This is a genomic window from Nocardia sp. alder85J, assembly GCF_020176955.2.
GTDB lineage: Bacteria > Actinomycetota > Actinomycetes > Mycobacteriales > Mycobacteriaceae > Nocardia.
In genome coordinates, this window is sequence record NZ_JAIUCZ020000018.1 from 1 (window position 1) to 57671 (window position 57671).

The 57671-nt window shown below is 70.2% G+C and carries 50 protein-coding genes, 1 pseudogene and 1 riboswitch (1 of these 52 running past the window's edge); of the genes and pseudogenes, 29 read left to right on the plus strand and 22 right to left on the minus strand.

Translation table 11 applies throughout. The features are described from left to right. Together LBW94_RS41855 and LBW94_RS41860 are read right to left on the minus strand one after the other, a co-directional pair. Window positions 1-1513, minus strand: a pseudogene (locus tag LBW94_RS41855) (LuxR family transcriptional regulator); the annotation flags it as partial. 7 nt (window positions 1514-1520) lie between these two features. Further along, window positions 1521-3164, minus strand: coding sequence for an Hsp70 family protein (locus LBW94_RS41860; protein WP_266273415.1), 1644 nt, complete (start codon window positions 3162-3164; stop codon window positions 1521-1523). A 285-nt stretch (window positions 3165-3449) separates the two neighbouring features. Here LBW94_RS41860 and LBW94_RS41865 point away from each other — a divergent pair, with 285 nt between their 5' ends. Beyond that, window positions 3450-5459, plus strand: coding sequence for an IniB N-terminal domain-containing protein (locus LBW94_RS41865; RefSeq protein ID WP_225059762.1), 2010 nt, complete (start codon window positions 3450-3452; stop codon window positions 5457-5459). On the opposite strand, the gene LBW94_RS41870 is transcribed toward LBW94_RS41865, so the two are convergent. Continuing rightward, window positions 5404-6180, minus strand: a complete 777-nt coding sequence (locus LBW94_RS41870) for a hypothetical protein (protein WP_225059761.1) — start codon at window positions 6178-6180, stop codon at window positions 5404-5406. The two genes, LBW94_RS41865 and LBW94_RS41870, sit on opposite strands and share 56 nt — an antisense overlap. A gap of 104 nt (window positions 6181-6284) precedes the next feature. On the opposite strand from LBW94_RS41870, the gene LBW94_RS41875 reads away from it, so the two are divergent. The 9 genes from LBW94_RS41875 to LBW94_RS41915 all read left to right on the plus strand — a co-directional run bounded on the left by LBW94_RS41875 (window position 6285) and on the right by LBW94_RS41915 (window position 15381). Continuing rightward, a complete protein-coding gene (locus tag LBW94_RS41875; RefSeq protein WP_225059760.1) occupies window positions 6285-7142 on the plus strand; it encodes a haloalkane dehalogenase in 858 nt (285 codons plus the stop codon). A gap of 107 nt (window positions 7143-7249) precedes the next feature. Next, the gene (locus tag LBW94_RS41880) at window positions 7250-7492 is read left to right on the plus strand and encodes a hypothetical protein (protein ID WP_225059759.1); all 243 of its coding nucleotides are present in this window, start codon (window positions 7250-7252) and stop codon (window positions 7490-7492) included. Between the two features lie 32 nt (window positions 7493-7524). Further along, on the plus strand, window positions 7525-8502 hold the full coding sequence (locus LBW94_RS41885) for an RNA polymerase sigma factor (protein ID WP_225059758.1): 978 nt from the start codon (window positions 7525-7527) through the stop codon (window positions 8500-8502). Beyond that, the gene (locus tag LBW94_RS41890) at window positions 8499-9140 is read left to right on the plus strand and encodes an endonuclease (RefSeq protein ID WP_225059757.1); all 642 of its coding nucleotides are present in this window, start codon (window positions 8499-8501) and stop codon (window positions 9138-9140) included. The genes LBW94_RS41885 and LBW94_RS41890 overlap by 4 nt, the downstream gene beginning before the upstream one ends. Window positions 9141-9583: 443 nt before the next feature. Next, window positions 9584-11422 carry a molecular chaperone DnaK gene (dnaK, locus tag LBW94_RS41895; protein ID WP_225059756.1) on the plus strand — a complete coding sequence of 613 codons (1839 nt, stop codon included), beginning with the start codon at window positions 9584-9586 and terminating at the stop codon, window positions 11420-11422. Then, window positions 11419-12138 carry a nucleotide exchange factor GrpE gene (grpE, locus tag LBW94_RS41900; protein ID WP_225059755.1) on the plus strand — a complete coding sequence of 240 codons (720 nt, stop codon included), beginning with the start codon at window positions 11419-11421 and terminating at the stop codon, window positions 12136-12138. Before dnaK ends, grpE begins: the two co-directional genes overlap by 4 nt. Window positions 12139-12162: 24 nt before the next feature. Then, window positions 12163-13332, plus strand: a complete 1170-nt coding sequence (gene dnaJ, locus LBW94_RS41905; protein ID WP_225059754.1) for a molecular chaperone DnaJ — start codon at window positions 12163-12165, stop codon at window positions 13330-13332. Continuing rightward, complete coding sequence (locus LBW94_RS41910) at window positions 13332-13727, plus strand: heat shock protein transcriptional repressor HspR (RefSeq protein ID WP_225059753.1); 396 nt, start codon at window positions 13332-13334, stop codon at window positions 13725-13727. The genes dnaJ and LBW94_RS41910 overlap by 1 nt, the downstream gene beginning before the upstream one ends. A 484-nt stretch (window positions 13728-14211) precedes the next feature. Then, on the plus strand, window positions 14212-15381 hold the full coding sequence (locus tag LBW94_RS41915) for a globin domain-containing protein (protein ID WP_225059752.1): 1170 nt from the start codon (window positions 14212-14214) through the stop codon (window positions 15379-15381). Between the two features lie 22 nt (window positions 15382-15403). Here LBW94_RS41915 and LBW94_RS41920 read toward each other — a convergent pair whose 3' ends face one another. The 3 genes from LBW94_RS41920 to LBW94_RS41930 form a co-directional block, all read right to left on the minus strand. Then, window positions 15404-16189, minus strand: a complete 786-nt coding sequence (locus LBW94_RS41920) for an FAD-binding oxidoreductase (RefSeq protein WP_225059751.1) — start codon at window positions 16187-16189, stop codon at window positions 15404-15406. Window positions 16190-16241: 52 nt separating this feature from the next. Then, window positions 16242-17402: an FAD-binding oxidoreductase gene (locus LBW94_RS41925; protein WP_225059750.1), complete on the minus strand. Its 1161-nt coding sequence runs from the start codon at window positions 17400-17402 to the stop codon at window positions 16242-16244. Between the two features lie 209 nt (window positions 17403-17611). Beyond that, on the minus strand, window positions 17612-18547 hold the full coding sequence (locus LBW94_RS41930) for an NADP-dependent oxidoreductase (RefSeq protein WP_225059749.1): 936 nt from the start codon (window positions 18545-18547) through the stop codon (window positions 17612-17614). Window positions 18548-18849: 302 nt separating this feature from the next. Here LBW94_RS41930 and clpB point away from each other — a divergent pair, with 302 nt between their 5' ends. The 6 genes from clpB (at window position 18850) to LBW94_RS41960 (ending at window position 26239) form a co-directional block, all read left to right on the plus strand. Next, window positions 18850-21417: an ATP-dependent chaperone ClpB gene (gene clpB, locus LBW94_RS41935; RefSeq protein WP_225059748.1), complete on the plus strand. Its 2568-nt coding sequence runs from the start codon at window positions 18850-18852 to the stop codon at window positions 21415-21417. A 72-nt stretch (window positions 21418-21489) separates the two neighbouring features. Beyond that, window positions 21490-22308, plus strand: a complete 819-nt coding sequence (locus LBW94_RS41940; protein WP_225059747.1) for a DUF5666 domain-containing protein — start codon at window positions 21490-21492, stop codon at window positions 22306-22308. 272 nt (window positions 22309-22580) lie between these two features. Next, the gene (locus LBW94_RS41945) at window positions 22581-23624 is read left to right on the plus strand and encodes a hypothetical protein (RefSeq protein WP_225059746.1); all 1044 of its coding nucleotides are present in this window, start codon (window positions 22581-22583) and stop codon (window positions 23622-23624) included. Window positions 23625-23716: 92 nt separating this feature from the next. Further along, window positions 23717-24547: an SDR family NAD(P)-dependent oxidoreductase gene (locus LBW94_RS41950; protein ID WP_225059745.1), complete on the plus strand. Its 831-nt coding sequence runs from the start codon at window positions 23717-23719 to the stop codon at window positions 24545-24547. Window positions 24548-24556: 9 nt separating this feature from the next. After that, complete coding sequence (gene pyrE, locus LBW94_RS41955; protein WP_225059744.1) at window positions 24557-25102, plus strand: orotate phosphoribosyltransferase; 546 nt, start codon at window positions 24557-24559, stop codon at window positions 25100-25102. A 72-nt stretch (window positions 25103-25174) separates the two neighbouring features. After that, window positions 25175-26239, plus strand: a complete 1065-nt coding sequence (locus LBW94_RS41960; RefSeq protein WP_225059743.1) for a beta-ketoacyl-ACP synthase 3 — start codon at window positions 25175-25177, stop codon at window positions 26237-26239. Between the two features lie 13 nt (window positions 26240-26252). Here the strand turns inward: LBW94_RS41960 and LBW94_RS41965 are convergent, their stop codons facing one another. Then, on the minus strand, window positions 26253-26699 hold the full coding sequence (locus tag LBW94_RS41965) for a hypothetical protein (RefSeq protein WP_225059742.1): 447 nt from the start codon (window positions 26697-26699) through the stop codon (window positions 26253-26255). 90 nt (window positions 26700-26789) lie between these two features. Between LBW94_RS41965 and LBW94_RS41970 the strand changes: the two genes are divergently transcribed. Continuing rightward, window positions 26790-27482 carry a TrmH family RNA methyltransferase gene (locus LBW94_RS41970; RefSeq protein ID WP_225059741.1) on the plus strand — a complete coding sequence of 231 codons (693 nt, stop codon included), beginning with the start codon at window positions 26790-26792 and terminating at the stop codon, window positions 27480-27482. A 3-nt stretch (window positions 27483-27485) separates the two neighbouring features. Here LBW94_RS41970 and LBW94_RS41975 read toward each other — a convergent pair whose 3' ends face one another. Together LBW94_RS41975 and LBW94_RS41980 are read right to left on the minus strand one after the other, a co-directional pair. After that, window positions 27486-28526: a fused (3R)-hydroxyacyl-ACP dehydratase subunits HadA/HadB gene (locus tag LBW94_RS41975; protein ID WP_225059740.1), complete on the minus strand. Its 1041-nt coding sequence runs from the start codon at window positions 28524-28526 to the stop codon at window positions 27486-27488. Window positions 28527-28757: 231 nt separating this feature from the next. Beyond that, the gene (locus LBW94_RS41980) at window positions 28758-29657 is read right to left on the minus strand and encodes a hypothetical protein (RefSeq protein WP_225059739.1); all 900 of its coding nucleotides are present in this window, start codon (window positions 29655-29657) and stop codon (window positions 28758-28760) included. 2656 nt (window positions 29658-32313) lie between these two features. On the opposite strand from LBW94_RS41980, the gene LBW94_RS41985 reads away from it, so the two are divergent. Both LBW94_RS41985 and LBW94_RS41990 read left to right on the plus strand, forming a co-directional pair. Continuing rightward, a complete protein-coding gene (locus LBW94_RS41985; RefSeq protein ID WP_225059738.1) occupies window positions 32314-32757 on the plus strand; it encodes a DUF3151 domain-containing protein in 444 nt (147 codons plus the stop codon). Between the two features lie 19 nt (window positions 32758-32776). After that, window positions 32777-33922 (plus strand): FUSC family protein, encoded by a 1146-nt coding sequence (locus tag LBW94_RS41990; protein WP_225059737.1) that lies wholly within the window; start codon window positions 32777-32779, stop codon window positions 33920-33922. Window positions 33923-34189: 267 nt separating this feature from the next. Here the strand turns inward: LBW94_RS41990 and LBW94_RS41995 are convergent, their stop codons facing one another. Then, a complete protein-coding gene (locus LBW94_RS41995) occupies window positions 34190-34972 on the minus strand; it encodes a site-2 protease family protein (RefSeq protein WP_225059736.1) in 783 nt (260 codons plus the stop codon). Between the two features lie 54 nt (window positions 34973-35026). Then, window positions 35027-35689, minus strand: coding sequence for a hypothetical protein (locus LBW94_RS42000; protein WP_225059735.1), 663 nt, complete (start codon window positions 35687-35689; stop codon window positions 35027-35029). A 428-nt stretch (window positions 35690-36117) separates the two neighbouring features. Between LBW94_RS42000 and LBW94_RS42005 the strand changes: the two genes are divergently transcribed. Together LBW94_RS42005 and LBW94_RS42010 are read left to right on the plus strand one after the other, a co-directional pair. Continuing rightward, window positions 36118-37407 (plus strand): adenylosuccinate synthase, encoded by a 1290-nt coding sequence (locus LBW94_RS42005; RefSeq protein ID WP_225059734.1) that lies wholly within the window; start codon window positions 36118-36120, stop codon window positions 37405-37407. A gap of 203 nt (window positions 37408-37610) precedes the next feature. Continuing rightward, window positions 37611-38696 (plus strand): glycoside hydrolase family 76 protein, encoded by a 1086-nt coding sequence (locus tag LBW94_RS42010; protein WP_225059781.1) that lies wholly within the window; start codon window positions 37611-37613, stop codon window positions 38694-38696. A 21-nt stretch (window positions 38697-38717) separates the two neighbouring features. On the opposite strand, the gene LBW94_RS42015 is transcribed toward LBW94_RS42010, so the two are convergent. Together LBW94_RS42015 and LBW94_RS42020 are read right to left on the minus strand one after the other, a co-directional pair. After that, window positions 38718-39500 (minus strand): DedA family protein, encoded by a 783-nt coding sequence (locus LBW94_RS42015; protein WP_225059733.1) that lies wholly within the window; start codon window positions 39498-39500, stop codon window positions 38718-38720. A gap of 6 nt (window positions 39501-39506) precedes the next feature. Continuing rightward, window positions 39507-40160: a DedA family protein gene (locus tag LBW94_RS42020; RefSeq protein WP_225059780.1), complete on the minus strand. Its 654-nt coding sequence runs from the start codon at window positions 40158-40160 to the stop codon at window positions 39507-39509. A 244-nt stretch (window positions 40161-40404) separates the two neighbouring features. Here LBW94_RS42020 and fbaA point away from each other — a divergent pair, with 244 nt between their 5' ends. Next, window positions 40405-41439, plus strand: a complete 1035-nt coding sequence (fbaA, locus tag LBW94_RS42025; protein ID WP_225059732.1) for a class II fructose-bisphosphate aldolase — start codon at window positions 40405-40407, stop codon at window positions 41437-41439. 166 nt (window positions 41440-41605) lie between these two features. Continuing rightward, on the plus strand, window positions 41606-42760 hold the full coding sequence (locus LBW94_RS42030) for a BTAD domain-containing putative transcriptional regulator (RefSeq protein WP_225059731.1): 1155 nt from the start codon (window positions 41606-41608) through the stop codon (window positions 42758-42760). A 101-nt stretch (window positions 42761-42861) separates the two neighbouring features. Here the strand turns inward: LBW94_RS42030 and LBW94_RS42035 are convergent, their stop codons facing one another. After that, complete coding sequence (locus LBW94_RS42035) at window positions 42862-43167, minus strand: excalibur calcium-binding domain-containing protein (protein WP_225059730.1); 306 nt, start codon at window positions 43165-43167, stop codon at window positions 42862-42864. A gap of 181 nt (window positions 43168-43348) precedes the next feature. Here LBW94_RS42035 and LBW94_RS42040 point away from each other — a divergent pair, with 181 nt between their 5' ends. Then, the gene (locus LBW94_RS42040; RefSeq protein ID WP_225059729.1) at window positions 43349-44851 is read left to right on the plus strand and encodes a DUF4185 domain-containing protein; all 1503 of its coding nucleotides are present in this window, start codon (window positions 43349-43351) and stop codon (window positions 44849-44851) included. On the opposite strand, the gene LBW94_RS42045 is transcribed toward LBW94_RS42040, so the two are convergent. Next, a complete protein-coding gene (locus LBW94_RS42045; RefSeq protein ID WP_225059728.1) occupies window positions 44845-46335 on the minus strand; it encodes a PLP-dependent aminotransferase family protein in 1491 nt (496 codons plus the stop codon). The genes LBW94_RS42040 and LBW94_RS42045 overlap by 7 nt on opposite strands. Before the next feature lie 62 nt (window positions 46336-46397). Here LBW94_RS42045 and LBW94_RS42050 point away from each other — a divergent pair, with 62 nt between their 5' ends. Then, window positions 46398-46640, plus strand: coding sequence for a hypothetical protein (locus LBW94_RS42050; protein ID WP_225059727.1), 243 nt, complete (start codon window positions 46398-46400; stop codon window positions 46638-46640). 32 nt (window positions 46641-46672) lie between these two features. Further along, complete coding sequence (locus LBW94_RS42055) at window positions 46673-47224, plus strand: methylated-DNA--[protein]-cysteine S-methyltransferase (RefSeq protein WP_225059726.1); 552 nt, start codon at window positions 46673-46675, stop codon at window positions 47222-47224. 388 nt (window positions 47225-47612) lie between these two features. Here LBW94_RS42055 and LBW94_RS42060 read toward each other — a convergent pair whose 3' ends face one another. From LBW94_RS42060 to LBW94_RS42070, 3 genes are all read right to left on the minus strand, one after another. Continuing rightward, complete coding sequence (locus LBW94_RS42060; RefSeq protein ID WP_225059782.1) at window positions 47613-48020, minus strand: hypothetical protein; 408 nt, start codon at window positions 48018-48020, stop codon at window positions 47613-47615. Between the two features lie 766 nt (window positions 48021-48786). Then, entirely contained in the window at window positions 48787-51408 is a 2622-nt protein-coding gene (locus LBW94_RS42065) for a LuxR C-terminal-related transcriptional regulator (protein WP_225059725.1), read from the minus strand. A 233-nt stretch (window positions 51409-51641) separates the two neighbouring features. Beyond that, window positions 51642-51902 carry a hypothetical protein gene (locus LBW94_RS42070; protein ID WP_225059724.1) on the minus strand — a complete coding sequence of 87 codons (261 nt, stop codon included), beginning with the start codon at window positions 51900-51902 and terminating at the stop codon, window positions 51642-51644. 299 nt (window positions 51903-52201) lie between these two features. Between LBW94_RS42070 and LBW94_RS42075 the strand changes: the two genes are divergently transcribed. Then, window positions 52202-52687, plus strand: coding sequence for a hypothetical protein (locus LBW94_RS42075; RefSeq protein ID WP_225059723.1), 486 nt, complete (start codon window positions 52202-52204; stop codon window positions 52685-52687). 100 nt (window positions 52688-52787) lie between these two features. Here the strand turns inward: LBW94_RS42075 and LBW94_RS42080 are convergent, their stop codons facing one another. The 4 genes from LBW94_RS42080 to LBW94_RS42095 all read right to left on the minus strand — a co-directional run bounded on the left by LBW94_RS42080 (window position 52788) and on the right by LBW94_RS42095 (window position 56664). Further along, entirely contained in the window at window positions 52788-52949 is a 162-nt protein-coding gene (locus LBW94_RS42080; protein WP_225059722.1) for a hypothetical protein, read from the minus strand. Between the two features lie 157 nt (window positions 52950-53106). Beyond that, window positions 53107-54204 carry a CaiB/BaiF CoA transferase family protein gene (locus tag LBW94_RS42085; protein ID WP_225059721.1) on the minus strand — a complete coding sequence of 366 codons (1098 nt, stop codon included), beginning with the start codon at window positions 54202-54204 and terminating at the stop codon, window positions 53107-53109. A gap of 114 nt (window positions 54205-54318) precedes the next feature. Then, a complete protein-coding gene (locus LBW94_RS42090) occupies window positions 54319-55179 on the minus strand; it encodes an amidohydrolase family protein (RefSeq protein WP_225059720.1) in 861 nt (286 codons plus the stop codon). Window positions 55180-55263: 84 nt separating this feature from the next. Next, window positions 55264-56664 (minus strand): FAD-dependent oxidoreductase, encoded by a 1401-nt coding sequence (locus tag LBW94_RS42095; protein WP_225059719.1) that lies wholly within the window; start codon window positions 56662-56664, stop codon window positions 55264-55266. Between the two features lie 274 nt (window positions 56665-56938). Between LBW94_RS42095 and LBW94_RS42100 the strand changes: the two genes are divergently transcribed. Next, window positions 56939-57370 (plus strand): hypothetical protein, encoded by a 432-nt coding sequence (locus LBW94_RS42100; protein ID WP_225059718.1) that lies wholly within the window; start codon window positions 56939-56941, stop codon window positions 57368-57370. 49 nt (window positions 57371-57419) lie between these two features. After that, window positions 57420-57535, plus strand: a riboswitch (SAM riboswitch). Window positions 57536-57553: 18 nt separating this feature from the next. After that, window positions 57554-57671, plus strand: partial view of a rhodanese-like domain-containing protein gene (locus LBW94_RS42105; RefSeq protein WP_225059717.1) — the 5' end (the start) only. 305 nt of this gene lie beyond the right edge of the window; 118 of the gene's 423 nt are visible here — the first part of the coding sequence; it begins with the start codon at window positions 57554-57556; its stop codon lies off the right edge, out of view.

Here is a 57671-nt window from a genome sequence, read left to right on the forward strand (position 1 = left end):
CCGCCGCCGCCAGCGACGGCGGTCCGGCCGCCGCCACCAGCGGGATGGCCGCCGCGGCGTCCGGGCGGGAATCGGCCGTGGCGGAGCGGCCCGCGCCCGCCTCGGGCACCGCCGCGACGACCGGCGCCGCGGCGCCGACCGAACGGCTCAGTGCCGTGACGATCGATGCGGCGCGTGCGGTGGCGGCGGTCGGTGGCCAGCGATCCGCGGTGGCCGACAACGCGGCCGCGGCCTCCACCTCACCGGCCAGATACTGCACGGTCGCGCCGACAGCCCAGTCCGCGCCCACCCGGTGCGCCCCCAGCCAGGCGTAGAGTTGCGCGGCGCGCTGCACCAGCCCGCGCCGGATCCACACTCCGGCGCAGATGCGCACGGCCGCAGCCAGATCCACATCGGAGACGCCGGGGCGGGCGAGCACCGGCTCCGCCAGCCGCAGCGCGGTGTCACCGTCACCGGCCCGGGCGGCGGCCTCCGCCCAGCGCACCGCGACCACCTGCGGGTCGGCCCCGGCCGCGACCGCACCCTGGTAAAACCGCACCGCGTCGTCGGTCTTCTCCGCTGCCGCACAGAGGAATTCGGCCAGCCGCGGGTCGCGGACGCCGGATTCCGCCAGTACCAGGGCGGTATTGTCGCGCAGCAGGCCCGCGTCCAGGCGCGCCTCCAGCAGCCGGCGCTGCACCGTGAGGAAACGCCGGTCGCCGACCAGCGTGCGCAGCGGCGCGACGGCCGGGGCGGGCAGCAGATCCGCGTCGGTCACCAGGGCGCCGGCCCGGGCTCGATCGATGAGATCCCAGGCGGTGCTGTGCTCGAGGCCGAGCACCTCGGTCAGCTCGCCCGGATCCAGGCCCGCGCCGGTGGCCGCGACCACCAGGACCTCCAGCAGATCCGGTTCGGTGCGATCCAGCAGTGCCCGAGCCCAATTCGTCACCGCGACGTCGACGGCGGCGATGCCCGCGTCCAGCCGGGCGGCGCAGGCCGCGGTCAGGGCGGTCACCACGCCGCCGTGGATGCCGCCGGTCTGGCGGTGGATGTGCTGGGTCACCGAACGCGGCACCGTCATGCCCAGTTCGCGGGCGAACGGGGCGATGTCGGAGGCGCCGAGAGCGCGCAGTTCCAGCATCCGGCCGCGGCGCGACACGGCCTCGGCCAGCGCGCGCAGCGCCGGATCGTGCGGGCGCGGGCGGGTGGCGATCACGACCGTGCGGTTGCCGGATTCGACGACGGCCCGAAGTCGTTCCAGCGCTGCCGGTTCCAGGGTGTGGGCGTCGTCGACGATCAGTGCCGCCGGTGCGGCGTCGGGGCCGATGTCCGGCCCGTCGTCCATCGGCACGTCGGCCCGGGAGACGATCCCGCGAGCGTGCAGCCGGTCCCGGATCGCGGCCAGCAGGGTGGATTTACCGGTGCCGCAGCGGCCACGGACGAGATGGACGAGCGGGCGCGAGGACGCGGTGTCGAACTCCCGCAGGATCTCCCGTGCGCCCGGCAGTGAAGCGAAGGCGATGGTCGTGGACATGGGCACCTCACCCGCCCACACGAGGGAGTACCGCACCGGGCGCTTGCAGTACCGAACTCACCGCATCTCCGGCCAGGTCCGGCATCGTACCAGGATCGTCCGGTGGTGGCGGGGCGGTCGCCGGATCCGGTGTGGTGGCGGTGTCCGGCTGCGGCGCCGCGGCGGTCGAGGTGGTCGCGCGATGGCGTCCGGCCGGTCGGCCGGATTCGGACCCCGGCGCGGCCGCGGCGGTGGGCGTCGTGGCCGGCATCGGGACATCCGGTGCGGTCGTCGGCTGCGCGGCGCCGGTCGGCGCCGGATCGGAGGATTGTCCCGAGCTGCCCAGGGCCACTGTGCCGGTGGCCAGCGCCGCGACGAACACCAGCGCACCGCCGAACACCGCCAGCCGCTGCCGGGCCGACCACCCGGCCCGTGGTTCGGGAGCCGGCGGAGGTAGCGGCGGGGCGGGGTTCGGGCGGGGAATCGGGGCCGGTGCCGGCGCGGGCGCGGCTGCCGGGGGCGCCGCCGGGCCCGCGCCGGATGGGGTGGCCGGCGGCGCAGGCGCGGCCGGCGGCGCAGGCGCGGCCGGCGGCGCAGGCGCGGCCGGTGCGGTGGCGGTCGGGGCGGCCGGAATGGGTTCGGTGATCGCGGCCGAGACCACCATCGTGGCAATGGTTTCCGTCGATTCCTCGAGCAGATCCACGGCCAGCAGCGCGGCGCCCCGGGCAGCGGTCCGGGCCGGATCGGCGGCGGCCATCACCGGCAGACCGAATTCGGTGGAGAGGATCTCCGCGACCAGCGGGATCGCGGCGCCACCCCCGGTGAGCAGGAAGCCGCCCAGTTCCCGCGGTGCGACCTCGGCGCGGCGCAGGGTCGCTCGCACCAGGGCGAGGGTGTCCAGCAACGGTTCCCGGAACAGGTCCTCCACCTCATCGCGCACCACCCGGACATCGCTTATCACCCCGGGCAAACGGACCGGGACGATGGTGGCGGTATTTCCGGAAAGGTCTTCTCTCGCAATTCGGCAGCGCCGGCGCAGCGTGGTCAATTCCCTTTCGACGTCCGGATCGAAGGGGTCCAGTTCGGCGTCGCCGAGTGCGTTCGCCAGAACGTAACGCAGCGTGAGCAGATCGAATTCGGCGCCGCCGACCTCGGTGGCGCGCATCGGCACCCCGAGCAGCCCGCCGCGTGGTCCGCCCCGGACCACGGACACCGTGACGCCGGTGGCGCCCAGGTCGTACACCACCAGGGTGTCCGTCCCCACCCCGTGTTCGTGTTCCAGCCAGCGCAGCGCCGCGGTCGGCTCCGGCACCAGCGCGACGTCGCGGCGGCCGGCCCAGTCCAGCGCGGATCGCTGGGCGGCCACGGTGTGCCGCGACCACCAGGCCGGACATCCCACCACGGTTCCGGCCGGGGCGAAATCGTCGACCACCCGGCCGATCAGCGCCGCCACCAGATCGGCGGCCCGGACCGAAACACCGTTCTCGGTGAGGATGTCGACGGGGTCGCCGACGCGGGATAGTAGATTTTCCGACAATTCGGGTGCCGGTCCCGGTGCGCTGGGCCGGATGTGGGTGGCGGCCCGCCGCGCTCCGCCGATTCCCGCCGAGGTCGTCGCGGCGACGGTGTTCGACGCCCCGACGGTGATGCCCAGCGCCAGGCCCTGAGTCATTCGAGAACCCCTGTCGTTCGAAACGCGTGCATGTGCGTCACGTGCCGGTTGACTAGCGATACGGTCACTGCGACCTACCCGCTTGTCGGTTGCTGAGAGTCCCGCGTTACCGGCTCCGGGAAAATTCGGGGATATTCCCCTAATCCCTGCTCCACCCCCAACGTGCGGGCTCCCGTTTTCGTGGGGTGCGGCCCCGATTCGGCACGGTCCCCGATGTTCCTAGCGTGAAAGCAATTCACTGCCGCGGATCACCGGAAGGTCCGCCGTTGACGGAGACGGAGTCCGATGAGCCCCAACGCCATCCTCGAGTTCATCCTCGGTCTGCTACGGGATCAGCGGGCCGCGGCCGGATACTGCGCGGATCCGGCCGCGGCGCTCGGTGCCGCCGGGCTGGCCGCGGTGACGCCCGGGGACATCGCCGCGGTGGCTCCGATGGTGGCGGAATCCGCGCTGGTCACCGGTGGCTCCCAGCTCGCCGCGATCGTCGCCGCGGGCGGTGGGGACCCGGTGGCCGCGGGTGCGCTCGCCGGACCGGGCGGCGGTGCCGGATATGGGGAATTCGGTACCGGCGGCGTCGATTCCGGCCGGGCTCCGGTGTTCGGCGCCGGTCCGGCGGCCGTCCACCCGGTCGTGGTGGATCCGGGCACCGCGGCGGACGGTCTCGGTGGCGACCGATTCGGCGGGTCCTTCCCGGTGGGAGCGGTCGCGGGCGAACTCGGCGGCCTCGGCGATCTCGACTCGGAGCTGACGGCGAGCCTGCGCGATTCGATCCTCGGCGGCGTGGTGGGATCCGATGGTTCCGGTGCAGGCCCCGGCGCATTCCCGGCCGGCGGTCCGTCCGGTTCGCCGGCCGAGGCGGAAACCGTTGCCGAACTGCGCAATTCGCTCACGGCGGCGCCCGGGCAGCGGGCGAGCGCCACATTCCCCGACTACGGCACCGATAACGGTCCGAAAGGAATATATGACACCGGTTTCGGACCGCGATCGGATTCGGTACGGGCTGTCGGTAATACGGACGCCGGACCCGGAAATCCCGCCACGCCGAATGGTTCGGAATCGAGTGGATTCGGCTGGTTCGGCGCCGACTCCGGTGCCCGGATCGAACTACCCGGCAGTGCCATCGACGGGCAGTTGCCAGGTGTTTTCCACGTTATCCCGGGCGGGTCCGGAATCGGTGCCGGCAACCTGCTGGCGACAGACCGGTCCGATACCGGTGCGGGGCCGGGCCTCGGCGGGGCCGCGGCCATCGGATTCGACGGTTCGGGTGCCGAGAAACTCGGTGCCGGGCCGCGGAACGCGCCCGGAGCGCGGGAAACCGCGCGTCCGGGCGACGGCGCCGCGATCGCCCCCGGATGGACCGGTGGTTCCGGTGGCACGCATATCGCAGCGCCACTGCGCCTTTCGGATGAGGGAAGGCGCGGTGGCGCCGCGGAGCCCGGGGTACTGGCTGCCGGTCGGCCGGGTGGTTCCGGTATCGCCGCGGGTACCGGCTCGGGCGGTTCGCAGGGAGTCGCCGCAGCACCCGGTGGCACCGGCATCGGCCAGTCGGCTGCCGGATCGCCGATCGCTACGAACGTACCGGCCGCGGTGGGGTCGATCGGTGCGTTCGGTGGTGGATTCGGAGGTGCGCCTGCGCCGGATTCGGGTCCGGCCATCGGCCTCGGCGCGGACGCGGCGGTCGGCGCGCAGCACGACGGTGATCCCGGTTCGGCCGTCGGCGCCCACGGCGGTATCGAACTCGAACTCGCCGTGGGCGAGCTGGACCACCTCGCGCCGGGAGCCAGTGTCACAGCGCCGGGTCCGACTTCTGCGGCGGCGTATTCCGATTCATTGGTGGGTAGTGGCCTGGAGATCGGGTTGGGCGGGACCGCGGTCCACGCCGATGCCGGACAAGCGGAGTGGGAAGGGCTGCCCAGTGGCCCGGAACCGGGTTCGCCGGGCCACGGGCACCAACTCGGGTTCGGGCCGGTGGCCCAGCCGGGTTCGCCCGGCGACGGACTCGGGCTCGGGCTCGGTCACGGGGCACAGCCGGATTCGCCGGTGATCGGCGGCGCCGAGCCCGATATCCGGGGGCTGCCGGGCGGAGCCGGCATCGCCGCCATCGGCGCCTGGTCGGGTGTGGATGTGTCGCATGCGTTCGGTGGTGGCTTCGGCGGGCTGGGCGCGATCGACGACGTCTTCGATTCCGGCCGTGCGGAGTTCGGGGTGACGGTCGGCGGCCACGGTGGAACGGGGTTGTTCACCGCCGGCCATTTCGCCGGTACCGGCGAGGTCGGCGACGGCCTGGCGCACTGATCCGGAATACGGCCGACATCGGCTCACCGCAACAGAAATGATGCGAATGATGCGGACATCGGCGGCTGGGCGGAATCCCGGTCAGCGGGGTGGTCGGCGGTTCGGGGAAGCGATCCGCGATGCCCTCCCCGCTGCACGCACCGGCCAGGCAGGCCTGTGCCGTCGCCCGATCGACCAGCGGGTGCCGGGCCCGCAACCGCCGGCGTCGCACCGCGTCCCGCGCCGCCGCGCGCACGGTCGCGGCGTCCGCGTCCGCCGGCAGCCTCGGTCGTGGCCGCGCCGCCACGCCCGAACCACCCAGCAGACGGTGCAATTCGGCCGATTCCCGCGGCGGCAGCGGCAGTTCCCCGGACCGCAACCGGCCCAGCAGTGGCAGTTCGGCGAATCCGTGCACATCCGCCAGCAGCGCCCGCACCCGCGGCAGCAGCCGGTCCACCGCGGTACCGCGCTGGGTGGCCGGCATCCGGGCCCAGTGCGACCAGCGCGAATGCGCCTTCAACTGATCCGCGCGCTGCGCGAACTGCACGTCCAGCACCGATCGCAACTCCGCCAGGCCACTGCGTTGCGTCAATTCCGCTGCGAGCGTGGCGGAGTCGCGCACCCCGGCGCGGATCAGCAGTACCGCGGTGCGAATTCCGAACAGCCCGAAGCGCGCCGCCAGCTGTGCCCGGACCTGCGGCGGCACCGGCAGCGCGGGCTCCGGCCGGGCGAATCGGTCCACCCGGGTGATGTGAGACAGGTCACCCGATCCGGCTGTCACAGCCGGTCGGGGCGGGTGTCCAACCAGAAGTCAGCACTTCGACTTCCGACGGAAGGACACCGGCGATGCCCGTCATCGACGTTCTCGATTCGTACCTCCACTACACCGAACTCGGCGCCGGGCCGGTGCCGGTCGTGTTCCTGCACGGCAATCCGACCTCGTCCTACCTGTGGCGCCGGGTGATTCCGCACGTGAGCGACCGGACCCGCGCGCTGGCGCCGGATCTGATCGGCATGGGCGAATCCGGTAAGCCCGAGATCGGCTACCGCTTCGCCGACCACGCCCGCTATCTCGACGCCTGGTTCGACGCCCTGCGACTGGACCGGGCGGTCCTGGTCGGTCACGACTGGGGTGGCGCGCTCGCCATGGACTGGGCGGCCCGGCATCCCGATCGGGTCCGGGGTGTCGCGGTGCTGGAGACGTTCCTGCGCCCGCTGCGCTGGAGCGAGATGCCGCCGCAGGGCGCGGAGTTGTTCCGCCGGTTCCGGTCACCGGAGGGTGAGCAGGCGATCCTGGTGGAGAACATGTTCATCGAATTCAATCTGCCGTTCGGCGCGAAATCCCTCACCCCGGCGGACCTCGCGGTCTACCGGGCGCCGTATCCGACCCCGGAATCCCGCCGCCCGATGCTGGCGTGGCCGCGCGAGTTCCCGCTGGACGGGGAGCCCGCCGACGTGGTCGCCGTCATCGAGGACTACGACCGCTGGATGGCCACGTCACCGGAGGTGCCGAAGCTGGTGATGGCGGTCGATGACGGCGTCGGCCTCGGCTCCGCGGAGATGGTCGAGTGGGCCGTGGCGACGTTCGCGGCGGCCGAATCCGTCGGCATCGGACCGGCGGGACATCACGCGCCCGAGGACCGGCCCGACGCCATCGGCGCCGCGGTGTCGGACTGGCTGGACAAGCACGGACTGCTCGACTGACCACCGAAGCCGGTCCCGCACCCCCTGCGATCGGTGCGGGAACCGGCAACGGGTGCGACAGGCCGAGCGACCTTGCGGCACGGAATCGGCCGGCGAACGATGGGGTGATGGTGGGAGCAGCGGGAAATGCAGCGGCAGTGCGGGATCCGATGCGCGCCGAACACCACGCGCCGAGAGCTGTGGCCGCCACGTCGGCCGGAGGACGTGCGCTGTCCGGTGAGCGGGTGACGGTCGGGTCGGCCGGGGTGGCCGGGGTGGCTGAGTTGGCCGGGGTGGCTGAGTTGGCCGGGGTGGGGGTCGGCGTGATCAGAATGCGGGATGGGTCGATGCCGGGTGGGTTGCAGTGGTGACCGGGGCCGGCAGGCCGTTCGGTGCGGCTGCGGTGGGCGGCGGATCCCACGCGGCCGAGGAGGATTCGTCAGGTGCGGGTGCCGCGGCCGATGCTGTCGTAGCGCCCGCGGCGGAGCGGGAGCTGGTCCGCCGGGCCGTCGGTGGCGATCGGGATGCGGTCACCGAAGTGGTTCGGCTGCTTCAGGATTCGCTGTATCGGCTGGCATTGCGGATGCTGGCCCGCCCGGCGGATGCCGAGGACGCCACCCAGGAGATCCTGGTGCGGGTGCTCGGCCACCTCGGCACCTGGCGGGGTGAGGCGGCGCTGCTCACCTGGGCCTATCGGATCGGCGTCAACTATCTGCTCAATCTCGCCCGGCGCACGCCGCTGGAGCGTGCACAGCTGTCCCTGGACGCGTTCGGTGACGGATTGCGCGACGGGCTGGCCACGGCCGACTATCGCGGCCCGGAGGCCGAACTGCTCACCCGCGAGATGCGGTTGTCCTGTAGCCAGGCCATGTTGCAGTGCTTGGCGCGCGACGAACGCGTCGCGTTCGTGCTGAGCGAGGTGTTCGATCTCGGCTCGACCGAGGCGGCGTGGATCGTCGGCAGCACCCCGGCGGCGCATCGGAAGCGACTGGAGCGGGCGAAGCGGCGTCTCGGCAGTTTTCTCGATTCCACCTGCGGGCTGGCGAATCCGACGGCGTTCTGCCGCTGCGCCCGCCGCATCGACAAGGCCGTCGCAATCGGCCGCCTGGACCCGGCGCATCCGGTGCTGGCGACCCATCCCGTCACGCCGGGCGGCCGTACCGCCGCCGCGGCCGAACAGCAGATGATCCGGCTGCACGATGCCGCCGCGGTGCTGCGCTCACATCCCGACTACGCCGCGCCGCAGGCGCGGATGGCCGCCATCGCCGGGCTGCTGAGCTCCGATCGGTTCCCGCTGCTCGCCGCGGCCGACTTGACGACCGGCCGGGCCGGGAGTGTCCTGGAAAACGGGGGTACCGAGCGGGAGGCAGGTGTCTCGTGAACAATCGCCGAACCGTGAACGCGCTGCTCGAGCAGGCCGGACGCACCTATGCCGACGAGGCCGGGATCACCCTGGCCGACCGGCCGGCGCCGCTGTATCAGCTGCTCGTGCTCGCCGAGTTGATGAGTACCAGGATCTCCGCGCACCTCGCGGTCGGGGCCGCCCGTGAGCTGGTACACGCCGGCTATCGCACCCCGCAGCGGGTGGCGGCCGCCGGCCGGCAGGAACTGGTGGACGCGCTCGACCGTGGCCGCTACGTGCGCTACGACGAATCGACCGCCACCCGGTTGCGCGCCAACGCCGCCCTGCTGCTCGACCGCTACCACGGCGACCTGCGTCGCCTGGCTGCCGAATCCGGGCACGACCCGGTCCGGTGCGCGGAGCTGTTGCAGCAGTTCGAGGGCATCGGACCGGTTGCCGCGGACATCTTCCTGCGTGAGGTGCAGGACATCTGGACCTGGCTGCGGCCCCGCTTCGACGAGCGGGCCCGGCGCGGGGCCCGGCAACTGCACCTGCCCACCGATCCGCGGGCGCTCGACGAACTCGGGCCCGCCGGTCACGACGCGGAACTGGCGGCGGCCCTGGTGCGGGTGACCATCGACCACGACCTGGCACCGGCGGTCCTGGGCACGGGCTGACGCACGGATCTTCGGCGGCGCTCCGGCCGCGTGCGGTGCCGGTCGAGTGCCGACGCCACCTGCCGCCGTCCCGGCGCCCCCGTGACAGCGCGCACGGCGCTGTCTTCGAACGATCTCGCGTGGGCGGGGATGTCTTGGGCGGTATCGGGCATGTCCGGTAGGTCCGGAAAAAAAGTTCGAGCATCCGGGAATCAACTCGGCGGACCGCTCGTTGAGCTGTTCGACAACATTGAGTGAGGTTGGCTCAAGTTCGAAGTTGACTCAGGTACACACCGGAGGCAATATTGAGTCGACCACGCTCAGCGTTGCTGGGACCGTGCTCCACGCGGTGTTCGGGGTGAGGTCCCGCGTCCCGGGTGGTGCGTCACACACGCATCGCCGGGACGTGCGACAGGCGCCTTGCCCTGTACGACACACAAGTACGTCAATTAGGAGGAACCACAATGGCTCGTGCGGTCGGTATCGACCTCGGGACCACCAACTCGGTCATCGCCGTGCTCGAGGGTGGTGAGCCGAAGGTCATCGCCAATTCGGAGGGGGCGCGTACCACCCCCTCGATCGTCGCGTTCGCCAAGAACGGCGAGGTGCTGGTCGGTCAGCCGGCGAAGAACCAGGCCGTGACCAATGTCGACCGCACCATCCGCTCGGTGAAGCGCCACATGGGCGACACCAGCTGGAGCGTCGACATCGACGGCAAGAAGTACACCCCGCAGGAGATCAGCGCGCGCGTGCTGATGAAGCTCAAGCGCGATGCGGAGGAGTACCTCGGTGAGGAGATCACCGATGCCGTCATCACGGTGCCCGCGTACTTCGAGGACGCGCAGCGGCAGGCCACCAAGGAGGCCGGGCAGATCGCGGGCCTGAACGTGCTGCGCATCGTCAACGAGCCCACCGCCGCGGCGCTGGCCTACGGCCTGGACAAGGGCGAGAAGGAACAGACCATCCTGGTGTTCGACCTCGGTGGCGGCACCTTCGACGTGTCGCTGCTGGAGATCGGCGAGGGCGTCGTGGAGGTCCGCGCGACCGCCGGTGACAACCACCTCGGTGGCGACGACTGGGACAACCGCGTCGTGACCTGGCTGGTCGACAAGTTCAAGGGTTCCTCGGGCATCGACCTGACCAAGGACAAGATGGCGATGCAGCGGCTGCGTGAGGCCGCGGAGAAGGCCAAGATCGAACTGTCCTCCTCGCAGGGCACCTCGATCAACCTGCCCTATATCACCGTGGACGCGGACAAGAACCCGCTGTTCCTCGACGAGCAGCTGACCCGCGCCGAGTTCCAGAAGATCACCTCGGATCTGCTGGACCGCACCCGTCAGCCGTTCCAGCAGGTCATCAAGGACGCCGGTATCTCGGTCAAGGACATCGACCACGTCGTGCTGGTCGGCGGTTCCACCCGTATGCCCGCCGTCACCGACCTGGTGCGCGAGCTGACCGGCGGCAAGGAGCCCAACAAGGGCGTGAACCCGGACGAGGTCGTCGCCGTCGGCGCCGCCCTGCAGGCCGGTGTGCTCAAGGGTGAGGTCAAGGACGTCCTGCTGCTCGATGTGACCCCGCTGTCGCTGGGTATCGAGACCAAGGGCGGCGTGATGACCAAGCTGATCGAGCGCAACACCACCATCCCGACCAAGCGGTCGGAGACCTTCACCACCGCGGACGACAACCAGCCGTCGGTGCAGATCCAGGTCTACCAGGGTGAGCGCGAGATCGCCTCGCACAACAAGCTGCTCGGCTCCTTCGAGCTGACCGGCATCCCGCCGGCCCCTCGTGGCGTGCCGCAGATCGAGGTCACCTTCGACATCGACGCCAACGGCATCGTGCACGTGACCGCGAAGGACAAGGGCACCGGCAAGGAGAACACGATCAAGATCCAGGACGGCTCCGGCCTGTCCAAGGAGGAGATCGACCGCATGGTGCGCGACGCCGAGGCGCATGCCGCCGAGGACAAGCAGCGGCGTGAGGAGGCGGAGACCCGCAACCAGGCCGAGTCGCTGGTGCACCAGACCCAGAAGTTCATCGACGAGAACGACGACAAGGTCCCCGCGGAGATCAAGACCAAGGTCGAGGCCGCGATCGCCGAGGCGAACGAGGCGCTCAAGGGCAACGACATCGCCGTGATCAAGACGGCGGTGGAGAAGCTGGCGACCGAGTCGCAGGCGCTGGGTCAGGCCATCTACGAGGCATCCGCGGGTGCGGGCGCGAGCTCGGCCAACGGCGCAGGGCCCGCCGCGGACGACACCGTTGTCGACGCGGAGGTCGTGGAAGAACCGGAGAAGAAGTGAGCCAGAATCCGGAACAGGAGCCGGTCACCATCGTCGACAACCGCAAGGTGGATCCCGAAACCGGTGAGGTTCGAGAGCCCGCGGCCGACGCCGGCTCGGCGCCCACTCCGGAGGCCGGGTCCGAGGCCGCGGCGACCGCCGCGGCCGCGGGCAACGGTGAGACGGGTAACGGCGACGCACCCGCGGTGAGCGCCGGCTCGGCCGCCGCGGAGCTGGCCGAGCGCACTGCCGACCTACAGCGCCTGACCGCCGAGTACGCCAACTACCGGCGCCGGGTCGATCGTGACCGCAAGGCCACCATCGATGCGGCCAAGGCCTCGGTGGTCACCGAACTGCTCGGGGTGCTCGACGATCTCGATCGGGCTCGCGCGCACGGTGATCTGGAGACCGGCCCGCTGAAGTCGGTGGCGGACAAGCTGGCCGACGCGCTGCGCAAGCAGGGCCTCGAGGAATTCGGCACGGAGGGCGAGCCTTTCGATCCGACCCTGCACGAGGCCGTGCAGCACGAGGGCGACGGGCACGATCCGGTCATCGGCGTGGTGATGCGCAAGGGTTACCGGTTCGGCGACCGCGTGCTGCGGCACGCACTGGTCGGCGTCACCGACGCCGCCCTGGCCGACAGCTCCGGCGCCACACCGGAGAACGGCAGCGCGGCGGAACCGGCGGCGGCGCCGGAGACGACGAACGCCGGCGACAGTGCCAGTGCCGACGAGTAACAGGGTGGAAGGAGGAGATACCCGGTGAACAGGGAGTGGCTCGAGAAGGACTTCTACAAGGAGCTGGGTGTCTCCTCCAGCGCCTCCGCGGACGACGTCAAGAAGGCATACCGCAAACTGGCCCGTGACTTGCATCCGGACAAGAATCCGGGTGATGCCGCGGCCGAGGAGCGGTTCAAGGCCGTCAGCGAGGCCCATGCCGTGCTGTCGGATCCGGAGAAGCGCAAGGAGTACGACGAGGCGCGGCGGCTGTTCGCCAGCGGCGGCTTCGGCCGGGGCGGGTTCGCGCCGGGCGGCGGTTACGCCCCCGGCGGGTTCAACGGCGAGTTCAATCTCGGCGACATCTTCGGCGGCGCCGCCGGTGGTGGCGACGGCGGTCTGGGCGATCTGCTCGGCGGCCTGTTCAACCGCGGTGGCGGCGGCCGGGCCTCGTCGCGGCCGCGGCGTGGCAGCGATGTGGAGACCGAGACGACGCTGGGCTTCCGCGAGGCGGCCCAGGGCGTCACGGTGCCGCTGCGGATGACCAGCCCCTCGCCGTGCACCACCTGCCACGGCAGCGGCGCCAAGCCGGGCACCAGCCCGCGAGTCTGCCCGCACTGCAACGGAACCGGCGTGATCAGCCGCAACCAGGGTGCGTTCGGATTCAGCGAGCCGTGTGAGGACTGCCGCGGCACCGGGTCGATCATCGACGATCCGTGTGTCGACTGCCACGGCACCGGCATCCAGAACCGCACCCGCACCATCACCGTGCGGGTGCCGCCGGGAGTTCGTGACGGCCAGCGGATCCGGCTGGCGGGCCAGGGCGAGGCGGGGCTGCGCGGGGCGCCGGCGGGCGATCTGTTCGTCACCGTGCACGTCAGCAACGACAAGGTCTTCGGCCGCACCGGCGACGACCTGACCCTGGTGCTGCCGGTCAGCTACAGCGAACTGGTACTGGGCACCACGGTGTCGGTGCCGACGCTGGACGGCCGGGTCGGCGTCAAGGTGCCGGCGGGCACCGCCGACGGGCGTACCCTGCGGGTCCGCGGTCGTGGCGTGCCCAAGCGCGACGGCACTTCGGGCGACCTGCTCGTGACCGTGAAGGTCGCGGTGCCGCAGAAACTGGACGACGAGGCCACCGAAGCCCTGCGACACTATGCGGAGGCGGAGAAGGCCGGCGGGTTCGACCCGCGTGCCGGATGGGCAGGTGCGTGATGAACGGTGACCCGAAGAAGGCGAGTGCGTCCGCCGAGTTCTTCATGATCTCGGTGGCCGCGCAGCTGGCCGGTATGCACGCGCAGACCCTGCGCACCTACGACCGGCTGGGCCTGGTGACCCCGCAGCGGACCTCCGGTGGCGGGCGGCGCTATTCGAGCCGGGACGTAGAGCTGCTGCGCGAGGTGCAGCGGCTGTCCCAGGACGAGGGCGTCAACCTCGCCGGCATCAAGCGGATCATCGAGCTCACCAATCAGGTCGAGGAGTTGCAACAGCGCCTGAGCGAGCTGGCCGCCGAGGTGGAGCGGCTGCGGGCGGCCTACCGCCCGGATCTCACCCCACCGCAGCGCAGTACCGCACTGGTGGTGTGGCAGCCCCGGAACAAGCGGCGCTAGCACCGGCACCGCCTGCGAACAACACACAGTGACAGCGCCTCCGGCTACGGGGGCGCTGTTTTTCGTTGCGCCGCACCGGCTGTCCGGTGGCGTCGTTCGTAATCGCCGGTGGCGGTGGCGGGATCGTTGCCGGAATCGCCGTGAATGCCGTGCGACGGTGTTTTTCGTGCTCGCTGAATTGGTCCAGCACTGCTTCAGCAAACACGAGCCGTGCGCAGGTAGTCGCGCAGATAGTCAGCATCGTAAACCGAATTGATCCAGATTTCCTGGTCTTTCGGTATGTTTATAGGGGACCTGACACGCTCTTGCCCTGATCCGTCGGAATTTCACGCCTGTTGTTCGGGAAGGCCGTTCCGTTGCTGGCAAACCTCACCTAGACTCGAAGGGCATCGGCTGCTGACGAGTGGCTCGCGGCGCTGGATCGAGGCAGCGCGCCACTCAGGGTGCGGTCAGTGTTCGAGTGCGAAATGGGGTTGTGAGACTTATGGATTCGCGGACCGTCGCATTGATCAGGACGACTTTCAAGGCGGTTGCTGCGGAGGAGGGGGGACCGGACAAGCTCGCCCGGTCGTTCTACGCCATCCTCTTCACCGAATATCCGCATGTTCGAGAGATGTTCCCGGCCGCCCTCGGCGCGCAGCGCGATCGGCTGGTCAAGGCGCTCGGCTACGTCATCGAGCGACTGGAGGAGCCCGACCGGCTGCTGCCCTTCCTGGCCCAACTGGGCCGCGATCACCGCAAATACGGCGTGACCGCAGAACACTATGCGGCAGTGGGCAACTCGCTGCGGCTGGCGCTCGCCGGTTATGCCGGTACCGAGCTGTGGACCGACGAGGTGGAGCGGGCCTGGGAGGAGGGCATCACCCTCATCGCCGGCACCATGATCGCCGCCGCCGACCAGGAGAGTTCACCGCCGGTGTGGACCGGCACCGTCGTCGAATACCGGCAGGTGCTGCGCAATCTTGTCGTGGTGCGGCTGCGGCTGGATCAGCCGATGCCGTACGCGGCCGGTCAGTACATGAGCGTGCAGATCCCGTCCCGGCCGCGGATGTGGCGCTACCTGTCGGCCGCGGTGCCGCCGAATCCACAGGGAGAGATCGAATTCCACATCCGCGGTGTCACCGGCGGCTGGGTCAGCCCGGCCGTGATCGGGCACACCGTGGTGGGCGACCGCTGGCTGCTCGGCTCCCCGCTGGGCGGCCTCGGCGTGCTGCGCAACACCCGGCGCAAGATGCTGATGGTCGGCTGCGGCACCGGGATCGCCCCGCTGCGCGCGCAACTGCTGGCGATGACCCAGCGCCGCTCCAATCCGCGGGTGCACCTGTTCGTCGGCGGGCACCACCCGTGCGATCTGTACGATCTCGAGACGCTGAGCGCGCTGGCGGTCGCGCACAAGTGGCTGACCGTCACACCCGTCGTGGAGAATCCCGAGAACCCGTGGTGGTACCACGATTTCGGCGAGAGCGCGCCGGAACTGCCCGGGCTGCAACGAAGACAGGTGGGCCAGATCGGCAAGGTGGTCGCCGCCGCGGGCGACTGGACCGGTCACGACGTGCAGATCGTGGGCCCGCCACCGATGGTGCAGACCACCAAGTTCCGGCTGATGGCCGCGGGCGTACCCACCCGCGACATCCGGCACGACCCGCTGTTCTGAGCGCGCCCGCTGTGCTGGACCGCTAGGCCCCCTCGTACCGGATCGCCCCGGGCGGGGTGCCGGTGGAGACGAGCCGTTCCACCGTCGCCTGGACCATGCCGCGCGATCCGCACACCAGCACCCGGTGGTGCAGCAACGGACCCATGTCACCGGCCACGTCGGCGAGCGTGCCCTCCAGCATCTCGTCCACCTCGAAACCGATGTCGACACGGCAGCTTTCGTACCATTCGTCGACCCAGTTCGGGTCGTAGGCGCTCTCCACCACCGGCACCACGGTCAGCCAGGGCAGTTCACCGGCCAGCAGGTACAGCATGTCGGAGGCGTACAGGTCGCGGGGCGACCGGCCACCGATGAACAGGTGGGTGCGCGGCGGCTGCGCCCGGCGGGCGAGGTCGAGCAGCAGCGAGCGCATCGGCGCCAGGCCGGTGCCCCCGGCGATCATCACCACGTCGGTGGCCTCCGGTTCGACCGAGAGCCAGCCGGCCGGGGCGGCGATCCGCCACTGATCACCGGGCCGAGTGTCGGCGACCATCGTCCCGCTGCACCAGCCGCCCGGAATGGTCCGCACGTGGAATTCGAGCTTGCCGTCCAGCGAGGGCGGCAGCGCCGGTGACAAGCGTCGCCGCAGCCCCGGATGCTGCGGCACCGTGATCTCCACGGATTGCCCGGCGGCGAACGGCACGTACTCACCGATCAGCCGGATCACGGCCAGATCGTGCCGCACCCGGTGATGCCCGACCACGGTCGCGGTCCATTCGGTGGCGGCGGGGACCGGGAACTCACCGGTCTGATCCGGGCCGATCGTCACTGCTTCGTCCTCGTCATCGACATGGTCTCGATCGTCGCCATGGTCCCACCGTTCATACCGGATCCGCGCTGATCGCCCACTCCGGAGTGCCGACCGCCAGCAGGGCCCGCCGGGTGTCGGCGATCATCCGAGCGGAACCGGAGATCTGGATCTGCCGGTCCGCCCACGCGCCGAAGCTGGCGACCACCGCGCCCAGATTACCGATCAGCCTGCGGTGCATACCGAACGGTGGGTCCACCGGTGGATACGGATGCCACCACGGGTTGGATTCGTTCTCGCACACCGGGATCACGGTCAGCCACGGATTGCTCAGCGACAGCTGCCACATGTTCTCCACGTCGTACAGGTCGCACGGGTAGCGGCCGCCGATGAAGAAGTGCACCCGCGGATTCATCCCGCGCCGGCCCATCTCGATCAATTGCGCACGCAGCGGCGAGATTCCGGTGCCGGAGCCGATCAGCAGCACATCGCGGCCGCTGTCCCGGTCGACGTGCAGGCCGCCCAGCGGTCCGGCGATCAGCCACTTGTCGCCCACCTCGGTCTCGCTGACGATGGCCGGGCTGACCCAGCCGGTGCGCACCTTGCGGACGTGGAATTCGATCTCCCCGTAGGGATTCGTGGGAATCGCGGGGGACAGGTAGCGCCACATCTTGGGCCGCTGCGGGATCGACACCGGCACGTACTGCCCGGCCTGATACGGAATCGGGGTCTCGGATTGCAGCCGCACGATGGCCAGATCATCGAGCACCCGGCGGTGCCCGACCACCGACGCCTCCCAGTAGGGCTGCGACTTGTCCGAATTGGCGCCGATCGCCATCGAGGCCGAGATCAGGATGCAGACATCCCGCCAGCCCTCCTCCAGCCCGCGATTCCAGTACTCGGGCCCGTGGAAGGTGCGGAACGCGGCGAGCAGGGCGCGGCCGGCCGCGTCGTAGTGCGCGGCCTGCACCCCGTACTTCCGATGGTCGCGGGCCAATTGCTCGAGGAAGCGTTGCGCACGGTCCCAGTCCTCGAGGTGATCGATGACGAACTGGATCGCGGTGGCCAGCCGTTTGGGCTGCATATCCATCGCGGGCCCGAAGAGTTCGCGGAGATGAGGCGTCTCCGCGAACAGGTGACCGTAGAACGCGCTGATCAACCGCTCGGGCCCGTTCGGCGCCTCGACTATCGACCGGAAGTTGGCGCGGACCAGCGCAGCCGAACGCGCATCCACGACGTCGAGCTTCCTTTCTTACGTACCTTTGCCCGGGGGGACCGCCGTGAGTCACGGCGTCCTCGGACAAGTATCCCCGAAGCGGTGTCTGATTGCCTCCGCTTCGCTGCCGCCCGGGGTCGCTGCTGCCCCGCTCCGGCCGGTTGGTCCCGGTCCGGTCGGTGGCGCAGTTGTGCCCTATGGGTGGTCGCGGTCCGGGAACGGACCCGTCAGATGACCAGAACCGTCTTGCCGCGCGCACCGGTCGCGGTCAGCGCCTGGGCGGCATCGGTGAGTGGGCGGGTCGCATCGATCGGCACCACCAGATCTCCCTCGGCGACCTGCTGGAGTAGTCGGCGTAGTTCGGGCGCGGCTCCGGTGGAGGTGAGATTGCCGCCCTTGAGGCCGTGGTCGTGCAGGGTGGCCTCGTCGGCGGCGAAGGTGGTGCTGTAGGCGGTGCCACCCGGGCGGACCAGCGGAATCAGCTCGGCGAACGCCGCGGCGGGTGCGATCAGATCGAACAGCACGTCGATGCCCTCGGGATGGTTCGTGCGCACCTGGTCGGCCACCGGGCCGCGGGTGTAGTCGATCACCTCGTCGGCGCCGAGCCGGATCATCCGATCGGCGTCGTCGGGCCGCGCGGTGACGATGACCTGCACCTCGGCCGCCGCCGCCAGCTGCACCAGGAAGGAGCCGACCCCGCCCGAACCGCCGTTGATCAGCACCACCTGACTGGGCACCAGCGCGGCGGCGTCGACCAGGTCCTGAGCGGCCAGTCCGGCCGTCGGCAGGGCGGCGGCCTGGATGCTGCCGACCGTGTCGGGCAGTTTCACGACGGTGCTGTCGGCGGGGAGAGCGGTGTACTCGGCGAAGGTGCCGTGGCCCAGCGGCGTCGCGACGGCCTTACCCACCACCCGATCGCCGACGGCGAAATCGGTCACGCCCTCGCCGACCGCGCTGACGGTGCCGGCGCCGTCGGTGCCGGGGATCATCGGGAAGTCGAACGGCACCTTGTCGCGCAGCAGGCCGTCGATGACCTTGCGGTCGTAGGGGTTTACCCCCGCTGCCTCGAGGTGGATCTGGATCCGGCCGGGCCCGGCGGCCGGGACCGGCACGTCGGCGGGTTCCGGGGTGCCGCCGAATTCCTGTACCACCATCGCGCGCATCTGCCGTGCTCCATTCGTCCGGGCGGTGCTCGAGCCAACGGGGTGCTGCACATTCACAGGGACTTCACACGTGCGGTTTCGGGTCATCGTAGGCGCGCCACCACGCACAACTACGCAATCGGCGCGATCGGGGCGGTTCGTGGCGCGTAGCGTGGTCCCTGAAACCTTGCGGTGAGCGTCGGAAATCAACCAGACTTGAGCGGAACAGACTCAACTTATCTCGCGTTGAACTGTCCAGAAGCTGATGCCCCGGTCGGTTGTTGTCGCAACAGCCGATCTCCGATCACCACAGGAAGGTGCCCGTGGACTCGTTCAATCCCACCACCAAGACCCAGGCGGCGCTGACCGCCGCATTGCAGGCCGCCTCCGCGGCCGGCAATCCGGAGATCCGCCCGGCGCACTTGCTGGTGGCGTTGCTGGATCAGACCGACGGCATCGCCGCCCCCCTGCTGAAGGCTGTCGCGGTCGATCCGGCAACGGTGCGCCGCGAGGCCCAGGACATCGTGGACCGGCTGCCCCGCGCCAGCGGCGCCACCACCACCCCGCAGCTCGGCCGCGAATCGCTGGCCGCGGTCACCGCCGCGCAGCGGCTGGCCACCGAACTCGGAGACGACTACGTCTCGACCGAACATCTGATGGTCGGCCTGGCCGAGGGCGATTCCGATGTTTCCCAGCTGCTGCTGAAATACGGCGCCACCGCGGACGCCCTGCGCGAGGCGTTCACCGCGGTGCGCGGCAACGCCCGCGTCACCTCGCCCGATCCCGAGGGCAGCTACCAGGCGCTGGAGAAGTACTCCACCGACCTCACCGCCGCCGCCCGCGAGGGCAAACTCGATCCGGTCATCGGCCGCGACACCGAGATCCGCCGGGTGGTGCAGGTGCTGTCCCGCCGCACCAAGAACAATCCGGTGCTGATCGGCGAACCGGGCGTCGGCAAGACCGCCATCGTGGAGGGCCTGGCCCAGCGCATCATCGCCGGCGACGTGCCGGAGTCGTTGCGCGGTAAGCGCCTGATCTCGCTGGATCTGGGTGCGATGGTCGCCGGCGCGAAGTACCGCGGCGAATTCGAGGAGCGGTTGAAGGCGGTGCTGGAGGAGATCAAGTCCAGCGCCGGGCAGATCGTCACCTTCATCGACGAACTGCACACCATCGTGGGCGCCGGCGCCACCGGCGAATCCGCGATGGACGCCGGCAACATGATCAAGCCGATGCTGGCCCGCGGCGAGCTGCGCCTGGTCGGCGCGACCACGCTGGACGAGTACCGGAAGCACATCGAGAAGGATCCGGCGCTGGAGCGGCGGTTCCAGCAGGTGCTGGTCGGCGAGCCGTCGGTGGAGGACACTGTGGGCATCCTGCGCGGACTCAAGGAACGCTACGAGGTGCACCACGGCGTCCGGATCACCGACTCCGCCCTGGTGGCGGCGGCCACGCTGTCCGACCGCTACATCACGTCGCGCTTCCTGCCAGACAAGGCCATCGACCTCGTCGACGAGTCGGCCTCGCGGCTGCGCATGGAGATCGACTCCCGCCCGGTCGAGATCGACCAGGTCGAGCGCGCGGTGCGGCGGCTGGAGATCGAGGAGATGGCGCTCGAGAAGGAGACCGACGCGGCCTCCAAGCAGCGTCTGGAGAAGTTGCGCCAGGAACTGGCCGACGACCGCGAGAAACTGAACCAGCTGATGGCCCGCTGGCAGAACGAGAAGCAGGCCATCGACGCGGTCCGCGGCATCAAGGAGCAACTGGAGGGGCTCAAGGGCGAATCCGAGCGCGCCGAGCGCGACGGCGATCTGGGCAAGGCCGCCGAACTGCGTTACGGCCGCATCCCGCAGCTGGAGAAGCAACTGGCCGAGGCCGAGCAGAAGGCCGGGCAGGCCGGTGGTTCCGCCGGCGGCGAGGTGATGTTGCAGGAGGAGGTCGGGCCCAACGACATCGCCGAGGTGGTGTCGGCGTGGACCGGCATCCCGGTCGGCCGGATGCTCGAGGGCGAGACCCGCAAGCTGCTGCGCATGGAGGAGGAACTCGGCAAGCGCGTGGTCGGCCAGGCCGAGGCGGTCACCGCCGTCTCCGACGCCGTCCGCCGGGCCCGCGCGGGCGTCGCGGATCCGAACCGGCCCACCGGCTCGTTCATGTTCGTCGGACCCACCGGCGTCGGCAAGACCGAACTCGCGAAGGCGTTGGCGGACTTCCTGTTCGACGACGAGCGGGCGATGATCCGGATCGATATGAGCGAGTACTCCGAGAAGCATTCGGTGGCCCGCCTGGTCGGTGCCCCGCCCGGATACGTCGGCTACGACCAGGGTGGTCAGCTGACCGAGGCGGTGCGGCGGCGGCCGTACACGGTGGTGCTGTTCGACGAGATCGAGAAGGCGCACCCCGACGTGTTCGACATCCTGCTGCAGGTGCTCGACGAGGGCCGGTTGACCGACGGCCAGGGTCGCACGGTCGACTTCCGCAACGCGATCCTCATCCTGACGTCCAACCTGGGCGCCGGTGGTGACAAGGAGTTCGTGCTCGCCGCGGTCCGCTCGGCCTTCAAGCCGGAGTTCCTCAATCGCCTCGACGACGTGGTGATGTTCCACCTGCTGAACGAGGAGCAACTGGAGCACATCGTCGACATCCAGCTGGCGCAGTTGCAGAAGCGGCTGTCGCAGCGCCGGTTGAAGCTGGACGTCACCGACGCGGCCCGGTTCTGGCTGGCGGTGCGCGGCTACGACCCGGTGTACGGCGCCCGGCCGTTGCGCCGCCTGATCCAGCAGGCGATCGGCGATTCGCTGGCCAAGGAACTGCTGGCCGGTGAGGTCAACGACGGGGACGTGGTGAAGGTCAACGTCACCCCCGACGGCGACGGACTGCTGGTCGGACGGGCCTGACCCGGCCGCGAACGGGCCACGGTTGCGCGCACCCCGGCCGTCACCGGCCGGGGTGCGCTTACGCTGGGTGACATGACGAGTCCGCGCGATCCGTGGCAGCGGCCGGAGACCGCCGACGCCCCGACCGAACGGGTCGGGGCGCCGACGTCGTCCGGGCCGCCGGAACTGCACACCTCGGAGTTCACGGCGGCCTACGGCCAGGGTTCGGATCCGACCGAGCCCTACCGGTACGCCGACCACGCGGCCGGCCCGAACGCGACCCGGGAACTGCCGGCCTACGGCAACCAGTGGGGCACAGCCGAATACACCAGCCCGCCGCAGTACTACGGGCAGGAACCGGCCCCCGGCTACGGCTGGGAGGGCGCCCCGCAACAACCGGCCGGCCCCTACGGCCAGGTCGGCCCCACCGGCCTGCCGACCCACCCCCGCAAGCGCCGCACCGGCCTCTGGCTGACGATCGGCGCGGTGGTGTTCGTCCTGGTCGTCCTCGGCGGTATCGCCGCGGGCCTGCTGCTGGCCGGCCGGAACTCGTCGTCCCCCAGCGCCTCCGGCGAGACCACCCGCTCGATCCCCAGCGCCGAGCCGCTGCCCGGCACCTCCGGTGAGCAGATCCCCGGCCTGCCCCCGTTGCCGGGCCTCGGCGGCAACCTGGACAGCCTCGGCGCCACCATGGGCACGATCGACACCAACGACGGCACCACCCTCACCCTGCAATCGCTGGGCGGCGCCATGGTCACCGTGCACACCGACGACCACACCCAGGTGATCGCCCTCGGTGGCGGCAAACTCGCGGACCTGCACGCCGGCGACATGGTGGTGGTCCAGGGCGACAAGTCCGACGACGGCTCCATCATGGCCAAACTGATCATCGGCGCCGCCCTCGCCAGATAGTTCGGCCTCCGCTTCGCTCCGCCGCTCCGTCGGCCCGGAACCGAGCCGGGCCGAAAACGCGTCGGTCCAGAATCGGGCCGGGCGACAAACGAGCCGGGGTGGGACCGGATCCGGAGAGCCGAGTGGGCGGGCGGGCCGTTGTGTTCGGCGACAGTGGTGGGTGCGCTGACGACCTGTTCGGGGCTGTGGGTGGGTGTGGGTGACACCAAAACACGCCGTCGGAAGCGGTCGCCATCAACACCTTCGCGGGTGGGGAACTAGACTCGGGGGCGATGACGGCAGCAATATGGTTCGGGCTCGCGGCGATCGCACTCGTGGGTGCGATCGTGCTGCTGTATTTCGACCGGGTCCATCGGCAGCGGACCGGTCATGTGCGGCAGGTCTGGGCGAAATCCCAAGGCTATACCTACGTGTCGGTCGAGCCGTCGCTCGCGGCGAACTGGCACCGCGGGGCGATGACGAAGCTCGGCTACCTGTCCGCGGTGGACGTGGTCTCCGGCAATCGCAAGGGCGAGAAGTTCGTGCTCTTCGATCTGGAGGATTCCGCGACGCTGGTCGCGGTGCGGCGGCAGATCGGTTCGGACATCGACATCGACCTGCGCTCCAAGACGGCGGCGCCGCCGAAGGACCACGATCTGGAGCTGCTGGGCGCGATCGGCGACCGGGTGGTGTTCGCCACCAATCCGGATGTCGCCCGGCACGCGGTCGATCAGCGCATGGTCGCGTTCATCGAGAGCCTGCCGGATTCGGTGCAGCAGTTGTGGAGTGAGGGCAACTGGACGCTGGGCATGCTGCCGGTCGGCAGCGGCCCCCGCGACTGGGAGACCGCCATCGACGCGGTGCTGCGACTGTCCGGTCTGCTGCACGTCCTGCCGCCGGTGGTGGCGGGCCCGGACCGGGGCCGCGCCGCCGAGGACGACTACGAGTCCGATCCGGACGATTACGAGCGCAACGACTACGAGTCCGACGCGGACTACGACCACGCGGACTACGACTCCGACGAGTACGAGTACGTGTCCGATCGCGACGAGGACGAGCCGGCCCCCGCCGGATTCGCCCGCGGCGACGACTACGCCCCGCTGGTCAAGGACATCGCGGGGGAGTCCGAGTCGCAGCCGTCGCGGCGCCCGGCCCTGGCCATCGTCCCGGACCCCCGGGATCGGGCCCGCCGCACCCGGTCGTCCGCCGAGGGTGAGGACCGCTCCGAGGGCGACGAGCCGATCCGGCCCGACGAAGACGGTCCGGCTCTGCCCGAACGCCCGGGTGGGCCGTTCCACCCCGGCTTCCGGCCCTATCAAGGTCCCGCACCCCGCTGACGGGTACGGGATGACGACCCGCACGACCGGCGGGTTCGGCGGCAGTGCGGAATGACCATGCGACGCCCCGGTCGTGCGCGAAAGGACACAGCATGACCGATTCCTCCGATTCGACGGGCGTGGACGGCGTCGTCCGCCTGCCCGGCGCCACCCGGCCCGTGGCCCTGGTCACCGGTCCCACCTCCGGCATCGGCCGGGGCTACGCCCTGCGGCTGGCATCGCTGGGCTACGACCTGGTGCTGGTCGCCCGCGACGAGACCCGGCTGGCCGCCCTCGCCGCGGAGGCGCAGACCCGCTTCGGCACCCGCTCGGAGCTGTTGCCCGCCGATCTCGCCGTCGCCGCCGCCCGCGACCGGGTGACCGCCCGGCTCGCCGAGGGCGTGCAATTCCTGGTCAACAACGCCGGATTCGGGCTCGGCGGCGAGTTCTGGACCGTCGACCCGGCCGAACTCCAGGCGCAGCTGGACGTCAACGTGACCGCGGTACTCCAGCTGACCCGCGCCGCGCTGCCGCCGATGATCGCGGCCGCCACGGGTTCGGTGGTGAATGTGGCCAGCGTGGCCGGTCTGATACCCGGCCGTGGCTCGACGTATTCGGCGGCGAAGGCGTACGTCATATCCTTGACCGAGGGACTGGCCGGGGGACTGGTCGGAACCGGGGTTCGGATGCAGGCGCTGTGCCCCGGCTTCGTCCACACCGAATTCCACGAGCGGGCCGGCATCGCGATGGAATCGCTGCCGAAAGCGCTGTGGCTGGAGGTCGACCGGGTCGTGGCCGGTTCCCTGCACGATCTGGACAAGGACCGGGTGATCAGCGTGCCCGGGGCGCAGTACAAGGTGCTCACCACGGTCGCCGGTATGATTCCGCGCCCGGTGGTGAGCCGCCTGAATCGAGGCTTGTTCAACGCACGCGGAAGGACGTAACCGGTAAAGATGATCGAATCGACCGCCGATCGGGACAGATTGGCCGAGCTCGTGCGCGAGCTCGCCGTGGTGCACGGCCGGGTGACGTTGTCGTCCGGCAAGGAAGCCGACTACTACGTGGACCTACGCCGGGCCACCCTGCATCATCTGGCCGGGCCGCTGATCGGCACGCTGCTACGCGAGCTGGTCGCCGACTGGGATTTCGACGCCGTGGGCGGCCTGACGATGGGCGCGGATCCGGTGGCGCTGGCGATGCTGCACACCCCGGGCCGCCCGTTGGATGCGTTCGTAGTGCGTAAAGCCGCCAAGACACACGGCATGCAGCGGCAGATCGAGGGCCCCGATATCGTGGGCCGGCGCGTGCTCGTGGTGGAGGACACCACCACGACCGGCAACTCGCCGTTGACCGCGGTGCGGGCATTGCGCGAGGCCGGCGCCACGGTGGTGGGCGTGGCGACGGTGGTGGATCGGGAGACCGGCGCGGACCGGGTGATCGCCGCCGAGGGCCTCGAGTACCGGTCGATCCTCGGCCTGAAGGATCTGGCGCTGGGATGACCCACCGGTGGGTTAGCCTGGAGTCCGATTTCGAGAACTGCGAGTAACGGTGAAGGGTCGTGTGAGTCACCCGTGGTGAGCATTGCGATTAACAAGGGGCGCGACAACGTCGCGATGCTGGGCATCGGCGCCTATCGGCCGCAACGAATCGTGAGCAATGCCGAGGTGTGCGAGGTCCTGGACTCGTCTCCGGAGTGGATCTTCGAACGCACCGGCATCCGGAACCGGCGCTGGATCAGCGGCGACGAGACGCTGCGCACCATGGCGGTCGCCGCGGGTGAGCGGGCGATCGCCAACAGCGGCATCGAGCGGTCGAAGATCGGCACGCTGATCCTGGCCACCTCCAGCTGGCTGACCCTGACCCCGCACGGGGCGCCCACCGTGGCCTTCGATCTGGGCATCAACGGCATCCCGGCCTTCGACCTGACCTCCGGCTGCGGCGGCTTCGGCTACGGCCTCGGCGTGGCCGCCGACCTCATCCGCGCCGGCTCCGCGGAGTACGTGCTGGTGATCGGCGCGGAGACGATGACCGTCGGTCTCGATCCGACCGACCGGGGCACCGCGATGATCTTCGGCGACGGCGCCGGTGCGGTGGTGGTCGGGCCGAGCGAGGAGAACGGCATCTCCCCGACGGTCTGGGGCAGCGACGGCGAGCACGCCGGTTCGATCATGCAGGATGTCGACTTCCTGGAGTACATGCATCGGGCGCAGCGGTTGCAGGGCACCGACCCCGAGGTGGAGAAGGTCGGCCGGATGTCGCTGCGGATGGCGGGCCAGTCGGTGTTCCGCTGGGCGGCGGTCACGCTGCCGCGGGCGCTGTCCACCGCACTGGAGGTGTCCGGGGTGGCGAAGGAGGACATCGAGGTCTTCGTGCCACATCAGGCGAACGCTCGCATCAACGAGTTGATGAAGAAGAACCTGGGGCTGTCCGACGAGATCCCGATGGCCAACGACATCGAGAACACGGGTAACACCTCCGCGGCCTCGATTCCGCTGGCGATCGAGGAGATGCTGGTCTCCGGCAAGGCGAAGGGCGGCCAGCTGGCGCTGCTGCTCGGCTTCGGCGCTGGGCTCAGCTACGCCGGTCAGGTCGTGGTGCTGCCGCCCGCTCCGGCGGAACCGAGCTTCACCGTCTGAGCGGGCGGAAGTCTCACAGGCACAACATGATCCGATCCCGGTCCACCGGGTCCACTCGGATCGAAATCGTCTCGCCGACAGCGATTTTCGGCTGGTCGATCGGTGCCACGTCGTAAACGACCGTGCCCCGGTAACTTTCGGAGCCGGGCACGGTCAGCTCCAGATCCAGTTCGGTGAGTTCGGTGTGGTGGTCGGTGCGGGTGAGCGGATGCACGCCCGCGACGGTCGCCCAGCCCTCCAGCCCGTGCCGTTGCAGCCGCCGGTCCGCGCGGGAGGGCCGTTGCGCCCACAGCATCCCCAGGCCGACGCACGAGCCGAACGCCCCCACCAGGGCCATGATCTGATACGGCACGGTCCCCGGCGGTGTGTGCCGGACCACCCAGCCCAGCCACAGGGCGAGGACGGTCAGGTACCCGGCGGTCACGCCGAGCACGGTGCGAAGAATACGTGCGTGGTCCATATGACCGCCTCCACCACCGGCGCCACCTCCAGGATAGGTCCGTCCCGCCCGTTTCCGGGTGGCATCGGGTCACCGTCGGGGCACACTACGATGGCGCTGGTGAATCAGCCCCCGGCACCCGACGACGTGCAGCTCCCCGGCCCCACCGAGTGGGGCGAGCACCCGTACGGGGTGGGTCCGTGGGTCGCCGAATTCGGCACGCCGCCGCCGGTGGATCCGCGGCTGGACCCGGATCTGCTCGCACACGGGGATCGGCGCAACGTGGTCGACGCCTACCGGTACTGGACGCGGGAGGCGATCGTCGCGGACATCGACCGCCGCCGTCATCCGTTCCATGTCGCCATCGAGAATTTCGAGCACGACGCCAACATCGGGACCGTGGTCCGCACCGCCAACGCCTTCGCCGCGGCGGCGGTGCACATCGTCGGCCGCCGGCGCTGGAATCGCCGCGGCGCCATGGTGACCGACCGCTATCAGCATCTGGTCCACCACGCCTCGGTCGCCGAACTGCTCGAGGTCGCCGCCGTCGCCGGCCTCACCGTGGTCGCGGTGGACAACGTGCCCGGCTCGGTGCCGCTGGAGACGGTCGCGCTGCCCCGCGCCTGCCTGCTGTTGTTCGGTCAGGAGGGGCCGGGGGTCACCGACGCGGCCCGGCACGCGGCGGCGCTGACGGTGTCCATCGCACAGTTCGGGTCCACCCGCAGCATCAACGCGGGCGTCGCCGCCGGCATCGCGATGCACAGCTGGATCCGGCAGCACGCCGATCCGGGCGCGGCCTGGTGAGCCTCAGCTGAGCTGCACCTGCGCGATCGCCCGGCCGAACAGCTTCTTCCCGGCCGAGGTCGCGCCCAGCAGGACGGTCGCGGTCCGGCGTTCCGGGTCCAGGGCCTTGATCTTGCCGGTGAAATCGACCGCGGTGGAGTCGAACGGGTACACCGGTACGAATCCGGCGAACCGCACGCTGTAGCTCTCGACGGCGGTCGGATCCCCCAGCCAGGAGGTCAGCACCTCCGCGCCCATGCCCATGGTGAGCAGGCCGTGTGCCACCACCGTCGGCAGCCCGGCCAGTTCGGCGGCGCGGTCGCTGAAGTGGATCGGATTGGTGTCACCGGAAACGCCCGCGTAGTTCACCAGATCGCCGCGCGTGAGGTGGAAGGTGACGGGCGGCAGTTCGCCGCCCACGACCAGATCGTCGAACTTCGGCACGGTGTGCACGGTCAGCGCGCGCCGGCTCTCGACCAGGTCGTGGTCGGTGTGCGCCTGTTCGGCGGACAGTTCGGACAGGGTCGCGGTCGCGCACTCGGCGTCGCTGTCCCGCATGACGACGTCCTCGACCAGTCGCACGATATCCGGGTCGACCTGCTCGTCCAGCCGGACCACGATGGTCGCGACACCGGTCTGCACCACCTCGTCGTGCTGGTCGATCATGGTGGCCCGGACCACGACGAAGTCGTTGCCGCGCACCCGCCGGATCGACTCGATCTCGGCCTCGCAGCGCACCCGGTCCCCGGCCAGCAGCGGCCGGTGCAGTTCGAAGACCTGATCGGTCTGCAGGATCTGCGACAGGTCGTAGTGCGCGAGCACCGAGTTCAGCAGGGCCTTGGTGGCGGTCATGCCGATCACCGAGGCGAAGGTCGGCGGCGCGACGAGGGCGTCGTAGCCCACCTTGCCGGCGTCGGTCTCGTATCGATGAGCGGGATGACCGTTGCGCACGGCTCGTGCGAACTCACGGATCTTCTCGCGGCCGACGTCGTAGTGTCCGCTGATTCGGTAATGCCGACCGGCTAGCTCCGTAGCAACCGGTGCGTCGGACGCCGCCTCGGGCATGGTCCAGTGCTCCTGATTCCGATTCGCTGAATCCGACGCAAGCGCACGCCAGAATCCGGGCAATGCTACGGCGTCTGTGGATTGGCTTCCAGTTGTCTGTGACGTTCATCGCGCGCCGCGGCGACAATGTCACAAGCAAGACGTGACACGCGCTCGACACGCAGAAGAATGCCGAAATTCACCGATCTCGGCCTGCCCGGCGCGGACCATTTCGCCGGGCCGGCCGTTTCGTCACTTGGCGGCCGGCGGATCGCACACCCGCCAGGTGCCGTCCGCGCGTTCCAGGTCGAACGAACGCGCCACCGGGTGATTCGGATCGGAGTCGGTGTAGACGCCGGCCTGCGCGATCGCCTTGTCCCCGGTGATCTGGACGGACTCGATGCTGGAGATCTTGGGGATCTTCTTCTGATCGACCGACAGCTTGTGCACGCCGTCGAACTGATCCGCGGCGATGTTCTGATAGAAGTCGTGCAACTGACCGCAGGTGGCGGCGCGCAGCTTGACCAGATCGCCGCCAGCCAGCGCCGACGTGTAGGTCGTGACGGCCTTGCGCACCTGCGCCTGCGGCGAGGAGTTGGTGGCGTGCTGCACCACACCGATGACCACCGCGATCACGATCGCCACCGCCACCAGCGCCCCCGCGCCCAGCAACAGCGACTTCCTGTGACCGCCGGTCGCGGCGGCGGGCGCGGCCGTGGCCGGCACCTGCTGCGGCCGCGCGACCGGCCGCGGCCCCGCGGACTGTGGCGCGATCACCTGTGGTGCGGCGATCGTTGGCTGTGCGTCCGCGGGCGACGGCGCACTGCCGGGCCGGGCCGGCGGCGCCCCTTGCGGGGGCGTCGACGGGCCTTGCGGCCCAGCATTTTTCGGACCGCTGCCCGGGCGCGGGGTGACCGGCGGCTTGCCGACCGGGCCGCCGCTGCCGGGCACCGCCACGATCCGATCGGTGCCCGCCGCCGGACCGGTCCGGATCTTCTCGGTGGCGTCCGCATCCGGTCGCTGCACCGGCAGCATCATCGTCGGCTCGTTGGACGGATCGGACACCTTCGGAATCGCGACCGTCTTCGGATCCTCGCTCGCCTGCTCCATGGCGGCCCGGACCGCGTCGACGGCGGCCCGAGGGATCGCCATCGTCTTCGCTTCGGACGCATCGTCTTCCGGCTCGCCGGAGGATCCGGCGCCATCGCGCTGCCCCGCACCGGATCCGGGCTGCCCGCCCGGCCGGTTCGTCTCGGCCGGCCGCGCAGGAGCTCCCGATTGTGCTGCCGCACCGGACCTTTCGCTCCGGCCACCCGAACCGGGTGATCCCGGCTCGCTCGTTTTCGCCTGCCCCGCAGACGAATTCGAGAACCGCACGGTCTCGTCCTCGGACCCGTCCTGCGCACCGGCCCGGTCGGCCGCGTTCCCGGCGCCACGAGCGGGACTCCCCGGCCGAGTGCCGGTCCCGCCGGAGGAACCCCCGACGCCCCGCCCGGCCCCGCTGCCGAGGTCACCCCGGACATCGGACGAACCGGAACCCCCTGACCGTGCTCCGGTAGAGCCCGGCGCGCCGAGCGAACCCGCCGACGCCTGCCCGAAGCTCCCCTGTCGCGATCCGCCGCCTGCCGCCCCACTCCCGGGCCGCCCACTGCCACCGGACGTGCCACCAGCACCGGAGCCGTCGGACCCGCGAGACGCGTCGGACGAACCGCCGGGGATGCGACCGGAGCCGCCGATCCGGGTCGTGTCGTCTGCCGAGCCGGAACCACCGGGACCGCGCGGCGCGGCGGACGGTCCGCCGGGGATGCGGCCGGAGCCGCCGATCCGGGTCGTGTCGTCCGCCGATCCGGAACCACCCGGACCACGTGATGTGTCGGACGATCCGCCCGGAATTCGATCGGCGCTCCCGGGCCTGGTTGCACCACCCGTTTCCGATCCGGAACTGCCGGGACGACGGGGGATGTCGGACGAACCGCCGGTGCCGCGGTCGGTGCCTCCGGAGCGGGTCGCTGCGCCCGTCCGCGCGGCGGAGTCGTCCGGCCTGCCGGGGCCGCCACGCGGCGCGTCGAGCGAGCCGCCGGGGGTCCGATCGGTCGTGCCGCCCGGGGTCGGGCCGTCCGGTCGGCCTGGACCGCGCGGCGAGTCGGGTGAGCCGCCGAAAGTTCGCTCGGGGCTGCCGGGGCGGGTTGCGCCACCCGTGCTCGAGGGCGAGCTGTCCGGCCTTCCGCCGGGTCCGCGTGCGATGCCGGAAGAGTCGCCGGGCCTGGTTGTGCCCGCCCCCGATCCGAAGGCGTCGGGCCTGCCACCGGGAGTGCGTGCGGCATCGGACGAGCCGGCCGGGTTCCGGCCCGGACCTCCCGGCCTGAGCGCCGATCCGGAGTTGCCGGGTTCACGGCCCGGACCACGTGCGGTGTCGGACGGGCCGGTGGGTACTCGGCCGGAGCTTCCGGGCCCGCCGGGCGTCGATCCGGAGTTGTCCGGACGATCGCCGGACCCGCGTGCCGGATCGGACGAGCCACCGGGGGTGCGGTCGGAGTTCCCGGGCCGTGCCCCGGAACCGCCGGTGTCACGCGCACCGTCCGAGGTGCGGCCGGTCCCGGAGCCGCCGGGATCGCTCGGCGCACCGAACGTCTGCGCGAAACGGCCGGGGTCGCGGGCGGCGCCGGACTCCCCGGGGGTGCGCGGCGAACTGCCGGAACCAGGTGCCTGCCCGGCGTTTTCGGGCCGGTTGCCGGATCGGTCCGAGCCGGGGGCATCGGCGCCGCCCGCGCGGTCCGAGGCCGCGGCCGAGCCGCCGGGGGTCGTGGCGGATCCGCCGGATGCACCGGTGCCCTGCGCATCTCTCGATCCGCGCGCGGCGCCGGAATCACCGGTGCCGCCGGGCGTGCTCGCGGCCGAATCGGCCTGGCGCCCTGGCGAACCGGCGGGAGTTCCACCGCCGCCGGATCCGCTGCTCGTATTGCCGCTGCCACCAGGAGCATTCGAGGAAGCGCCCAGGGTTCCGGCCGGACGGCCGGGGGTAGCGGAGGAATCGCCGGTCTCGTCGAGCGGCCTGCCGAACATGTCGACCGGACCGCTGGACGACCCGGCCTGACGGCTCGCCGGGCCCGCCTGGTCGCGCGGTGTATCGGTGACCCGGCGGAAGACGCTGCTGCGATTGCGGGAGGCATCACCGGTGGCCGAGTCCCGAGCGTCGTCGGCAGGCCGGCGGCCGGCCGAGTCGCCGGGGCGATCCGGAGCGTTGTTCCGGTCCCCGCCACTCGCACCCGATGCCGCCGGGTTGCCCGCGGACTCGGCCGGGCGGCCGAACATGTCGACGGCCTCCCCGGCCGCCCGGCCGGAGCCGTCCCGGTTGCCGGAGCCCGGACCGCCGGGCCGGTCCGTCGCGTCCTGCGGCTGCTGCCGGTCGGCCGCCGGAGCCGGGGCCCCGGGGCCGCTGTCGGCCGGACGACCGGCCGCGGATCCCGGTTTGGTCACGCCGTCGGCCGGGGGTGTGGCCTTGGCGCCGGGCATGCGGCGGAACACCTGGGTGCGGGCCGAGGGCGACGCCAACGGCTCGGTCGGCGCGCTCGGGCCCGGGGCCCGGGCGATGCGCTGCGTCTGCGCGGTCTCGGGGGCCTTGGAGGAGCCGGGCGACGATGTGCCCGAAGGACGCTGCTCGGCACCGGAGCCCGGTTGCGGCTTCTGGTCGTCGTTCAGGTCGGACACTCGCTACCCCTCGCTCGGCATCGGCGGTTCGATCGATCTACTGGTGATGTACGTCGGTCAGCCTAACGAGCAATTCGGGCGTCGGTGCACAATGAAGCGCATGACCTCGTTCGGTGATCTGCTCGGACCCCAGCCGGTACTCCTGCCCGAAATCTCCGATGCCGAGGAGGCACTGCTCGGCAAACAGGATCCGGTGCAGGTCGCGGCCGCGCATCCGGCGGCCTCGGTGGCGTGGGCACAGCTCGCCGAGGATGCGCTGAGCCGTGCCGATGCGGCCGGGACCGACGTGAGCCTGGACACCGTCGCCGCCTACGGTTTCGCCCGGACCGGCTACCACCGCGGCCTCGACCTGCTGCGCCGCAACGGCTGGAAGGGCTTCGGCCCGGTGCCGTGGAGCCACGAGCCCAACCGCGGCTTCCTGCGCAGTGTCGCCGCGCTGGCCAAGGCGGCCCGCGCGATCGGCGAGACGGAGGAGTACGCGCGCTGCCTCGATCTGCTCGAGGATTGCGACCCGCGCGCCGCCGCCGCGCTGGGCCTGAGCTGACGGCCGGTCACAGCGGCAATTGACCAGCGGAGCCTCCCTCGAGACGGTCCGGGACACCGGCCGGCAGCGGCTGCGCAACGGCGGGCAGCGGTTGCGCCGGTCGGCGCTGCCGATCGTGCAGTGTGCCGTCGGCGCGGCGCTGTCCTGGTTCATCGCGCATCGCCTCATCGGTCACTCGCAACCGTTCTTCGCGCCGACGGCCGCCGTCGTCTCGATCGGGGTGTCCTTCGGCGCGCGCCTGCGCCGCTCGGTGGAGCTGGTGGCCGGTGTCACCGTCGGCATCGGCATCGGGGATTTCTTCATCTCCCGGGTCGGGACCGGGCCGTGGCAGATCGCGCTGGTGGTGGCGGTCGCCATGTCGATCGCGATCTTCCTCGACGGCGGCGCGATCATCCCGATGCAGGCCGCCGGTTCGGCGGTGCTGGTCGCGACGCTGATGCCGCCGCATTCCGGCGCCAGCAGCCTGCGCATGATCGATGCGCTGGTGGGTGGCCTGGTCGGGGTGGTCGTGGTGGCGGTGATCCCGCTGCATCCGGTGCGCCGGGCCCGCCGGCAGGCCGCCGACATCCTGGGCGTGATGAGTTCCGCGCTGATCCGGTGCGCCGACGGCCTGCACGAACAGGATCCGGAGAAGATCCGCGCCGCCCTGGACTCGGTGCGTGGCACCCAGCCGCAGATCGACAGCCTGCGGGCGATCCTGGAGGGCGGCCGGGAGCTGAGCCGGGTGTCGCCGCTGTACTGGAACGCCCGCACCCGGCTGGACGCCCTGCGTGCGACCGCCGATCCGCTGGACAACGCCGTCCGCAACACCCGGGTGCTACTACGCCGCGCCCTGAGCCTGGTCCTGGACGACGAGATCCTGAACCCCCGGCTGGTCGACGAGGTGGAACAGCTCGGCGCCGCCACCGACGTGGTGCGGCGCTTCATGCTGGTGGGCCCACGCGAGCAGCCGGACGCCGCGGAGACCACCCGGATGCTGCGCCGGGTGGCGAAGGGCGCCACCACGGATCTGATCGAGGACGCCGGACTGTCCGCGCACGTGGTGTTCGCGCAGATTCGATCGATCGTCGTCGATCTCATGCAGGTGTGCGGGGTGCGGCGACTGTCGGCGCTGGCGCTGCTGCCGCCGACGGTGGCGCGGCCGTACGTGGACCCGGTCGACTGATTTCGGCCAGGTTTTCGGGTAGTGCGCTACTCGTGCCCCCACCTGCGCGGCCCCATACCGTTCATGGTGTGACCGCGTCCACGAGGGGTGCCGCGGTCGCAGAGTTCGCACCGGTGGTGGACCGCCAGGTCGGCCGGAGGCGCGAATCCGTTGGCGCGGTCCGCGTCGCCATGGGAGGGGCAGGTCGGATCGGTGCCAGCGGATCGCAGGGTGTGGCGGCGGGCACCGGATCCGGCGGCCACCCCGGCGCGAACAGCGGGGCCCGGCTCACCGCCAGAAGCGAACCAGGTAGTCCCCGTACGCCGCCCACAGCGACGGCACCCCGGACAACCCGAACAGGTGATCGACGATGTCGAAGAACACCGTGTTCAGCTGCGGAATCCACAGGATCGCCAGCAACAGCAGCAACCCGTACGGCTTGACCTGATCCAGCGACCGCCGGGTCTGATAGCTCAGCGACGGTTCCAGGATGCCGTAACCATCGGTGCCCGGCACCGGCAGCAGGTTCAGCAGTGTGGCCGTCACCTGTAGGAAGGCCAGGAAGCTCAGCCCGAACCAGAACGCCGGATGGCTGTGCGTGGTTCCGAACACCCGCACGATCACCAGCAGCACGACGGCCAGCACCGCATTGGTGGCCGGCCCGGCGGCGCTGATCAGCCGCTTGGTGCGATCGGCGAAACTCCCGGATTGCAGATAGACCGCGCCGCCGGGCAGAGCGAAACCACCGAGGGCGATGAACAGCATCGGCAGCCCGATCGACAGCAGCGGATGGCTGTAGCGCAACGGGTTCAGCGTCAGATAACCGCGCATCTCGACCTCGCGGTCACCGGCGCGCCAGGCGGTGTAGGCGTGCCCGAACTCGTGCAGGCAGACGCTCACGATCCAGCCGAACACCACGAACACGAAGACGCCGAATTTGGCCAGGTTGGAGGTGAGTTCGGCATTCCACGCGATCGCGCCGCCCGCGGCGGTCAGCGCCACCAGCAGCAGGAAGATCGGGCTGGGCCGCACCGCACCGCTGGTGCGTCTGGCCCCGAAAGTACTGCTCACTCGCTCGGACCCCCTCTGTGACTCATCGAACCGATGGCGGCCGGATCGCCGAACTCACCGAACCAGCAGCCACGGGTCATTGTGCCGGTAGAACACCGAGCGTGGCACTGTTCGCTCCGCCACGATGCCGTCGCGCACCACCAGGGCGCCGGGCGTGCCCAGCTGCACCGCGCGGCCGGACACCCAGCGCCGCTTGCGGAATCCGCGCTGTACGGCGGCGCGAACTCCCGGCAACTCCAGGGTGGGTGAGATGTGCAGCGCCGCAACCTTTCCCGTGAACAGCCGGACGTCGTCGACGTAGGCCTCGCCGGTCAGTTTGGCGCCGCCGGAGCCGGTCACGGTGGCGCGGCCGACCAGGACCGTGCCGGTGTCGTCGCGGATCAGCGGGGTCGGCGCGGCCTTGCCCTCCACCGCGCGCTTGGCCGCCGCGGAACCGGTTCCGGTCTGGTAGGCGCGCGAACCGTAGGTACGGTCCACCGGCACGTAGCCGATCTCCAGGCTCAGGCGCTCCAGGCGCAGCAGGTGGGTGAGCACCGCGGCCAGACCGGCGTCCTCACCGAGCACGATCAACCGCGGCTGGCTGCCGTCCGCACCCAGGATGGGTAGCAGTTCGTCGAGATCGGAGCGGTCCGGGATCGCCGAGGTCTGGGTGATCGGCAACGGCGCGAGCGTGATCGGGACCGGGGCCCCGTTGCAGCGGAGAACGTGAGTACTCAACCGCGGTACGTCCTCCCGCCGACCGGCACCCGGCCGTCCATCCACCACGGACCTGACAACTCCATCGCCCTCGCTGCGCCGGGCGGACCCCGAGCAGTCCGCCGTTCGCAGTCACCATAGTCGCGACGTCCGGGATTCGCTGCTGTGAAACGACGAGCCGGGCCTGTGTCCTTTCGGCGCAACCGGGGCGCTGTGCGGTGCACGACATGGATGCTGTGCGGTGCACGACATGGACGCTGTGCGGTGCACGACATGGATGCTGTGCGGTGCACGACATGGACGCTGTGCGGTGCACGACATGGATGCTGTGCGGCGCACGACGAGCCCGTTTCGCGCATCTATTAGACTGTGCTCCCGGCCACCGCCTGGGGAACGGCAGGTAGCTGCAACATCAGCGATGTTGCGTGTCCAACCCGAGGAGACTCCACATGCCGGCAATCGTCCTGATCGGCGCCCAATGGGGCGACGAGGGGAAGGGCAAAGCCACCGATCTGCTCGGTGGCCGGGTGCAGTGGGTCGTCCGCTACCAGGGCGGGAACAATGCCGGGCACACCGTGGTCCTTCCCAACGGTGACAATTTCGCGCTGCATCTGATCCCCTCCGGCATCCTGACCCCCTCGGTGACCAATGTCATCGGCAACGGCGTGGTCGTGGATCCGGGCGTGCTGCTGGCCGAGTTATCGGGCCTGGAGCAGCGCGGCGTCGACACCGGCAAACTGCTGCTGTCCGCCGACGCGCACCTGATCATGCCGTACCACGTGGCCATCGATAAGGTCACCGAACGCTTCCTCGGCAACAAGAAGATCGGCACCACCGGTCGCGGCATCGGCCCCTGCTACCAGGACAAGGTGGCTCGCGTCGGGGTGCGGGTCGCCGACCTGCTGGACGAGAAGATCCTCACCCAGAAGGTCGAGGCCGCCCTGGAATTCAAGAACCAGGTGCTGGTGAAGATCTACAACCGGCGCGCGCTCGATCCGCAGCAGGTGGTCGACGAGGTGCTGACCAAGGCCGAGGGCTTCGCGCATCGGATCAGCGACACCCGGCTGCTGCTCAACCAGGCGCTGGAACGGGACGAGACGATCCTGCTGGAGGGCTCGCAGGGCACCCTGCTGGACGTCGACCACGGCACCTACCCGTACGTGACCTCCTCCAACCCGACCGCCGGCGGCGCCGCGGTGGGCTCGGGCATCGGCCCGAACCGGATCGGCACGGTGCTCGGCATCCTGAAGGCGTACACCACCCGGGTGGGCTCCGGCCCGTTCCCGACCGAACTGTTCGACGAGTCCGGCGCGTACCTCGCCAAGACCGGCGGCGAGGTCGGCGTGACCACCGGCCGCGCCCGCCGCACCGGCTGGTTCGACGCGGTCATCGCGCGGTACGCCACCCGGGTCAACGGCATCACCGACTACTTCCTCACCAAACTGGACGTGCTCTCCAGCCTGGACCGGGTGCCGATCTGCGTCGCCTACGAGGTGGACGGCGAACGGGTCGAGCAGATGCCCACCACACAGACCGGATTCCACCACGCCAAGCCGATCTACGAGGAGATGCCCGGCTGGTGGGAGGACATCTCCGGGGCGCGGTCGTTCGAGGAACTGCCCGCCGCCGCGCGTGATTACGTGCTGCGGCTGGAGGAGCTGTCCGGGGCCCGGATCTCCTGCATCGGCGTCGGTCCCGGCCGCGATCAGACGATCGTCCGGCACGACGTCCTGGCCTGATCGCCGCCGGTGCGCGCGGGTACGACGCGAACCGCGCCGCGGGTAACAATTCGGGCGCAAATGTCGGTGCGGACTGGCACCATGGAGCCATGACTTCGCGGAGCGAGGATGCGCCGGCGTCGCATCCGCAGCCGCGGCGCGCCCGGCCACCCGCCGACCGCGCAGCCGAGCCGACCGCAGCGGTGTGGTCGGAGCGAGCGAACATGGCCGAGTCCGCGGTCGTGTCCCGGCATCTGCGGATGCTCTGGGGGATTCCGGGAGCCGAGCTGGCCCTGGTGGGCTGGCCCGCCACCCGGCGCGAGCGCATCTTCGCGACCTGGGACTACTGGTGGCAGGCCCATCTGCTGGAGTGCGCGATCGATGCCGCCAACCGGGAGAGCACCCCGGCGCGCACCCGCCGCATCGCGACGATCGCCCACGGCCACCGGCTGCGCAACATCACCGGCTGGACCAACGACTACTACGACGACATGGCCTGGCTCGCCCTCGCGCTGGAGCGCGCGGACCGCACCCGCGGCGCCGCCGAACTGCGCAGCGGGCTGATCGCCCTGGAGAAGGAGATCGTCGAGGGCTGGCAGCCGCAGGTCGGGGCGATGCCGTGGCGCAAGGGGGCGGACTACTTCAATGCCCCGGCCAACGGGCCGGTGGGCATCCTGCTGGTCCGGCTGGGCCGGCACGGCCGGGCCCGGGAGATCGCCGACTGGCTGCACGCGACGCTGCTCGATCCGCAGACCGGTCTCGTCCTCGACGGCATCCATCTGCCGTCCGGGGAGGTGGAGCGGCCGGTCTTCACCTACTGCCAGGGCACGGTACTGGGTCTGGAGACCGAATTGGCCGTGCACACCGGCGATTTCGACCATGTGGAGCGGGTGCAGCAGTTGTTGCGCGCGGTCGAGGAGCATCTCACCACCGACGCGGTGGTGACCGGTGGCGGTGGCGGCGACGGCGGCCTGTTCAACGGCATCCTGGCCCGATATCTGGCACTGGTCGCGGTGATGCTGCCGGGAACCGGCACCGAGCAGGTGGCCGCGCGGCGGACGGCGGCGCGCCTCGTGACCGCGTCGGCGCGGGCGGCCTGGGAGAACCGGCTGGAGGTGGAGGGCGAGCCGTTGTTCGGCCACGATTGGTCGCGACCGGCCCGGATGCCCTCCGGCACCCTGGGCGCGAGCTATGTCGGTGCGGGCGGCTCGGTGGTGGCCTCCCGCAATCCGGAACGCGACCTGTCGGTGCAACTGTCCGGCTGGATGGTGATGGAAGCCGCCCACCTCGTCACTGCCGCGGGGTTCTGAGCGGCGAAACCGCGGCTCGGCCTATACCCGGCCCGGACCACCCGGCCTGCGGGCGCCGCCGGGCAGTGCCGCGGACGGGCGGTAGAAGGTGGGCCCGGGGTGCGGCCGGTGGGCCGTGACCGGAAGTTCCTCGGTGACGGAGTCGTCGTAGTCGAAGTCGACGGCCGGGCGGGCCATCTCGATCCGGTACTGCCGGATCCCGACGGCGGTGCCCAGCACCAGCCCGGCCACCAGCGTGCCGATCACCACGGGCATCAGCCACGGCACCCGATCAAGGAAACCGCCGGTGTAGAAGCCGACGAGCAGCAGCACCGGCGCCCACAGCACCGCGCCGATCGAGCTGGCCAGGGTGTAGCGCCGGTGGTTCATCCGGGCCGCCCCGGCGACCAGCGGGCACAGGGTCCGCACCCACGGCACCCAGCGCGCGACCAGGACCGCCAGGAAACCGTGCCGATGCAGTAGATCGCTGACCCGGCTCAGATTCCGGGCGTTGATGTAGCGCCCGTTCTTCCGCGCCACCAGATGATGTCCGGCGCGATGCCCGACCAGGTAGCCGACCTGATTGCCGGCGATCGCCGCGACCATTGTGCCGACCACCAGCCCCCAGACCTGGATGTGGCCGGATTCGTGCGAGGCCAGCACGACACCTGCGGTGAGCAGCATCGAATCACCGGGCAGGAACAGTCCGATGATGAACGCGCACTCGAGGAAAACGAAGACCAGGACCACGGTCCACACGAGCGCCGGCCCGGCGGAATGCAGGGCGCCGATTCCGCCCAACGCGTGGGATAGCGGGGTGGGCAAGGCGGATCAGTGCGTGGGCTCGTTGACGTGGACATCGGCGCGCGTCGCGGCGGGCGCCGGGCTCGCGCCGCGATTCAGCACCTTCTTCGCGACCGAGATGATGCCGGGCAGGATCGAGATCAGCACGATCAGCAGGAAGATGGACTCGACGTGGTCGCGGATGAAGGAGACGTTGCCCAGGAAGTATCCGAGCACGCTCACCCCGCCGCCCCACAGCACGCCGCCGACGATGTCGAAGGTGACGAACGTGCGGTAATCCATCTTCGACACACCGGCCAGCACCGGCATGAAAGTCCGGACGATCGGGACGAATCGGCCCAGGATGATCGTCTTGGGCCCGTGCTTCTCGAAGAACTCGTGCGTCTCGGTGACGTAGCGCTGCTTGAAGAAGCGCCCATCCTCCCGCTGGAACAGCGCCGGGCCGATCGACCGGCCGATCCAGTAGCCGCTCTGGTCGCCGAGGAAGGCGACGATCGCGACCGCGGGGACCAGCACCCAGATGGACACCGGTGGATGTGCGGTCGCCGCCAGCAGGCCGCCGGTGAACAGCAGCGAATCACCCGGCAGAATCGGGAACAGCAGACCGGTCTCGATGAAGACCATGATCAGGATCGCCGGCAGCACCGCATTCTTCAGCCAGGTCTCCGTCAGCAGATGCATCGGATCCAGCAGCCCCTTGATGCCGGAGCTGCTGGCGAGGACGTCGGAAACTGCCAGCAAGGTCACGGCCCCCACAGTACCGGTCGAACCCGAATAGCACCGAACGTCTCGGCAACCTCACAGGGGCCCTTGATCGGGTTCTCCGGTGCGGGGCGGGTTTCGCCGGAATCAGACGGGATCTTAATCTGTGTGTCGACAGATTTTCCGCGCCGCATCCGGCGGCCGCACAGACGGAGGTCACCAGATGCCTATCGCGACTCCGGAGGTCTACGCCGAAATGCTCGGGCGGGCCAAGGAGAACTCCTTCGCCTTCCCTGCGATCAACTGCACCTCCTCGGAGACGATCAACGCCGCCATCCGCGGTTTCGCCGAGGCCGGCAGTGACGGCATCATCCAGTTCTCCACCGGCGGCGCCGAGTTCGGCTCGGGCCAGGGCGTGAAGGACATGGTCGTCGGCGCGGTCGCGCTGGCGGAGTTCGCCTACGTGGTCGCCGCCCGGTACGACGTGACGATCGCCCTGCACACCGACCACTGCCCCAAGGACAAGCTGGACACCTTCGTCCGGCCGCTGCTGGCCATCTCCCAGGAGCGGGTCAAGGCCGGGCGGCACCCGCTGTTCCAGTCGCACATGTGGGACGGTTCGGCCGTGCCGATCGACGAGAACCTCGAGATCGCGAAGGAACTGCTGAAGCAGGCCGCCGCCGCGAACATCATCCTCGAGGTGGAGATCGGCGTGGTCGGCGGTGAGGAGGACGGCGTCGAGGCGGAGATCAACGAGAAGCTGTACACCTCCTCCGACGACTTCGCGAAGACCATCGACGCCCTGGGCGCCGGCGAGAACGGCAAGTACCTGCTGGCCGCCACCTTCGGCAACGTGCACGGTGTGTACAAGCCGGGCAACGTGGTCCTCAAGCCCGAGGTGCTGGCCGAGGGCCAGCAGGTGGCCGCCGCCAAGCTGGGGCTGCCGCAGGGTTCGAAGCCGTTCGACTTCGTCTTCCACGGCGGTTCGGGCTCGCTGAAGTCCGAGATCGACGACTCGTTGCAGTACGGCGTGGTGAAGATGAACGTCGACACCGACACCCAGTACGCGTTCACCCGTCCGATCGCGGCGCACATGTTCAGCAACTACGACGGCGTGCTGAAGATCGACGGCGAGGTCGGCAACAAGAAGGTGTACGACCCGCGCAGCTACCTGAAGAAGGCCGAGACCTCGATGGCGCAGCGTGTCATCGAGGCCTGCAACGACCTGCGCTCGGCGGGCAAGTCGGTCAGCGCCTAGCCGGCGCACCGTGTGTCGCGCCCGGCCGGGCACGGGGAGCCGGCCGGGCGCAGCTCGTGCCGATCCTGCCGGACAACCGATTTCGCGCGGACATGGGCAACTCCCCGGGAAGCTTCCGGCCCGAGTGGTGCTCGGGCGCTCCGTGATCGACTGATGAGGCGTCAACGTGTACGGCCATGAACTCGGCGAGGCGGACCGGCGTCCGTCCGTCGATGTGCGGATCCTCGGTCCCGTCCAACTGCTGATCGATGGCGTGCCACTGTCGGTCGGCGGGCCGAAGCCGCGGGCGCTGCTGGCGGTGCTCACGGTGAACCGGCGCCGCGCGGTGAGCACCCAGGCGCTGGGCGACATGGTGTGGAACGAGCAGCCGCCGGACGCCTATCAGGCCAGCCTGCAGGTGTTCGTCTCCAACATCCGCAAGGCGCTGCGGACCGCCGGGGTGGATCCCGCCGCGGTCCTGCGCACCGAGGCGGCCGGATACCGGCTCGAGATCGCCGACCAGAACTGCGATCTGGGCCGCTTCGAGGCAGCCCGGCGGGCCGGCGCCGAGGCCGCCGACGCGGGCCGCCCCGACCGCGCGGCCCGGTTGTTCGCCGACGCGCTGGCGCAGTGGAGCGGCACCGCCGTCGACGGCCTGCCCGGCCTGGTCTTCGCCGAACGCTTCGCCACCGCGATGGACGAGGAGCGACTGCTGGTCACCGCCGCCCGGATCGACGCCGACATCGCCTGCGGCCGGGCGGCCGCGGTGGTCGGCGAACTGGTGGCCATGACCACCGCGCATCCGCTGCGCGAACCGCTGTGGGTACAGCTGATCAGCGCGCTGTACCTGTCCGGCAGGCAGGCCGACGCGCTGGAGGCGTGCCGCCGGGTGCGCGCGGTGCTGGCCGACGAACTCGGCATCGATCCCGGCCCGGCGCTGCTGGAACTGGAACAGCGGGTGCTGCGCCAGCAACCGCTGGACACCGAGGCGATCGCGCGGGCCGAGCGGATGGCCAAGGCCATGACCGAGACCGTGATGGAACGGCCGCGCGGGGCCCGCGGCGGCCGCTTGCGGCTGCCGGACGGGGCGACCGTGCAGATCACCGCGAGCGGTCTGAAGATCGGCCGGATGACCGACAACGATCTGGTGCTCGACGACCCGAAGGTCAGCCGGTATCACGCGCACATCCTGACGTCCGGCACCGGCCTGCTGATCCGGGACCTGCATTCGGCCAACGGGATCTACGTCAACGACGAGCCGATCGAGAACGCCGGCGTGCTCGCCGACGGCGACGCGGTACGGATCGGCGGGACCGTACTGCGCTTCGAAGCCGAATCCTGAAGGCCGCGGCACCCGATCCCGCGGCACCCGATCCCGCGATGCCGAATCCCGCGGCGTCGGCTCACCGGTCGCCCACGGCTCGGCGCCCGTGCGCGACGGGCTCAGTGCGCGCAGGCGACGCCGGTGCCCCCCGGATCCAGCAGCACGCTGTAACCGGGCTGTCCCGGATAGATCGGGCCCTTGCCGTCGGACCAGACCTGCTCGCAGTTCAGGTAGTCCTTCTTGTTCTTGTCACTTGTCTTGCTGGGCCCGGGCTCCAGTTGGCCGCGCGGGCCGACAACCAGATTCGAACCGTCCGTCCCCGAGTTGGAGCTGGTCGGGGCGGCGGCTGCCGTCGTCACACCTCCGGCGAGCAGACCGGCGACGGCGACGGCGGGAAGTAATACACGGATGAACGAAATCTTCACGATGACAATCCTGTTCGAGGGTTCCAATCCACTGTATGCCGTTCTACCCGTTCGGCGTGGTCTGACTCGATTGTGCTGTTCGTCCCAGTAAAGTCGAGCCTCGTCGAAACGGTGTGCAGCGTGGGTGACCGCTGTGTCCGAATCACATCCGGCATTACGCATTTCCCGAGGGGTTGGTTCAATGAGGTTTACGCGGCACGCCGCGGCGTCGACGACGCGGTTCACCGTGGTACCCGCCATCCGGTTGCTGGCTGTCACAGGGGCCGCCGCGCTGGCCTGGGGTGCGGCGATCCCCGCCGCCGCCGACAACGAACCCGGTTCCGCCACAGCCGTTTCCGGCGCCGGGCCGTGCGCCTCCGACCCGGCGCCGATCCATCAACCGCTGATCCCGAAGACCTGGGACGTGCCGGTGCCGTACCCCGTGGTCACCGTCGACCAGGGCCCGCCGGAACCGATTGCGCCGCAACGGGTCCGGATGGAACTACCGGCCGATCCGTGCACCGATCCCTGCCCGGACCTGACGAACCTGCCGGACCCGTCCACCCCGCTGAACCCGCTGGGCCTGCCGCAGTTGCTGCTGAGCCCGCACCCCTTCTACTTCGCCGTCCCCGGTGGCCCGCCGCCGCAACCCACCCAGCCCGCGCCGCCGCGGCTGCAACCGCCGGTCGAAGCCGCGCCGCGGGTGGCGGCCCGGCCCGCGCCGCGGGTCAGCGACGTGCACGAGGTGGCCAAGGAGACCGGCGCCGATTCGATCAACCGCACCGACAAGCGCTGGCAGGTGGACGGCACCGACCTCGGCATCATGTGGGAGAGCGCCCCGGGCGAGATCGCGATGGCCTTCGGCGACACCATCGGCCGCGGCTTCCATCCGCCCGGCGGCATGGGCGGCGACTGGCGCAGCAACCTGATCGGCTTCTCCACCAACCGGGATCTGAGCCACGGCATGGTGATCGATCGCATGGTCACCGATTCCCGGTGTCACGCCGCGGAGGTGCTCGGCAGCCGCAAGGCCGACAACATCGAGATCACCACGATCCCCACCTCCGGCTTCGCGCTGGGTGATCGGCAGTACCTGAGCTACATGTCGATCCGCACCTGGAACAGCATCCCCGGCACCTTCTACACCAACTACGGCGGCATCGCCTACTCCGACGACCACGGCGAAACCTGGATCAAGGATCCGTACGCGCACTGGGACGACATCTTCGGGCTCGCGAATTTCCAAGTGGGCGCGATGGTTCCGCACGGCGACTACGTCTACCTGTTCGGTACCCCGAACACCCGGCTGGGCGCGGTCGGCCTGGCCCGGGTGCCGAAGGACCAGGTGCTCAACCCGACCGCCTACCAGTACTGGAGCGACGGCGACTGGACCCCGGTCGGCGGCGCGGCGGCGGCCACCCCGATCGTGGACGCGCCGGCCGGCGAGCTGTCGGTGCGCTACGACGCCTCCCGCGACGTCTGGCAGATGAGCTATCTGGACACCGCGCAGGCGGCGATCGTGGTGCGCGAGGCCGCCGCGCCGCAGGGCGAGTGGTCGCCGGGCACCCCGACGGTGACCGTGGCCGACTATCCCGAGCTCTACGGCGGATTCATCCACCCGTGGTCCAGCGGCTCGGATCTCTGGTTCACCATCAGCACCTGGAGCGACTACAACGTGTACCTGATGCACGCCACCGTTCAGTAACAGGTGACCGGCGACAGCGGTTCGGTGACGTGCGGGGTCAGCGCCGCGAAGGCGGCGGCGATGCCCTTCACCGCCAGGCGCAGATCCGGCTCCTCGTGGGTGTACGGCAGCCGGACGTAACGTTCGAAGGCGCCCTGCACCCCGAACCGCGGCCCGGCCGCCAGCAGCACCCCGTGATTGGGCGCGGTGGCGGCCAGCGCGGTGGAGACCGGCGCGGGCAGTTGCACCCACAGCGACATGCCGCCGGCGCCGGGCAGCACCCGCCAGTCCGGCAGTTCCTCGGCCAGCGCCGCCAGCAGGGCGGCCCGGCGGCTGCGCAGCTGGTCGCAGCGGCGTTCCCGGATGATGTCGGCGTGTTCCAGCAGGTGCACCGTGGCCAGCTGATCCACCACCGGGGTGCCGAGGTCGACCGTCGACCGGGTGCCGAGCAGTTTGGTGATCAACGCCTGACCCGCCCGGATCCAGCCGACCCGGAGACCGCCCCAGAACGCCTTGGACGCCGAGCCGATCGTGACGATCTCCGGACCGCGCGCGAAGGCCGCCACCGGTGGCGGCGCGGCCCCGTCCAGCTGCTGATCGACCATCGATTCGTCGATGATCATCGTCATCCGCGTCTCCCGGGCGATCGCGGCCAGTTCGGCGCGGTCCTCGGCATTCATCACCATGCCGGTCGGGTTGTGGAAATCCGGGACCAGATAGGCGGTGCCGGCCGCGGTCTGCCGGGCGGCGCTGCGGATCCCGTCCAGATCCCAGGCGGCGGCCGGGAATTCGGGCCGCAGCGGCACCGGCACCGGCCGGGCGCCGACATCGCGGATCGCCTCGATGGCATTGGGGTAGCTGGGGTGATCGATGAGCACCCGCTCGGCGGGTGCGGTCAGCACGTTGAGCAGCAGTCGCAGCCCGTGCTGGGCGCCGAGGGTGACCAGGATCTGGTCCGGCTCGGTGGGCAGACCGCGTTCGGTGTAGCGGCGGGCGATGGCCTCCCGCAGCGCGAGCACACCCACCGGATCCATGCCGTGGGTACCGAGGAAGATCGGAAGCCCCTGCAACGCAACGGAATACGCGTCGCTCATCTCCGGCGGCGCGGACATCGCGGCATAGGTGAGGTCGATGGCCGGCTGTTCCGCCGCCGTCATCGACACCAGGATGCTGCGGGCCGGCTTGCTGCCGTCGTGGGTCACCGTGGGCGGCAGCGCCACCGTGCTGCGCGACCCCTGCCGGCTGATCAGATAGCCGTGTTCGCGCAGCAGGGTATAGGCGGAGGTGACGGTGGTACGGCTCACCTCGAGCGCGGCGGCCAGATCGCGTTCGCTGGGCAGGGCCACGCCGAGCGGGGCGCGGCCGTCGTGGATCAGCAACCGGATGCTCTCGGCCAGGGCCAGATAAGCGGGCCGGGAGGGCCGGCGGGCGGCATCGCCCTCGTCGTACCGCCAGCGGCCGAGGTCGCGGGTGAGGGTCGCGGCGCTGATTACCCGATGTGCCATGCGGTCCAGTATCGAGCCGGTGGATCTTTTGTTCAAGTCCAGTTCCGGCGCACGCTGGGAAAATGATCGGATTCATCGCCGCCGTCGTGGTCGTCGCACTCTTCGCCTGGATCGTCCACCGCTGCGCGCCCAAACCGGGCGAACGCGCATCCGTCCTGCTCGAACGCTATCGCCCGCACGCACCGATGGCGGACTGGTCGATGCCGCCGGACCAGTACGACCGGATCCGGCAGTACGCGGAACTCCAGGCGATGCGTGCCCACCAATCGCAGTCCAGTTCCACGCAACTGGACCGTTCGATGTGAGAAATGTCGGTGCCCCGGGGCACACTGGTCACATGGCCGAATCGACTGGTTCCCTCGCGGCGGCGTTGTTCGACACCGCGATCGGGGTCTGTGCGCTGGCGTGGACCGATCTGGGCATCGTGCGGTTCCGGTTACCGGAGTCCACGCCCGACGCGGCGACCATGCGCGGCCGCTTGGCCCGCGCGGGGCTGCGGGAGACCGAGCCCGGCGAACTGGCCCGCGAGGTGATCGCCGCGGTCCGCCGGCACCTGTCCGGCCGGCTGGACGATCTGCGCTGGATTCCCCTGGACCACAGCGGCATTCCCGAATTCCACCGGGAGGTGTACCGGGTGGCCCGGGACATCGCACCGGGACATACCCTCGGCTACGGTCAGGTCGCCGCGCGCGCCGGGCGGCCGCACGGGGCGCAGGCGGTCGGTCAGGCCATGGGCCGTAATCCGATTCCGCTGATCGTGCCCTGCCATCGAGTACTGGCGGCCGACCATGCGCTGCACGGCTTCTCGGCCCCGGGCGGCCTCGCCACCAAACAACGGCTGCTGGAGATCGAGCGCACTCCCGGATTCGGCGAGCCCATGCTCTTCTGAGCCCGGCAGTGGATTCACCGCGCATGCCGGGCTGTCGGACCGCTGCTTCGTGCCCAGCGGCGGAAGCGCTGGACGTGCGCGGTGGCGGAAGCGCTGGACGTGCGCGGTGGCGGAAGCGCTGGACGTGCGCGGTGGCGGAAGCGCTGGACGTGCGCGGTGGCGGAAGCGCTGGACGTGCGCGGTGGCGGAAGCGCTGGACGTGCCTGGCGGCGGAAGCGCTGGACGTGCCTGGCGGCGGAAGCGCTGGACGTGCCTGGCGGCGGAAGCGCTGGACGTGCCTGGCGGCGGAAGCGCTGGACGTGCCCGGTGGCCGAAGCGCTGCTTCATGCCGGGCGGTCGAAGCGCGCGCGCCGGGCGGTCGAATCGCTGTACGTGCCGGGCCGCGGAACTACTGCTGCGGTGGCTGGCCGCCCGGGTTGAGGGCGTTCTGGAGACCCTGCACGACCTGGTCGGGCACCGCGTCGGGCACCACGACATCGTTGTCGCCGATGCGGACCGTGCGCGGCGCCGGATCGGGCGTCGGGTCCGGGGTCGGGGTGGGGCGCGGCCGGTTGTACTGCGGCGCGGGCGCCTGGGTTTGGGGGGCCGCCTGATGCAATTCCACCGGCTGATCGTCGGGAGCCGGCGCCGGCGCCGGGGGTGCCGGAGTGTCCGTCGGGGCCGCGCCCGGCGCCGGGGCGCTCGGGGTGGTCACCCCCGGCTGCACCGGGCCCGGCGCCGACTGCGCGACGGTCGCGCAGGTGATTCCGAGGGCGACCGGTACCGCGGCCAGTGCGACCCGAACTCCCGCCTTCATATACCGAATTCGACGCGCCACGTCGCGACACCGCCTTGCCGAAAATAGGGTGTTGACTCTGCGAGCGGCCCGATGGTCCACCCGTCTGCATCGTAGCGGCAGCCAAGGCCCCTAGCTATCCGGCCGATCGACTCCGGGCGAAGTCCGGTGCTCCTACACTGCCCCAATGGATCTGCTGTATTCGGCGATCGGTTTCCTGGTTTTCGTGGCATTCCTCTGGACTTTGTGGATGGCACTACAGGAGTTGACTCATCATCGCTGAATAATCGCTGTCGATGGGGCGAATGCGTTGCTCGGCAACGTATTCACCGCATCACCGGTGCACTCGCCGCGAAGGGGCGAGTGTGCCTGCCGTACCGTGCCGGGCCACCGGTGCCGGAGCTGCCCGCACAACCGGTTTCGCTGTCGGTGCGTCCCACCGCCGATGATCACGCGGGCGGCCGTGGCCAGGCGTGCCGATCCGGCCGGACGAGTGCCGGTCGCACGTGCGAACGCGGCTGGGGCGTGCCCCGGCAGGCTGGACACGCATGCTGGTGCGGGATGGTCGCACGCGCAGATGCGGGCCGGTCGCGGGCATCCGATGTGCACTGGTTCCGTGCGTCGGTTGTGTGCTGGTCGTGGGAGTCGGGGGTGTGCTGATTGCGCACTTCGCGTGTGTGCCGGTCGTGGAGTCGGGTGTGCTGGTTGCGCGCGTCGGGCGTGTGCTGAATGCGCAGGTCGGGGCAGATGGTCGCGCGCGTAGGGATGGGTGTTCGCGCGCAACGCTTTACGACAGTTCGCGCGGACTTTCGCCGGCCGGACCGCCGCGCATCAGATCGCCCAGTTCCTCCCGGTCGGTGACGTCGAGTTTGATGCAGGCCCGGTAGAGGTGTCCTTCGACGGTCCGCACCGAGACGGTCAACCGGTCGGCGATCTGCCGGTTGGACAGTCCCGCCGCCACCAGGTTCGCGATCTCGCGCTCCCGCGCCGTCAACGGCAGCGGTTGTGCGGACTGCCGCAGCGCCGGGGTGACCGCCCCGCCGCAGGCCGCCGCCAGCCGATTCGCGGCCGCCGCTGATTCCAGCAGCCGCCGCCGATCACCGCGGCGTTCGTGCGCGGAGGCGGCCTGCGCCGCCGCGTCGGCGGCCGAGAGCAAGGCCCCCAGCCGCTCGAATTCCTCTGCGGCGGTACTCAATCCGGCGCCATCGTGTGCGGCCAGCGCCACCGCGTGCCGGGCCTGCACCTGCACCAGCGGCCCGTCGATTCGCTCGGCCAGATCGGCGAGCCGCCCGGCCACGCCATGGTCGCCGAACCGGGCGGCGGTGTGCAGCGCCATCGCCTCGATCGCGTGCTGCCGGGACCCGGCGGCGGCGTCCGCCGCGGCCAGCGCCAGCCGGACCGCGGGCGACACCGTACCCTCCGCCGCCGCCTGCCAGGCGCGGGCGAGTTCCAGTTGCGGCTCGTACACCGCGCTGTGCCGCCCGCCGCGCCGGGTCGCCTCCGCGAGACTCTCGGCCGCCTCGGCGGACCGTCCCAGCGCCGAATACGCTTCGGCCAGGCGAATTCTCGCCGGAAACATCCAGGCCGCCGCACCCTCCGCGGTGAGCGCCGCGAGCGCCTGCTCCAGATTCTCGATCCCGTCGGCGAACCGCCCCGAGGCGACGTCGACGGTGCCCTGCAAGATCCGGGAAAAGCCCCAGGCCAGATACTGTCCCGGCGCCGAATAACCGAAATACCCGGTGGCACACCGCCGGGCGGCATCCAGATCTCCGGTGAGGGTGAGCGCCAGCACTTCCGCATGGGTCGACATGAACCGGTTGAGCCCGTCGATCTCCGCTTCCACCCGATGCCCGCGCTCGGCGTACTCCCGGGCGGCCGCGCCCCGGCCCGTCAACGCCAGCGCCAGTCCGCCGCCGAACGCCGCCCACCACACCGCCCAGGCGGGCGCTCCGTCGGCCGCCAGCACCGGCTCGGCATCGGCGATCGCCGCCTCGACCCGGTTCTCGTTCACCGCGCACGCGGCGGCCAGACCCCGCAGGATCAGCGCCAGCTTCGGATGCCCGACCCGCGCGCGCACCAGCGTCAGCACCTCGTCGGCCCGATCGGCATCGCCCATGGCCCACAACAGATTCGACACCCGGGTACTGCCCCAGCGGGTGAGCTGCACCTGATCCAGCTGTGCCGGATCGAAACTGGCGAGGGTGCGCTCGGCCTCGATCCGATGCCCCTGCCACAGCAGCGCGCGAGCCAGCAGATCGGCCGCCTCCAGGCCGCCGCGCCGCTCCACCGCCGCCCGCGCGAACCGCTCCCCGAGCGGAATGTCGGCCAGCCCGATGGCATCCCCGGCGGCCGCCTCGAAGAGCGCCAGATCCGCCGATTTGTCACTGTCCAAGGCCAATTCGGCCAACCGGATCCGATCCGCCGCGGACCGCACCGGCCGTTCCCGCAGCGCCGAGTACAACCGCCCCCGCAACCGCCGCGCCGACGCGATCCCCAGCCGCCGCCGGATCACCTCCCCGAACAGCGGATGGTTGTACCGCACCAGCAACTGCCGCGAATTCTCGACGATCCGCACCACCCCGCGCCCCTCGGCGGCCTCCACCGCCTCCGCCCCGGCCAGTTCGCTCAGCACGTCGAGGTCGATCGGTTCGCAGAAGGTCAGCAACTCCAGCACCCGCAGCACCGATTCGGGCAGTTGTTCCACCCGATCCTCCAGCAGCGCGGCCAGTTCCGAGGTGACCGCGGCCCGCCCCCGCATCTGCCACACCCCGTTGACCTGCCGCAGCGTGCCCGCCTCCAGCGCCCCCTCCACCAGATGCCGCAGGAACAGCGCATTACCGGCCGACGACTCCCACATCAGATCCGCGGTGAACCCCTCGAGCTGCCCGCCGAGCATCGACTCGACCAGCTCCACACTCTGCGTCCGGCTGAACGGCCGCAGGTCGATCCGCAGCAGATGCCCGTCTTTCCACAGCGACGTGACCGCGTCCGGTACCGACACCCCGCCCCGCACGGTGCACACGATGTGCGCCGCCTTGTCGATCGCCACCTGCAACAACAGTGTCGCCGACAACTGATCGAGCAGATGTGCGTCGTCGACCCCGATGACGGTGTGCCCGTCGGCCAGCAACGCCTCCCGCGCCGCCGCCATATAGGTCACCGGATCGTGCGCGGTGTACACCCCGACGAGATGCGCGAACACCCCCAGCGGAATACTGCGCGCGGATTCGGTCCCCGCCACCCAGCGAATATTCCCGCCCACCTCGGCCGCGGCCCGTCGCGCCAGCGTCGTCTTCCCGACCCCGGCGTCCCCGGTGAGCACCGCACCGACCACCGTGCTGCCGGTGAGTGTCCCGCGAATCGCCTCCAATTCGGCGACACGTTCGACCATCGGCCAGTTCCGACCCATGGAATTACTCTAATCCTTCGCCGGGTCCGGAAAGCGAATGCGCGAAAAGTGAATGTGCACAAAGGATTCCGTATGCACACGTGGGAATTCGACTGCGCCGTAAGGATGGAGTCGCGATGCCTCCCGTCCCGAACGGGGGCGGCACGTACCCATGGCCGCCCCTGTGAGGGAAAGGAGGTGATGGGAGATGGCCGACATTCGAGACGCACGCACCCACTGCCCGGCAACAGGACTCACACCGCCCGCTGCCGGGCCCGGACACAGGTGGCGCAGCGCCCGGCGGATTCGTGCACGACATGGCCGGGCAGTCGGCGCCGCCGCGTCGTCATCGGCCGCCCGCACCCCAGGCAGTGCGTCGGACGCGTTGCGCGCCAGTGCAGTTCCACCTGCCCCCGCACGATCTCGCGCAGCGCGTGCTCGGTGGCGGCGTCGCCGCGGCACACCACCCCCGCCATCACGACACCGTCGGCGACCCGGGGTCGCACATCGTCCACGAGGGTGCCGGCGGTCAGGGCGTCGAGGGCGCAGGATATCGCCGCGCACCGGCCCCCTGTCCGGCAACCCGTTCCTGCGCCGCTCGATCCGGCCGCTGGATCAGTCTCTCACCGTTACCGTCACCAAAACGGCCGCCGCCCAGGTCGAACACCGCGCAAGAAACGCGCCCATGTCTACATATGGCGCACATCTTCGCTGATCGCGCGAGTGGCGGAAATCCGTCCGAATAGTTTATCGTGAGACGCGAACTTTTCGAAAAGGAGATTTCCCGGTGATGTTCCTTCCGGCGAACGAGTCGATGGACAAAGCCCTGCACTATTTCGATGAATCGCGGAGGATGGCCGAATCCACCGCTCCGAAGGATTCGTTCGACCGAATAGTGTGTATCGCGGCGTTCGGTGCCGCGATGTCGTATCTCGTCGGCGTGCGGATCGGCGGCGGTGAGCCGATACCGGCAGCTCGGCTCGAATATTTCCGGGCCGAAGTGCTCTCCCGGATCGATGCCGACCAGCAGGGGCTGACCGTCTACCTCTTCGAAGCCGTCAAGAGTGTGGTCATCGGTGACCTGGACGAGGCGTTGATCCGTCGTTCGGCGATCCAGTTGTTGCTGGACGATTATCCCGGGGTGTCGGATATTCTGGACGAATACGATAGGGAAGCGCTCGCGGAGCTGGACACGGAACTCCTGGAGAAAGCGATATATGGGGACGAGGTCACGGATTATACGATTCTGCACGCCTTGCCGCCCACCCATTGGTGGTGGCCTTTCCGGGCTCGGTCCTGAGTGATATGCAGCACTGTATCCGAATGTGACAGTTGCGCATGGGCGATGGCGTGGGCGAGACCCTCGCGGCGATCACGTGCGGAGAGGTCCGCGAAGACCATCACTGATCGTGTCGGCTCAGGTCCGACAGGTCACCGGACTTGGGCGAGCGGCGCTGTCCCCGGGCGCCGATCGCATCGATAAGTCCTCGTCCCGCAGCCGATGCCGAGGTGACACCACCATCGGACTCTTCGGGTGTCTGCGGGTCGAGCTCGGGTGCCATACCGGGGAGTCTACCCCGCTTCGGCCTTCAACCCAGGGGTGAGCATCGAGCCGTTTCGCTGTCGATGCTTGGCACGCACCGGATTTCATGATGGTCCGGTCCCGGATTCTCCCCGGGACCGGAATGGGTTGTCGCCGGCCGAAATCGCCGGAACGATTCAGTCCGCCCACACCTGCTCGATCGGCGTCGCCACACTCGGCGGCGGCGTCGGGACACCGCTGGGCGTCCGCGAGAACCGCGGCGCCGGCGCATGTTGCACCACGCCCTCGATCTCGATCAAACTGCCGCGGGCCACCAGATGTTCGTTCTGTTCCGCCTCGGAGAAGGTGAGGATCGGGGTGACACAGGAGTCGGTGCCGGCGAAGACGGCGGTCCACTCGTCGCGGGTGCGGCTCTTGAACTTCTCCGTGAACAGCTTCTTCAGCTGGTCCTGGGCGGCTGGATCGAGCTGGTGCGGCAGGCCCTCCGGGTCGATCTCCAAGCCGCGCAACAGTTCCGCGTAGAACTGGGGCTCGATGGGGCCGACCGCCATGTAGCCGCCGTCGGAGGTCTCGTAGGTGTCGTAGAACGACATGCCGGTGTCGAGCAGGTTGGTGCCGCGCTCCTCGTTCCACAGGCCCATGCCGCGCATACCCCAGATCATGTGCGAAAGGGCAAGGGCGCCATCGACCATCGCGGCGTCGATCACCTGGCCGCGGCCGGACCGCGAGCGTTCCACCAGCGCCGACAGCACGCCCATCACCAGGAACATCGAGCCGCCGCCGAAGTCGCCCACCATGTTCAGCGGCGGCACCGGGCGTTCGCCCTGGCGGCCGATGGCATTCAGCACGCCGGTGAGGGAGATGTAGTTGATGTCGTGCCCGGCGCGGTCGGCCAGCGGGCCGAACTGGCCCCAGCCGGTCATCCGGCCGTAGACCAGGCCGGGATTGCGCTCCAGGGTGACGTCGGGGCCGAGGCCCATCCGCTCGGTGGCACCGGGCCGGAAACCCTCGATCAGCACGTCGGCCTTGTCGATCAGCGCGAGCACCCGCTCGATCTCGGCCGGATCCTTCAGGTTGGCCTCCACGATGGTGCGGCCGCGCCATTGCGGGCGGTCCATCACCCCGGGCAGCATGCCGGGCCGCTGGACCCGCACCACGTCGGCGCCCAGGTCGGCCAGCAGCAGCGCCGCATGCGGGCCGGGGCCGATCCCGGCCAGTTCGACGACCCTGATGCCCGCCAGCGGTCCCTGCTTCGCGGTGGATGGAGTGCTCACGACCTACCTCGGTTCGTCCTCGATGCCTACGTCCGGACCATAACGGACTGTTGGCGTCCGGACAACAAGCCCGTTCGCGGGCCGGAAATATGACGGTACGCCAGGGGTTCGGAACTATTCGATGATGGGCAACGGGCGCGTATCGTCGCCGGCGGGCAGTTCGTCGCGGCGCAACCGCAGCGTCGGCGGGCCGGTGACCGGCAGCGGGCGGGTGGTGGCCGGATCGGCGTGCACCGCCTTCACCGGCAATCCGTAGCAGGCGCGCGCGTTGTCGTCCAGCACCCGGTACATGTCGGCGCCGACGGCGTCGGCGATCAGGGCGATATCGGAGTCGCGGAAGGCTCGGCGGGTGCGGATGCCGGGCAGATCGGTGCCGAACATCAGCGCCTGCGGATTCACCGCGTGGATGCGGCGCAGCGCGGCGGGGATGTTCATCGCCACCCGGCCGAAGCCGGACGCCTTCACCTTGGCGCCGCGATCCACCAGGTTCAGCAGGTAGGGCAGGCATTCGTCGGACATGCCGAGGTGGTCGACCGACAGTGCGGGCAGCTTGCTGATCACCGGTTGCAGCGAGCCGAGGGTGGAACCGTCGATGTACAGCTCCACGTGCCAGCGGGCCAGATCCCAGGCGCGGCGGGCCTGCTCGGTGAGGGTGACGATGTCACCGGCGGCGCGCTTGAGGTTGAACCGCAGCGCGCGCACGCCGTGCCGGTGCAATTCCAGGATCTGCTCGTCGGTGGTGTCGGGGTGCAGATTGGTCACCCCGACCCACCCGGGCCCGAGTTCGGTCAGCGCCGCCCGCAGGAAGCTCTGATCGGTGCCCTGGAAGGAGCCGCTCACCACTGCGCCACCGTCGACGTCGAAGCGCGCCATGCGTTTTCGATAGTCGGCGATGGTGTAGGGCGGCGGCAGGTAGCCCTCGTTCTCGACCAGCGGGAACCGCGGATCGACGATGTGGAAATGGGCATCGAACACGTGATCAGCATGCCTCGAGACGGGGACGGATGGGGATCCGGACGGCTCGCCGGGCGGATGCCGGTCGGCAGTTGCGCCCGGGGATCAGGCCTTGTTCGGTTCGCTGGCCGCGAGCATTTCGTTGCGCTCGACGACCTTGACCCGCTCCCGGCCCTGCGGCTCGCCCAGCGCCCGCTCGTGCGCGTCGAGCCGGTACCAGCCCGCCCAGGTGGTGAACGGGATGCCCTTGCTCTCCAGCCAGCCGGTGACCGCGCCGGGATCCGGCTCGGCGGCCGGGACGAAGGCGGGGGCGTCGTCGAGCAGGCAGGCGATGGTCTCGTTGGCGTCGCCCTTGGTGTGGCCGATCAGGCCGACCGGGCCGCGCTTGATCCAGCCGGTGACATAGGTGGCCGGCAGGTAGCGATCGGGGCCGTCGGCGTGCTCGTCGGCCAGCACCCGGCCGGCCTCGTTGGGCACGGTGCCCGCCTGATCGTCGAACGGCAGCTGCGCGATGTTCTGCGACAGGTAGCCCACCGCCCGGTAGATCGCCTGCACATCCCAGGTGTTGAACTCGCCGGTGCCCTTGACGTTGCCGGTGCCGTCGAGCGCGGTGCGCTCGGTGCGCAGGCCGACGACCTTGCCGTCCTCACCCACGATCTCGGCCGGGGATTCGAAGAAGTGCAGGAACAACTTGTGCGGGCGGGCGCCGACATCGCGAATCGCCCACTGCTCCAAGGTGTTGCAGACCATGTCGACCTGCTTCGAATGCCTGCGTGCCGCTTCCGAACCCTCGTCGTAGTCGATGTCCTCGGGATCCACGATGACCTCGATGTTCGGCGAGTGGTCCAGCTCCCGTAGCTCCAGCGGGGTGAACTTGGCCTGCGCCGGGCCGCGACGGCCGAACACGTGCACCTCGACGGCCTTGTTGGCCAGCAGGCCCGCGTGCACGTTCGGCGGGATCTCGGTGGGGAGCAGTTCGTCGCCGGTCTTGGCGAGCACCCGCGCCACGTCCAGGGCGACGTTGCCGACGCCGAGCACGGCGACCTTCTCCGCCTCCAGCGGCCAGTTGCGTGGCACGTCCGGATGCCCGTCGTACCAGGACACGAAGTCGGCGGCGCCGTAGGAGCCGTCCAGTTCGATGCCCGGGACGGTCAGCGCGCGGTCGGCGTTGGCGCCGGTGGAGAAGATCACCGCGTCGTAGAAGCGCCGCAGATCCTCCAGGGTGATGTCGGTGCCGTAGTCGATGTTGCCGAGCAGCCGGACCTGGGGCTTGTCGAGGACCTTGTGCAGCGCGGTGATGATGCCCTTGATCCGCGGATGGTCGGGCGCCACGCCGTACCGGATCAGGCCGAACGGCGCCGGCATCCGCTCGTACAGGTCGATGCTCACCTCGGCATCGGACTTCATCAAGGCGTCGGCGGCGTAGATACCCGCCGGTCCGGCGCCCACGATGGCGATGCGCAACGGGCGATCCGCACTCTGTCGATCGGCGCTGTGTTCGGTCATTCTCAGGCGCACCCTTTGGTCGGAAACACTGTCGTCTGTCTCAGCCGTCTTTTTCTTAGCTTAGGCTAAGTTGACGTCCGGGCGGTTCGCCCCCGACGCCCCCGACATCCCATCGATGCTGCATTGTTGCTTGCAGAGACACGGTTGGCGCCGCGGCGGCCGCCAGTTCCCGAAGATTCTATCGAGGTCGGCCACGGCCTCCGTTCCCGCGTCCCCGGTGGTAAATCCGGGGCGTGACTCCCGGCACACCGGGCCACCAGGGATGATCAATGGCATGAGCGCCCCCGACGAGCAGCCCGTCGCGATCGATCAGCGGGAAAAGACCCGGTCCGCAGTGCCTTTCCTGGCGGCCTTCGGGCTGGCGCTGCTGGTGCTGGTGGCCGTGGTGCTCCTCGAGACGCTGCGCCCGGCGGAGAGAAACGTCACAGATTCCGACAAGATGGCGACCGCGGTGCACGACTACACGCAGGCCTGGAACGCCGCCGACCCGGCGAAGCTGGCGGCGGCGGTGTGCCCCGGTTTCGATCCGGCCCGCTCGCCGCTGGCCGCGGCGGCCGGGAAGAAGGCCGATCTGGTCCGGCTGACCGATCCGAGCATCGACGGCGATCGCGGCAAGGTGACCGTGACCGACTCGGTGGACGGTAAGGAGAGCACCGCCACCTGGGCGCTGACCCGTTCCGGCGGCGTCTGGCGCGTCTGCGATTGAGGTCGCCGGAGTTTGACAGGCAACCCTGTGACGCGGCAATCTCGTTGCAGGTCATGAGTGCCAGCGCCAAGCCCCGGCTCGCTGGTCGGCAACCCTCTTTCGCGGTGGGGTGCTCCGGGTGACGACCTGGCCGCGCACCGGCTCCCGGTGCGGCAAGTGCGGATTCTCGAGGAGGTTCGACAAATGAGCTACGCAGGCGACATCACGCCGCTGCAAGCGTGGGAACTGTTGCGGGACAACCCGGATGCGGTGCTGGTGGATGTGCGCACCGAGGCCGAGTGGCGGTTCGTCGGGGTGCCCG

Excerpts from the sequence above, each read along its gene's own strand:
- LBW94_RS41860 (WP_266273415.1), bottom strand. The coding sequence starts at position 3,164 with ATGACTCAGGGCCTGGCGCTGGGCATCACCGTCGGGGCGTCGAACACC.
- LBW94_RS41865 (WP_225059762.1), top strand. The coding sequence starts at position 3,450 with ATGAGCCCCAACGCCATCCTCGAGTTCATCCTCGGTCTGCTACGGGAT.
- LBW94_RS41875 (WP_225059760.1), top strand. The coding sequence starts at position 6,285 with ATGCCCGTCATCGACGTTCTCGATTCGTACCTCCACTACACCGAACTC.
- LBW94_RS41880 (WP_225059759.1), top strand. The coding sequence starts at position 7,250 with ATGGTGGGAGCAGCGGGAAATGCAGCGGCAGTGCGGGATCCGATGCGC.
- dnaK (WP_225059756.1), top strand. The coding sequence starts at position 9,584 with ATGGCTCGTGCGGTCGGTATCGACCTCGGGACCACCAACTCGGTCATC.
- LBW94_RS41910 (WP_225059753.1), top strand. The coding sequence starts at position 13,332 with ATGAACGGTGACCCGAAGAAGGCGAGTGCGTCCGCCGAGTTCTTCATG.
- LBW94_RS41915 (WP_225059752.1), top strand. The coding sequence starts at position 14,212 with ATGGATTCGCGGACCGTCGCATTGATCAGGACGACTTTCAAGGCGGTT.
- LBW94_RS41930 (WP_225059749.1), bottom strand. The coding sequence starts at position 18,547 with ATGCGCGCGATGGTGGTACAGGAATTCGGCGGCACCCCGGAACCCGCC.
- LBW94_RS41940 (WP_225059747.1), top strand. The coding sequence starts at position 21,490 with ATGACGAGTCCGCGCGATCCGTGGCAGCGGCCGGAGACCGCCGACGCC.
- LBW94_RS41945 (WP_225059746.1), top strand. The coding sequence starts at position 22,581 with ATGACGGCAGCAATATGGTTCGGGCTCGCGGCGATCGCACTCGTGGGT.
- LBW94_RS41950 (WP_225059745.1), top strand. The coding sequence starts at position 23,717 with ATGACCGATTCCTCCGATTCGACGGGCGTGGACGGCGTCGTCCGCCTG.
- pyrE (WP_225059744.1), top strand. The coding sequence starts at position 24,557 with ATGATCGAATCGACCGCCGATCGGGACAGATTGGCCGAGCTCGTGCGC.
- LBW94_RS41965 (WP_225059742.1), bottom strand. The coding sequence starts at position 26,699 with ATGGACCACGCACGTATTCTTCGCACCGTGCTCGGCGTGACCGCCGGG.
- LBW94_RS41970 (WP_225059741.1), top strand. The coding sequence starts at position 26,790 with ATGGCGCTGGTGAATCAGCCCCCGGCACCCGACGACGTGCAGCTCCCC.
- LBW94_RS41975 (WP_225059740.1), bottom strand. The coding sequence starts at position 28,526 with ATGCCCGAGGCGGCGTCCGACGCACCGGTTGCTACGGAGCTAGCCGGT.
- LBW94_RS41980 (WP_225059739.1), bottom strand. The coding sequence starts at position 29,657 with ATGGCGATCCCTCGGGCCGCCGTCGACGCGGTCCGGGCCGCCATGGAG.
- LBW94_RS41985 (WP_225059738.1), top strand. The coding sequence starts at position 32,314 with ATGACCTCGTTCGGTGATCTGCTCGGACCCCAGCCGGTACTCCTGCCC.
- LBW94_RS42005 (WP_225059734.1), top strand. The coding sequence starts at position 36,118 with ATGCCGGCAATCGTCCTGATCGGCGCCCAATGGGGCGACGAGGGGAAG.
- LBW94_RS42010 (WP_225059781.1), top strand. The coding sequence starts at position 37,611 with ATGGCCGAGTCCGCGGTCGTGTCCCGGCATCTGCGGATGCTCTGGGGG.
- LBW94_RS42020 (WP_225059780.1), bottom strand. The coding sequence starts at position 40,160 with ATGCATCTGCTGACGGAGACCTGGCTGAAGAATGCGGTGCTGCCGGCG.
- fbaA (WP_225059732.1), top strand. The coding sequence starts at position 40,405 with ATGCCTATCGCGACTCCGGAGGTCTACGCCGAAATGCTCGGGCGGGCC.
- LBW94_RS42040 (WP_225059729.1), top strand. The coding sequence starts at position 43,349 with ATGAGGTTTACGCGGCACGCCGCGGCGTCGACGACGCGGTTCACCGTG.
- LBW94_RS42045 (WP_225059728.1), bottom strand. The coding sequence starts at position 46,335 with ATGGCACATCGGGTAATCAGCGCCGCGACCCTCACCCGCGACCTCGGC.
- LBW94_RS42050 (WP_225059727.1), top strand. The coding sequence starts at position 46,398 with ATGATCGGATTCATCGCCGCCGTCGTGGTCGTCGCACTCTTCGCCTGG.
- LBW94_RS42055 (WP_225059726.1), top strand. The coding sequence starts at position 46,673 with ATGGCCGAATCGACTGGTTCCCTCGCGGCGGCGTTGTTCGACACCGCG.
- LBW94_RS42060 (WP_225059782.1), bottom strand. The coding sequence starts at position 48,020 with ATGAAGGCGGGAGTTCGGGTCGCACTGGCCGCGGTACCGGTCGCCCTC.
- LBW94_RS42065 (WP_225059725.1), bottom strand. The coding sequence starts at position 51,408 with ATGGGTCGGAACTGGCCGATGGTCGAACGTGTCGCCGAATTGGAGGCG.
- LBW94_RS42075 (WP_225059723.1), top strand. The coding sequence starts at position 52,202 with ATGGACAAAGCCCTGCACTATTTCGATGAATCGCGGAGGATGGCCGAA.
- LBW94_RS42080 (WP_225059722.1), bottom strand. The coding sequence starts at position 52,949 with ATGGCACCCGAGCTCGACCCGCAGACACCCGAAGAGTCCGATGGTGGT.
- LBW94_RS42095 (WP_225059719.1), bottom strand. The coding sequence starts at position 56,664 with ATGACCGAACACAGCGCCGATCGACAGAGTGCGGATCGCCCGTTGCGC.
- LBW94_RS42100 (WP_225059718.1), top strand. The coding sequence starts at position 56,939 with ATGAGCGCCCCCGACGAGCAGCCCGTCGCGATCGATCAGCGGGAAAAG.